The organism is Aeromonas sp. s10 (genome assembly GCF_040907975.1).
Lineage (GTDB): Bacteria > Pseudomonadota > Gammaproteobacteria > Enterobacterales > Aeromonadaceae > Aeromonas > Aeromonas caviae.
Genome location: NZ_JBFOCV010000006.1, coordinates 342,196 through 399,866 on the forward strand (window position 1 = coordinate 342,196; position 57,671 = coordinate 399,866).

General features: G+C 62.5%; 46 protein-coding genes (2 of these 46 only partly in view). 9 read left to right on the forward strand and 37 right to left on the reverse strand.

The window, feature by feature from the left end:
- The 5 genes in view from amoA to AB5Y59_RS02085 are tightly spaced (at most 23 nt apart) and all read right to left on the reverse strand, a layout consistent with a single transcriptional unit that may run on beyond the window.
- On the reverse strand, positions 1–663 hold the 5' portion of the coding sequence (gene amoA / locus AB5Y59_RS02065) for an amonabactin biosynthesis protein AmoA (protein WP_368211393.1). It extends 87 nt beyond the left edge of the window; the window shows 663 of its 750 coding nt (coding positions 1–663); its start codon is at positions 661–663; its stop codon lies beyond the left edge, outside the window.
- A 20-nt stretch (positions 664–683) separates the two neighbouring features.
- The gene (gene amoF, locus AB5Y59_RS02070; protein ID WP_368211395.1) at positions 684–3,773 is read right to left on the reverse strand and encodes an amonabactin biosynthesis non-ribosomal peptide synthetase AmoF; all 3,090 of its coding nucleotides are present in this window, start codon (positions 3,771–3,773) and stop codon (positions 684–686) included.
- Entirely contained in the window at positions 3,770–4,696 is a 927-nt protein-coding gene (amoB, locus tag AB5Y59_RS02075; RefSeq protein ID WP_368211397.1) for an amonabactin biosynthesis bifunctional protein AmoB, read from the reverse strand. Before amoB ends, amoF begins: the two co-directional genes overlap by 4 nt.
- A gap of 23 nt (positions 4,697–4,719) precedes the next feature.
- Entirely contained in the window at positions 4,720–6,381 is a 1,662-nt protein-coding gene (gene amoE, locus AB5Y59_RS02080; RefSeq protein ID WP_368211398.1) for an amonabactin biosynthesis (2,3-dihydroxybenzoyl)adenylate synthase AmoE, read from the reverse strand.
- Positions 6,378–7,571: an isochorismate synthase MenF gene (locus AB5Y59_RS02085; RefSeq protein ID WP_368211400.1), complete on the reverse strand. Its 1,194-nt coding sequence runs from the start codon at positions 7,569–7,571 to the stop codon at positions 6,378–6,380. Before AB5Y59_RS02085 ends, amoE begins: the two co-directional genes overlap by 4 nt.
- Before the next feature lie 320 nt (positions 7,572–7,891).
- On the opposite strand from AB5Y59_RS02085, the gene AB5Y59_RS02090 reads away from it, so the two are divergent.
- A complete protein-coding gene (locus AB5Y59_RS02090; RefSeq protein WP_139737085.1) occupies positions 7,892–8,443 on the forward strand; it encodes a lipoprotein in 552 nt (183 codons plus the stop codon).
- Positions 8,444–8,589: 146 nt separating this feature from the next.
- Positions 8,590–10,590 (forward strand): hypothetical protein, encoded by a 2,001-nt coding sequence (locus AB5Y59_RS02095; protein WP_368211402.1) that lies wholly within the window; start codon positions 8,590–8,592, stop codon positions 10,588–10,590.
- A 58-nt stretch (positions 10,591–10,648) separates the two neighbouring features.
- Here the strand turns inward: AB5Y59_RS02095 and glgC are convergent, their stop codons facing one another.
- On the reverse strand, positions 10,649–11,923 hold the full coding sequence (gene glgC / locus AB5Y59_RS02100) for a glucose-1-phosphate adenylyltransferase (RefSeq protein WP_039038908.1): 1,275 nt from the start codon (positions 11,921–11,923) through the stop codon (positions 10,649–10,651).
- A gap of 188 nt (positions 11,924–12,111) precedes the next feature.
- On the opposite strand from glgC, the gene AB5Y59_RS02105 reads away from it, so the two are divergent.
- On the forward strand, positions 12,112–13,749 hold the full coding sequence (locus AB5Y59_RS02105; protein WP_368211404.1) for an EAL domain-containing protein: 1,638 nt from the start codon (positions 12,112–12,114) through the stop codon (positions 13,747–13,749).
- Here the strand turns inward: AB5Y59_RS02105 and AB5Y59_RS02110 are convergent.
- The 9 genes from AB5Y59_RS02110 to recR all read right to left on the reverse strand — a co-directional run bounded on the left by AB5Y59_RS02110 (position 13,712) and on the right by recR (position 23,643).
- Complete coding sequence (locus AB5Y59_RS02110) at positions 13,712–14,206, reverse strand: hypothetical protein (RefSeq protein ID WP_010674428.1); 495 nt, start codon at positions 14,204–14,206, stop codon at positions 13,712–13,714. The two genes, AB5Y59_RS02105 and AB5Y59_RS02110, sit on opposite strands and share 38 nt — an antisense overlap.
- A 147-nt stretch (positions 14,207–14,353) precedes the next feature.
- Positions 14,354–14,716: a DUF2750 domain-containing protein gene (locus AB5Y59_RS02115; RefSeq protein WP_010674427.1), complete on the reverse strand. Its 363-nt coding sequence runs from the start codon at positions 14,714–14,716 to the stop codon at positions 14,354–14,356.
- Positions 14,717–14,839: 123 nt separating this feature from the next.
- Complete coding sequence (locus AB5Y59_RS02120; protein WP_039038910.1) at positions 14,840–16,468, reverse strand: methyl-accepting chemotaxis protein; 1,629 nt, start codon at positions 16,466–16,468, stop codon at positions 14,840–14,842.
- A 162-nt stretch (positions 16,469–16,630) separates the two neighbouring features.
- The gene (locus AB5Y59_RS02125) at positions 16,631–17,935 is read right to left on the reverse strand and encodes an inosine/guanosine kinase (protein WP_042863723.1); all 1,305 of its coding nucleotides are present in this window, start codon (positions 17,933–17,935) and stop codon (positions 16,631–16,633) included.
- 174 nt (positions 17,936–18,109) lie between these two features.
- Complete coding sequence (locus AB5Y59_RS02130; protein WP_041215348.1) at positions 18,110–18,502, reverse strand: MAPEG family protein; 393 nt, start codon at positions 18,500–18,502, stop codon at positions 18,110–18,112.
- A gap of 64 nt (positions 18,503–18,566) precedes the next feature.
- The gene (gene hemH / locus AB5Y59_RS02135) at positions 18,567–19,541 is read right to left on the reverse strand and encodes a ferrochelatase (RefSeq protein ID WP_042882436.1); all 975 of its coding nucleotides are present in this window, start codon (positions 19,539–19,541) and stop codon (positions 18,567–18,569) included.
- Positions 19,542–19,660: 119 nt separating this feature from the next.
- On the reverse strand, positions 19,661–20,305 hold the full coding sequence (gene adk, locus AB5Y59_RS02140) for an adenylate kinase (RefSeq protein WP_010674422.1): 645 nt from the start codon (positions 20,303–20,305) through the stop codon (positions 19,661–19,663).
- Positions 20,306–20,543: 238 nt separating this feature from the next.
- On the reverse strand, positions 20,544–22,457 hold the full coding sequence (gene htpG / locus AB5Y59_RS02145; protein ID WP_041215349.1) for a molecular chaperone HtpG: 1,914 nt from the start codon (positions 22,455–22,457) through the stop codon (positions 20,544–20,546).
- A 583-nt stretch (positions 22,458–23,040) separates the two neighbouring features.
- Positions 23,041–23,643, reverse strand: coding sequence for a recombination mediator RecR (gene recR, locus AB5Y59_RS02150; RefSeq protein ID WP_010674419.1), 603 nt, complete (start codon positions 23,641–23,643; stop codon positions 23,041–23,043).
- A gap of 752 nt (positions 23,644–24,395) precedes the next feature.
- On the opposite strand from recR, the gene hypF reads away from it, so the two are divergent.
- The 5 genes from hypF (at position 24,396) to hypA (ending at position 29,582) form a co-directional block, all read left to right on the forward strand.
- Positions 24,396–26,807, forward strand: a complete 2,412-nt coding sequence (gene hypF / locus AB5Y59_RS02155; RefSeq protein WP_368211407.1) for a carbamoyltransferase HypF — start codon at positions 24,396–24,398, stop codon at positions 26,805–26,807.
- A 5-nt stretch (positions 26,808–26,812) separates the two neighbouring features.
- Positions 26,813–27,064, forward strand: coding sequence for a HypC/HybG/HupF family hydrogenase formation chaperone (locus AB5Y59_RS02160; protein ID WP_043819819.1), 252 nt, complete (start codon positions 26,813–26,815; stop codon positions 27,062–27,064).
- On the forward strand, positions 27,058–28,170 hold the full coding sequence (gene hypD, locus AB5Y59_RS02165; protein WP_368211409.1) for a hydrogenase formation protein HypD: 1,113 nt from the start codon (positions 27,058–27,060) through the stop codon (positions 28,168–28,170). The genes AB5Y59_RS02160 and hypD overlap by 7 nt, the downstream gene beginning before the upstream one ends.
- A complete protein-coding gene (gene hypE / locus AB5Y59_RS02170; protein ID WP_368211410.1) occupies positions 28,167–29,171 on the forward strand; it encodes a hydrogenase expression/formation protein HypE in 1,005 nt (334 codons plus the stop codon). The genes hypD and hypE overlap by 4 nt, the downstream gene beginning before the upstream one ends.
- 69 nt (positions 29,172–29,240) lie before the next feature.
- On the forward strand, positions 29,241–29,582 hold the full coding sequence (gene hypA, locus AB5Y59_RS02175; RefSeq protein WP_368211412.1) for a hydrogenase maturation nickel metallochaperone HypA: 342 nt from the start codon (positions 29,241–29,243) through the stop codon (positions 29,580–29,582).
- Here hypA and AB5Y59_RS02180 read toward each other — a convergent pair.
- Positions 29,560–29,964: a hypothetical protein gene (locus AB5Y59_RS02180; protein ID WP_368211414.1), complete on the reverse strand. Its 405-nt coding sequence runs from the start codon at positions 29,962–29,964 to the stop codon at positions 29,560–29,562. The two genes, hypA and AB5Y59_RS02180, sit on opposite strands and share 23 nt — an antisense overlap.
- Between AB5Y59_RS02180 and hypB the strand changes: the two genes are divergently transcribed.
- Positions 29,845–30,699 (forward strand): hydrogenase nickel incorporation protein HypB, encoded by an 855-nt coding sequence (hypB, locus tag AB5Y59_RS02185; protein WP_368211450.1) that lies wholly within the window; start codon positions 29,845–29,847, stop codon positions 30,697–30,699. The genes AB5Y59_RS02180 and hypB overlap by 120 nt on opposite strands.
- Before the next feature lie 350 nt (positions 30,700–31,049).
- Here the strand turns inward: hypB and AB5Y59_RS02190 are convergent, their stop codons facing one another.
- From AB5Y59_RS02190 to tssH, 21 genes are all read right to left on the reverse strand, one after another.
- On the reverse strand, positions 31,050–31,691 hold the full coding sequence (locus AB5Y59_RS02190; RefSeq protein ID WP_368211416.1) for an ATP-binding cassette domain-containing protein: 642 nt from the start codon (positions 31,689–31,691) through the stop codon (positions 31,050–31,052).
- Positions 31,691–32,479 carry an ATP-binding cassette domain-containing protein gene (locus tag AB5Y59_RS02195; RefSeq protein ID WP_368211418.1) on the reverse strand — a complete coding sequence of 263 codons (789 nt, stop codon included), beginning with the start codon at positions 32,477–32,479 and terminating at the stop codon, positions 31,691–31,693. The genes AB5Y59_RS02190 and AB5Y59_RS02195 overlap by 1 nt, the downstream gene beginning before the upstream one ends.
- Positions 32,473–33,288 (reverse strand): ABC transporter permease, encoded by an 816-nt coding sequence (locus AB5Y59_RS02200; protein ID WP_368211420.1) that lies wholly within the window; start codon positions 33,286–33,288, stop codon positions 32,473–32,475. The genes AB5Y59_RS02195 and AB5Y59_RS02200 overlap by 7 nt, the downstream gene beginning before the upstream one ends.
- Entirely contained in the window at positions 33,278–34,288 is a 1,011-nt protein-coding gene (locus tag AB5Y59_RS02205; RefSeq protein WP_368211422.1) for an ABC transporter permease, read from the reverse strand. Before AB5Y59_RS02205 ends, AB5Y59_RS02200 begins: the two co-directional genes overlap by 11 nt.
- Positions 34,273–35,892 carry an ABC transporter substrate-binding protein gene (locus AB5Y59_RS02210; RefSeq protein WP_368211451.1) on the reverse strand — a complete coding sequence of 540 codons (1,620 nt, stop codon included), beginning with the start codon at positions 35,890–35,892 and terminating at the stop codon, positions 34,273–34,275. Before AB5Y59_RS02210 ends, AB5Y59_RS02205 begins: the two co-directional genes overlap by 16 nt.
- A gap of 121 nt (positions 35,893–36,013) precedes the next feature.
- Entirely contained in the window at positions 36,014–36,538 is a 525-nt protein-coding gene (gene hybE / locus AB5Y59_RS02215; protein ID WP_323956155.1) for a hydrogenase-2 assembly chaperone, read from the reverse strand.
- A complete protein-coding gene (locus AB5Y59_RS02220) occupies positions 36,520–37,050 on the reverse strand; it encodes a HyaD/HybD family hydrogenase maturation endopeptidase (RefSeq protein ID WP_324046147.1) in 531 nt (176 codons plus the stop codon). Before AB5Y59_RS02220 ends, hybE begins: the two co-directional genes overlap by 19 nt.
- Entirely contained in the window at positions 37,050–38,753 is a 1,704-nt protein-coding gene (gene hybC / locus AB5Y59_RS02225; protein ID WP_368211424.1) for a hydrogenase 2 large subunit, read from the reverse strand. Before hybC ends, AB5Y59_RS02220 begins: the two co-directional genes overlap by 1 nt.
- Complete coding sequence (gene hybB / locus AB5Y59_RS02230; RefSeq protein ID WP_202014531.1) at positions 38,750–39,937, reverse strand: Ni/Fe-hydrogenase cytochrome b subunit; 1,188 nt, start codon at positions 39,935–39,937, stop codon at positions 38,750–38,752. The genes hybC and hybB overlap by 4 nt, the downstream gene beginning before the upstream one ends.
- Positions 39,930–40,967, reverse strand: a complete 1,038-nt coding sequence (hybA, locus tag AB5Y59_RS02235; RefSeq protein WP_368211427.1) for a hydrogenase 2 operon protein HybA — start codon at positions 40,965–40,967, stop codon at positions 39,930–39,932. Before hybA ends, hybB begins: the two co-directional genes overlap by 8 nt.
- A 2-nt stretch (positions 40,968–40,969) precedes the next feature.
- Positions 40,970–42,103, reverse strand: a complete 1,134-nt coding sequence (gene hybO, locus AB5Y59_RS02240; protein WP_368211429.1) for a hydrogenase 2 small subunit — start codon at positions 42,101–42,103, stop codon at positions 40,970–40,972.
- A gap of 717 nt (positions 42,104–42,820) precedes the next feature.
- Positions 42,821–43,546 (reverse strand): hypothetical protein, encoded by a 726-nt coding sequence (locus AB5Y59_RS02245; RefSeq protein WP_151028074.1) that lies wholly within the window; start codon positions 43,544–43,546, stop codon positions 42,821–42,823.
- Complete coding sequence (locus tag AB5Y59_RS02250) at positions 43,531–46,047, reverse strand: glycoside hydrolase family 19 protein (RefSeq protein ID WP_368211431.1); 2,517 nt, start codon at positions 46,045–46,047, stop codon at positions 43,531–43,533. The genes AB5Y59_RS02245 and AB5Y59_RS02250 overlap by 16 nt, the downstream gene beginning before the upstream one ends.
- A 9-nt stretch (positions 46,048–46,056) precedes the next feature.
- Positions 46,057–48,102, reverse strand: a complete 2,046-nt coding sequence (tssI, locus tag AB5Y59_RS02255) for a type VI secretion system tip protein TssI/VgrG (protein WP_368211433.1) — start codon at positions 48,100–48,102, stop codon at positions 46,057–46,059.
- A gap of 10 nt (positions 48,103–48,112) precedes the next feature.
- Positions 48,113–48,400, reverse strand: a complete 288-nt coding sequence (locus AB5Y59_RS02260) for a type VI secretion system PAAR protein (RefSeq protein ID WP_017411057.1) — start codon at positions 48,398–48,400, stop codon at positions 48,113–48,115.
- A gap of 257 nt (positions 48,401–48,657) precedes the next feature.
- On the reverse strand, positions 48,658–50,088 hold the full coding sequence (locus AB5Y59_RS02265; RefSeq protein ID WP_368211435.1) for a VasL domain-containing protein: 1,431 nt from the start codon (positions 50,086–50,088) through the stop codon (positions 48,658–48,660).
- Positions 50,089–50,134: 46 nt separating this feature from the next.
- Positions 50,135–53,620 (reverse strand): type VI secretion system membrane subunit TssM, encoded by a 3,486-nt coding sequence (gene tssM, locus AB5Y59_RS02270; RefSeq protein WP_368211437.1) that lies wholly within the window; start codon positions 53,618–53,620, stop codon positions 50,135–50,137.
- 41 nt (positions 53,621–53,661) lie between these two features.
- Complete coding sequence (gene tssA / locus AB5Y59_RS02275; RefSeq protein ID WP_368211439.1) at positions 53,662–55,107, reverse strand: type VI secretion system protein TssA; 1,446 nt, start codon at positions 55,105–55,107, stop codon at positions 53,662–53,664.
- Between the two features lie 8 nt (positions 55,108–55,115).
- A complete protein-coding gene (gene vasI, locus AB5Y59_RS02280) occupies positions 55,116–55,721 on the reverse strand; it encodes a type VI secretion system-associated protein VasI (protein WP_368211441.1) in 606 nt (201 codons plus the stop codon).
- Entirely contained in the window at positions 55,721–57,259 is a 1,539-nt protein-coding gene (gene vasH, locus AB5Y59_RS02285; protein WP_368211442.1) for a sigma-54-dependent transcriptional regulator VasH, read from the reverse strand. Before vasH ends, vasI begins: the two co-directional genes overlap by 1 nt.
- A gap of 2 nt (positions 57,260–57,261) precedes the next feature.
- Positions 57,262–57,671, reverse strand: partial view of a type VI secretion system ATPase TssH gene (gene tssH / locus AB5Y59_RS02290; RefSeq protein ID WP_368211443.1) — the 3' end only. The gene runs 2,233 nt beyond the window's last position; only the last 410 of its 2,643 coding nucleotides appear in the window; its start codon lies beyond the right edge, outside the window; the stop codon is at positions 57,262–57,264.

The window sequence follows — 57,671 nt, forward strand, 5'->3', positions numbered from 1 at the left end:
ATGGGCGATCTCCGCCGGGGTGGCTACCTTGCACAAGGGGATGCCGAGCTTGAACTGCTCCGGCAACCCGGCAATGGTGCGGGCCATGGCCTCCTCGCTTGGCAGCATGCCGCGCAGCATGGGGGTATCCGTCGAGCCCGGCGACACCAGGTTGGCGCGCACGCCGAAGGGGGCCAGCTCCAGCCCCACCGTCTGGGTCAGGCTGGTGACCGCCGCCTTGGAGGCACAATAGGCCGCCATCTGCATGCGCGGCACATGGGCGGCGTTGGAGCCGATGGTGACGATGGCACCGCGCTGCTGCCCCTTGAAGTGGGGCACCAGGGCCCGCAGCAGATAGAAGACGCCGCTGGCGTTGACCGTCATGCAGCCGTGCCAGTCGTCATCGCTCAGAGTCTCGGTGGGGCCGAGGCGCAGCACCCCGGCCCCGTTCACCAGCACATCCAGCCCGCCGTCCGCCAGCAGCGCTGCGCAGCAGGCGTTGACCGCCTTCGAGTCGCCGATATCGAGCAGCCGGGTGGCATAGGGGTAATCGGCTTCGGGAAACGCCAGATCCAGCCCCACCACGGATGCGCCGGCCGCCACGAACTGCGTGGCCACCTCGCGGCCGATGCCGCGCCCGGCCCCGGTCACCCAGACCCGCTTGCCAGTGAAATCAAGGGCCATTGCTTGTTGCTCCTTATCCATCACCACACCATCTCCACGCTCTCTTCGTCCTCGGCAAGCAGGCCGTCGAGGAAGCGGCAGAAGTCATCGAGTCGCGGGTGATCGAACACGTCGGAGACCTTGACCTGCACCCCGAACTCGGCGCCGAGCCGGTTGACGATCTGGATGGTCTGCAGGGACTGGCCCCCCAGTTCGAAGAAGTTGTCCGTGGGCGCCATGGTGGCGAGCCCCAGGATCTGCTGCCAGATGGCGCCGACCCGGTTCTCGGTCTCGCTGCCCAGGGTCAGGGCTTCGCCGCCCGCCTGGTAGGCGGCCAGCAGGGCCTTGCGATCCAGCTTGTTGGAGCCGGTGCGAGGCAACTGGTCATAGTGGCGATAGTCGGTGGGGATCATGGCGGCAGGCAGCACCCTGGCGAGCTGCGCCTTGATGACCCGGCTGTCGCGCTCCGGCCCCGCCACGAAGGCCACCAGCCGGCGCACGCTGCCGATGCTCACCCCCTGCACGCACGCCTCGTCCACCCCGGGCAGGGCCAGCAGCTGGGCCTCCACCTCGCCGGGCTGGATGCGATAGCCGCTTATCTTGAATTCATTGTCGCGCCGACCGAGGTAGACCAGCCGGCCGGCCACCAGGCGCACCCGATCGCCGGTGCGATAGACGGGCATCAGCTCCGCGCCAACCCGCAGGGTGCCAAAGCTCCCTTGCACGCCCCCCACATAGCCGTTGGCCAGCTGTGGGCCGAGCAGCACCAACTCACCTTCCTCGGCAGGTTGCTCCCCCGCCCCCAGAATGAGCGCCTGCATGCCGGGCAGCGGCAGGCCGATGGGCAACTGGGCCTGGCTCGGGTCTTCCTGTTGCAGCTCCTGGGTGGTCACCACCACAGTGGTCTCGGTGGGGCCGTAGGTGTTGAACAGGCGCACATCGAAGCGGACCTGGCGCTGCCACTGGGCCAGCTGCTCGGGGTAGACCGCCTCGCCGCCGATGATGACGGTGGTAAGCCCGGCAGGAATGTGGGCCTGACCCGCCGTCAGCGCCACCACCCATTCGTTCCAGAACGCGGTGGGCAGGTCGAGGTGGGTGATCCCCATCTGCTCCACCCCGGCCGCAAAGGCGGGCATGGATTCGAGCAGGGCGTCGGTGCGCAATACCAGGGTGGCGCCGGCGCTCAAGGTAGCGAACACCTCCTCGATGCTGGCGTCGAAGTTGAAGGGGGCGAATTGCAGCATCCGCGCCTCTTCATCCAGGTGATAACGGCAGCGGGCGGCGGCGGCGAAGTGATCCAGCGCGTCGTGGCTCACCGCCACCCCTTTGGGCTGACCGGTCGAGCCCGAGGTGAACATCAGGTAGGCGACGGCGCGGCCGGCGGCCGGCTGGTTGAGCCGATCATCGCTCACCAGATCCCCCGCCAGCAGGGTGCGCCCCTCAAACAGGCTGGCCAGCTTGTGGCGGTACTCGGCCTGGGTGATCAGGGTCTTGACCTCCCCCAGCCGCAGAATATGGCCCTGACGCTCCAGCGGCTGCTCGGGGTCGAGGGGCACATAGACGGCGCCCGCCAGCAGCACCGCCAGCTGGGCGAAGATGGCCTGTGGGGTGCGGGCCAGCATGACCCCCACCTTGTCGCCGGGGGCGACGCCTGCGGCCTGCAGGGCAGCCGCCATCTGTTCGGATCTGGCCAGCAGCGCCTCGTAGCTGAAGCGGGCCTCTCCCAGCTCCAGCGCTACCTTCTCCGGGGTCTGGGCGGCGAAGTGGCAGAGCGCCTCCAGCACCGGCCGCACCTGGAGAGCTTCATGGGCGGGGCCGGCGATCAGGGCCCTGACTCGCTGCTCGGCCAGCCAATCGGCCTTGAGCGTCCCCAGGGTCTGGGCAGGCTCGGCCAGCCAGCGCCCCAGCAGGGCAAACAGGGTATCGGCGATGGCCGCCAGATCCCCCTGCTGGTAGCAGCCGGGGTTGGCGTCCAGATCCAGGCGTGGCTGGCCATCGACGCCGACCTGCACCTCGATGGTGAGATCCTCCACCGGCCCGGCGCTGATGTTGAGAATATGGGCAGATAGCGGCCCGAAGCGGCGAGCGTGATCGAACGGCATGATGTTGACCAGGGGGCCGAACAGCCGCTTCTCGCCCCCCACCAGGCCAAGGTCGCGGCGCAGCAGCTCGTAGCGGTAGTGCTGGTGTTTGCGCACCCCGCGCTTGGCCTTGGCCACGGCGCCGGCGGCTCCCGCCAGATCCAGTTCTTCACCCAGTGTCAGCGCCAGCGGGGTAATGTTCATCTGCATGCAGGGCACGGTCAGCGACGCCGAGCCGATGCGGTTCATCATCATCAGGCCGAGCAGGGTCTTATCCTGGCCGCTCGACAGCGACAGCTGGGCCGAGAGGCCGGCCAGCAGCAGATCGGGCCAGCCCAGCTTGTGCTCGTCGGCAAAGCCGGTCAGGGATTGCCACAGTGCCGCTGGCAGCGGACGGCTCTCGCGGACAAATTCGGCGGCGATGGGCGCGCGGGTCTCGCCAAAGGACTTCACCTCGGGCCAGCCTTGCAGTTGCTCCTGCCAGAAGGCGCGGGCGGCGGCGTTCTTGCCGCTCTGCTCGCGGCTCGCCTCTTCCGCCAGCACCTCAGCCAACGAGCCGAAGGGCGATGGGGAGTTCATCTCACCGGCCAGCCCCTCTGCATACAGCTCGGCGATGCGCTGGAACAGCAAGGTGGTGCCAAAGCCGTCGAGGGCGATGTGGTGCACGCAGCTGTAGAGGTAATCGCGGCCCGGGCCGCGCAGCAGGGCGAAGCGGCAAGGGGATTCCGTGGTCAGCTCGAACGGGCGGCGCAGATCGGCCCAGGCCCAGGCGCGGGCCAGCGTCTCGTCATCGCGCTCGAGAGAGACCTCTTCATAGGCCAGGGGCAGCTCATGCGAGACGAAGCAGACCGCCTCCTTATCGTCTTCGAAGTGGCCCTTGAGCGCCTCGCACTCCCCCACCGCCTTGGCAAGGGCCGCCGCCAGCACGGCCGCCTCGACCTTGCCGTCGAAGGCGATGCACTCGGCGGTGTTGAACATCGCCTTGTCGTCGTTGAGCAGATGTCCGGACCAGAGCCCCTGCTGGGGGATGGTCAAGGGGAAGCGGTTCATGGGGTCACCTCCAGCGCCTGGGCTGCCAGCCTGGCCTCGATGAGGCGCCACCAGCCGTTGAGGGTCGGCAGCTTGGCGAGATCCACGAAGCCGAGCTCCACCCCGGCGGTGCGCCACTCGGTGAGCAGGGCCATAATCCGCACAGAATCCAGACCGTAGTCGATGAGATTCTCGTCGGGGTCAAACTCATCTTCATCCTCGTCGATGTGACTCAGCAGCCGCGCCTTGAGCCCCTCGTAGGTCAGCAACGGATTGGTCAGCAAGGGATTGGTGGGCTGGGCGGCAGAAGCGGAAGCCGGAGCAAGCGCCAGCACCTCCTCGCAGCGGATCACCTTGCCGCAGCGAGTCGCCACATAGTCCAGCGCCATCTGGTGGTCGGCCAGGGAGAAGTCCGCCACCCCGTCCGCCAGGAAGAAGGGCTGAATGTCGCGCATGAAGGCATCACAGGCGGTCATCATGCAGCCGATATGGCCGTAGATGCCGCCGATGATCAGCTGATCCCGTCCCAGCGCTTTGAGCATCTGCTCCAGCTCGGAGCGCTGGAAGGCGCTGTAGCGCCACTTGACCAGCACGGTGTCGTCACGCTCCGGGCAGAGTGCTGCCACCACCTGCTGCTGCTCGGGCCGCTTGTTGAGACCCGGGCCCCACATGTCGTTGAGCAGGGCGCGATCTTCAGGGGATTGATCCTTGGGCTGGGCGGTGTAGAAGACCGGGATGCCGAGGGCCTTGCACTGCTTGCGCACGGCGGCCAGGCGCTCAGTCAGGGCCGCGATCAGCGGGCTGTTTTCGCCATAGAAGGCGGTGAAGTACTCCTGCATGTCGTGGATCAGCAGGGCGGCGCGTTTGGGATCCAGAGACCAGTTGACCTTGTTGGCCTTCCACTGGCTGGGCATGGCGTAATTGTTCAGGGTTGGGATAGCCATAACGTCATGATTCCTTTTTAGTTTTATGCGGTTGTCAGGGACTGGTTGGCGGCGATGAGGTGCGCAATGCGCGCCCGCAGCCCCTGCTTGTCAATCTTGCCCACCGCCGTCATGGGCAGGGCGTCCAGGGTTTCGAAGCGGTCGGGCAGCTTGAAGTCCGCCACCCCGCGCTCGCGCAGAAACTTGCGCAAGGCCAGCGGCTTCAAGGCGGGATCGGTGCTGACGATAAAGGCGCAGCTCTTCTCCCCCATGGCGCTGTCGGGCATGGAGACCAGGGCCGCATGGGTGATGGCCGGGTGGTGCAGCAGCTGGTTTTCCACCTCTTCCGCCGCGATCTTCTCGCCGCCCCGGTTGATCTGATCCTTCTGCCGCCCGACCACGGTGAGGTAACCATCGGCATCCTGTACCACCAGATCGCCGGAGCAGTAGAAACCCTCGGCATCGAACACCCGGGCGTTGTGGGCCGGACTCTGGTAATAACCGCGGAAGGTGTAGGGACCGCGGGTGTGCAGGGCGCCAGGCTCGCCGGGGGCAACCGGGTTGCCCGCCTCATCGAGGATGCGCACCTCGTCGTCCGGGCTCATAGGGCGGCCCTGGGTGTGAATGACCTTCTCGTCGGGGTCGTCCAGCCGGGTGTAGTTCACCAGCCCTTCCGCCATGCCGAACACCTGCTGCAGCCGGCAGCCGAGCAGCGGCCCAATCTTGTTGGCCACCGCCTCCCCCAGCTTGGCGCCGCCCACTTGCAGCAAGCCGAGGCTCTCGAGCTGGGTGCGCGCAGCGGGATCCGCTTCCGCAGCCTGCAGCCAGAGCGAGACCGCCGGCGGCACCAGCGAGGTGAGGTTGACCCTGTGGCGGGCGATGAGCGGGAAACAGCTGATGGGGCTGGGGTCGGGCGCGAGCACCACTGTGCCGCCCGCCTCGAACACCCCCAGGGCGCCAGGGGAGCTCAGGGGGAAGTTGTGGGGCGCCGGCAGGGCGCACAGATAGCGGGTATGGGGCCCCAATTCACAGATTTCATTGCTGCGGCGCACGCTGTACAGGTAATCGTCATGGGTGCGGGGGATGAGCTTGGGGGTGCCGGTGCTGCCGCCGGAGAGCTGGAAGAAGGCCACCTCGTCCGCCGGAGTCGGGCCAGATTTCACCGGCTCACTCTCAGCCACCTTCGCCAACCAGCGGGTCAGCCCCAGCTCCCCCCCATCGCCATCCAGCAGCACCAGCTCGGCGCCGATGGTTGTCAGCAGCTCGCTCTCGCGACCCTTGCTTGCAAACAGCGGATGGGCCAGCGAACCGACAAAGAGGCGGGGTGTGATCTGCTCGGCATAAGAGAGGAGCTCCAGCCGGTTGTGGCTAAAGAGCGCATTGACCGGCGCGATGCCGGCCTTGAGCAGGGCGAAGAACACCAGATAGAACTCGGCCACGTTGGGGAGCTGCACCAGCGCGGTGTCCCCCACCCCCAGGCCATGGCGGGCCAGATTTGCGGCCAGCCGGCTCGAGGCGGCGTCCAGCTCACGATAACTGAAGCGACGCTCGCCGCAGAGAATGGCCTCGGCGTCGGGGGCCAGCTCGCACTGACGCGCCAGCATGGCGGTCAGCGGCTCGCCGCGCCAATAGCCCTTGGCGCGGTAGTGCCGGGCCAACGCGTCAGGCCAGCGGGTATAGGGCAGGAAGCGGTTGGACTGCGTCATTGCGCCACCTCCGGACTCAGGCCCAGGGCTTTGAGCATGGTACTCAGCTTGGTGCCGGTCTCGGCCCACTCCATGGCGGGATCCGAACCCGCGACGATGCCGGCGCCGGCGAACAGCTCGACCTGATGGCCATCGAGCACGCCACAGCGGATCACCACGGCCCACTCGCCGTTGCCCTGGCTGTCGCACCAGCCGACGATGCCGCTGAACAGGGCGCGCCGGAAGGGCTCCTGCTCGCGGATAAACTGACGGGCCAGATCGGTGGGATAGCCGCACAGGGCCGGGGTGGGATGGAGCTGGCAGGCAAGTGACAGCACCGATGCCTCGCCGCCGTGCAGCCGGCCGGCGATGGGGGTGCCCAGATGCCAGAGGGTATCCGTGCTCATCAGGGATGGATGAGCGGGGATCGCCAGCTCGCGGCAGTGGGGGGTCAGCACCCGGCGGATCTCGTCGATCACCAACTTGTGTTCATGCTGATCCTTGCGAGAGGCCAGCAGATCCCGGGCGACCATTTCGTCTTGCGCCGGCTCGCTCGCCCGTCTGGCGGAGCCCGCCAGCGGGTGGGTGAACACCTCTCCCCCGCTGACCCGCAGCAGCAGCTCCGGACTGGCGCCAAGCAGGCGGCGGCCCTGGCCGAGCGGCAGGGAGAAGTGGAAGGCGTGGGGATTCTGGGCCATCAGACGGGCCAGCACCTGCTTAGGGTCGGCAGGCTGATGCAGGGTAAGGGTGAGCTTGCGCGACAACACCACCTTGGACAGCCGGCCTTGGGCAAACGCATCCAGCGCCGCGCTGACCGAGGCCTGGAATTCGCTGGCCGGCGGGGTGCTCTGCACCGAGATGACCCGGTTGGCCTCGACGGCCTGCTCTGCCACAGCGTCTATCGCCGGCGCCTGTTCCTGCGGGATAAGGCGCTCACCCCGCTTATAGCGGCCGGGCACATAGAGGCAGGAGGCTTCCGCCGGATCGAACGCGAAGGCACCGATAAGCAGGGGGTTGGCCTGGCCGGCGGCACTGGCCGCTGCCAGCGCGTCGGCAATCTGTTGTTCTAGCAAAGGCCATTCACAGGCGGGGGTGGTGATAGGCTGGCCCAGGTCAGTGGCACTGAGAGTGCCCTGACCCGAGGTAAACAAGAAATCAGGCGACATCTTCGCCTCGGCAGGTGCGCCATTTTCCATTACACGAGTATTCACGTTATACCCTCAAAGAAGATTCAAAATGATAATGATTATCAATTTGACTTTGTGCGGCGGTAAAATACTCGCTTTGAAATCACGGGGTCAATGGGATTTTGCATCGCTAAAACAGGAGCTTGTTTGTGGGTATGTCGGGGATGACGCCAGGGCGGGCCTGCTGGCGGTGAAGGGAAACAGCTACTCGAATGAAAACGGATTGCCATCCCCATATGGGGGATGCGACAGCAACCGGTCATAGAGGCCCCACTGGCGGCCAACCCGCTTTGCCTCTAAGATGGCGCCACCTCTTGTGACAGCCCCGAAAATGGAACCCTCCCATGTTGAAACACCTGCTTCTGCTTCCCTTCGCCCTGCTGCTGGCGGCCTGCTCGCTGACCCAGTACAGCGTCAGCGAAGGGGAGATCAACCAGTACCTCAAGGAGCGAGTCGCCTTCGAGAAACAGCTGGGGATCCCCGGCATCATGTCGAGCAAGATCCGACTCGATGACATGCAAAGCCGCATCGGCCGCAGCCAGGCCGACAAGGTCGAGCTGGATGCCGCCGGCGAGCTGCAGGTGGCGAGCCCGCTGGGCAGCCAGCAGATGAAGATCCGCCTCTCCCTGAGTGCCCGCCCCGACTACGTGGCCGAACAGGGCGCCATCTATCTGCGCGATCTTGAGCTCATCTCTGTCAAGACCGAGCCGGCGGACGTGGGCACCGCCCTCTCCCCGCTCTTGCCCACCTTCAACCAGTCCCTCTCCCTGTTCCTCTCCCAGACCCCCGTCTACCGGCTCGATGGCAGCCGCCAGAACGAGGCGCGGATCAAGGACAAGGTCGAAGCCCTCAAGGTGGAGCCGGGCCGACTGGTCATCCCCTTCAAACTGATGTGACACCTGCCGCCGCGCCTCTCCTCTTCACCCCACCGGGGCGCGGTTTTTTTCTTCTCAAGCCCCGCCCTTTGCCCCATAATGCACACCATTCTCATTTAGATTCATGAGAAGCGTCATAATAAAATCAACAATATGGTGAGAAGGACATGAGAAAAACCGTACTGGTGCAGGCGATCGCCTGCGCACTCCTCAGCAGCGCCGCACAGGCTGCCGTCAAGGTGGAGGACAAGACGTTCAACACCGCCGCCAACATGCTGGCCTACACCGAATTCGAGCTCTCCGGCGAGCCGCTGGCCGAGGCCCTCGGTCTGGATCTGGATGTGCTGGACGCCAACCGCGCCGACGAGCCGACCCCGTTCGACTTCGCCGCCGGGATCGAATCCTATGAATACTCCGAAGAGGCAATGTACGCCCTCAACTACCAGTCCGGCATGGGCCCCCATCTGGTAAACGGGCCGCAAAACCAGGCCCGTGGCGGCACCCTGGCCGACCTGGGCAAACGGGTACTGGCCATGGCCGAGGCCGTCGGCTTCCCCGCCGATGAAATTCCTCAGGGCATGTATCCCCTCTCCCTGCCCTACGCCTCCGCCAACCCGGAGTTTGCGCAAGCCGTCAACGCCACCCCGGTCAACGGTGACCAGATCACCATCAAGACCGCCAAGGGCAACGAGAAGAGCGTCAAGACCCAGGTCCCCGCCTACTTCCGCGACTACGCCACCCTGCGCTGGAGCGGCAGTGACAACCTGCTGGTCCCAGCCGCCGTGGGCGGCATCCTGCTCAAGGAGGTGATGTGGTCCCAGGACTTCCTGGGGGGCATGCACGTAGCCGAGACCGATGAAGAGGTGGAAGCCGCGTCCGCCACCATGGATCAGGACGGCAAGCACAAGCTGGGGGTTTCTGCCGCCGACGGCTTCAACGGCATGATGCTGACCGAGCAGTCCATCGACAAGCTCGCCATCCTGCAAGGTCAGCTCGGCTTTGACGGCAAGACCCTGGGCGCCAAAATCACCCCGCAGTACGATCCGGCCAAGGAGGTTGTCTACTTCCCTCATCAGGTGAAGGTAACCGAGACCAGCAAGAATGACGCCGGTGCCATCGGCAAGCTGGAGGTCGTGGACGGCTCCGCCCAGTTGCGCGACGCCTGGATGCTGCTGTGGCCCCTCTCCGAGTTCTACGCCTTCAGCGATCAGCGCACGGCCAACACCAATCAGAACCCGGCCTTCCACGCCGTGTTTGACGGTGCCCCGTTCGCCGCCGCTCCGGCTGCCAACCAGACCAACGATCTGGGCAAGGCGGTGGCGGGCAGTGATGCCTTCTCCCTGGCCCTGAACCTCTCCAACCTCACCTTCAAGAACCTGCAGGCCCTGCACTTCGAGCCCAAGGCTGGCACCCTGGTCGACAGCTGGCAGGCTGGCAAACAGGCCGGGCACGTCACCACCTTCGACGCCGCCTACGCCCTGGTCGCCCTGCAGATCTTCCAGCGCGCCCAGGATGCGCTGCCGGTGGGTTACGCCGCCGGTGACAATGGCGAGCTGAACCTCAAGACCCCACAGGGTGAGCAGGCGATCGCACTGGTCCGCAAGCAGGCCGATTTCATCCTCGCCAACCTCAAGGGCAAGAATGGCCTGGTCCATGACGGTCTGACCCTGGGCGGCAAGCTTGACGCCGGTCAGTCCATCGACGCGCAGTTCGCCGCCATCCGCGGCTTGACCGCCGCCTTCCTGGCCACCTCGGATGCCAAGTACCGCACCGCGGCGCGCGAGCTCTTCATCGCCGCCGACAAGGCCTACTTCAATGCCAAGGCCGGAACCTGGCTCGCCGGCAAGCAGGGTGAATACACCCCCTGGACCCAGGCCGCCATCTCCGGCGCCCTGCGCTCTGCCATGCTGAACCTGCGCAACGAAGGGGCCGAGAAGGCACCCGAGCTGGAGCTGGCCCAGCTGACCCAGCGCTACGTGAGCTGGTTCCGTGGCACCGTCAACGGCGGCATGCAGATGGCTGAGTGGGTCGGCGACTCCGGCGAGAACGTCATCGAGGGCGCCGGCAGCGACACCGACGAAGATGGCGTCCCGCAAGTGACCGCCGCCGGTGGCAAGCATGGCACCGCCATGGTGATGGCCGGCAAGGCCCTGGTCAGCGAGAAATAAATCGACCACCAATAGAAAGGGAGCCCAGGGCTCCCTTTTTTTGTCTGTGTCGACGAGGTTAGCCGAGCTTGGCCAGCATCGGCTTGGTCACCAGCACGATGCCCTGCTCGGAGCGGTAGAAGCGGCGTGCATCCTCGTCCGCGTTCTCCCCCACCACCAGGCCGTCTGGCAGCTTGCACCCCTTGTCCACCACCACCCGGCGCAAGCGGCAACCAGCCCCGATCTCGACCCCGGGGAAGATCACCGCCTGATCCAGGGTACAGAAGGAGTGCACCCGCACGTTGGTGAACAACACCGAGTTGAGCACGAAGGAGCCGCTCACGATGGAGCCCCCCGCAAACATGGAGTTGATGGTCATGCCGTGCTGGCCGTTTCTGTCCTGCACGAACTTGGCCGGGGGCGACATGTTCTGGCTGGTCCAGATGGGCCAGTTCTCGTCATAGATGTCGAGCTCGGGCACCACGGAGGCAAGGTCCATGTTCGCCTCCCAGAACGAATCCAGGGTCCCCACGTCGCGCCAGTAGGGTTTTTGCCCCTCCTTGGCCCCGACACAGGACATGTTGAACGGATGGGCAAAGGCCTTGCCCTCGCCCACGATGCGCGGGATCACGTCCATGCCGAAGTCGTGCTTGGACTCCTGGTTGTGGATGTCCTCTTCCAGCAACTGGTAGAGGTACTCCGCCTCGAAGATGTAGATGCCCATGGAGGCCAGCGAGCGATCCTCGCAGCCCGGCATGGCAGGCGGATTGGCCGGTTTCTCCACGAAGGCGCGGATCTTGCGTTGCTCGTCGATGTCCATGACGCCGAAGGCCGATGCCTCGCAGCGCGGTACCTCGATACAGGCCACCGTCACCTTGGCGCCGAGGCGCACGTGATCGAGCAGCATGGCGGCGTAGTCCATCTTGTAGATGTGATCCCCTGCCAGCACCACGATGTACTTGGGACCGTAGTCACGGATGATGTCGACGTTCTGGTAGATGGCGTCTGCGGTGCCGCGATACCAGTGCACCTCGTCCACCCGCTGCTGGGCGGGCAGCAAGTCGATGAACTCGTTCATCTGGTAGCGCAGGAAAGACCAGCCCGATTGCAGGTGGCGCAACAGACTGTGGGACTTGTACTGGGTCACCACACCCACCCGGCGGATGCCGGAGTTGATGCAGTTGGAGAGCACGAAGTCGATGATACGGAATTTGCCGCCAAAGTGGACGGCGGGCTTGGCGCGGTTATCGGTCAACTGCTTCAGGCGGCTGCCCCGTCCCCCTGCGAGCACCAAGGCCATACTCTGATTCAATAGTTGCCGTGCTTTGGCGGTGTCTACGGGTTCTAGCAACATATCTACCTCTGCTCTGTTGGGGCTGTTTTCAACCCATCTTCGCTTTTTTTACAGACCATGAAAGTGTTTTCACTCACATTTAGTTGCATTCCGCCGGCGCTTTATCGTGGAGTTGCGTGAGTACTCATGTTTTGCGCCAGCGACTTGGTTAGAATTTCTACATCATGAACATCATCAAGGATGAAACGATGTTGAATAAACATGAGGGAAACCTGCTGCTGGTCAGCGCACTGGTCTGCATTCCCATACTGCTGTTGCAGGGAGTGCTGCTCGCCCCCCCCGCCTCACCGCTCACCCTGCTGCTGGTCCTGATGACCACCCTGACGGGATTCGCCCTGCTGCTCTTTCTCACCCACAGCGTGCGCCGTGGAGAAAAGGCGAGGCAGGAGCAACGCTGGCTGCTGGCGCTGCAGCAGCGGGATCCCGCCATGCTCGACAGCGTACAGGCACAAACGGCTCTGCGCCAGCTCCTTGCGTCCTTCAATGAGGCCGAGATCGATGCCCACCGCCAGATCACCGAATTGCACAATCAGGCGACCCGGGACGAGATGACGGGGCTTGGCAATCGCCACGCCTTCCGGCGCGATCTGACCGAGCTGCTGCAACAGGAAAACACCCAGACCGCCATCCTGGTGCTCATCCGCGCCACCGAGCTCGGGACCCTCAACGCCCAGCGCGGCTTCCAGTCCGGGGATGCCTACATCCGGGACATCGCCGCCCTCATCAGCCACACCGTCAGCCGCTTCCCGGGCCACCGGGTCTATCGCATCTCGGGGGCCGATTTTGCCGTCCTGCTGCCCCCCCTGGCCCAGATCCCGCCCCATCTGCTGGGACGGGATCTGAAGCTCGCCTTCGATCGCTATCAGCACGATCACGAGCTCGAGAGCGCCGCCTACTCGGGCATGACCCGCCTGAGCAGCGAGCAGAAGATAGAGGCCATTCTGGCCCGGGCGGATCTCGCGCTGGCCCGCGCCCAGACAGAGGTAGTCAATGGCTGGGCCATCCAGCAGAACGACGAGGTGGTCGAAGTGCAGGGTCAGCGTCACTGGACCCAGGTGCTGACCGATCTGCTGGAGCAGGAGAGCGTCAACTTCACCTGCCAGCCCATCCAGCCCCTGCATCGCGGCATGCTCGCCTATCACGAGATCTATCCCCGCTTTTGCAGCAGCGACGGCACCGTGCTGCCAAGCGATACCCTGCTCGCCATGGCGCAGCGGCTGGACATGGTACTGCGCCTGACCCAGATGGTGATCCGCCACGTCATCCGCCAATACCGCGCCTTCGGAGGCCACAACAGCCGATGGGGTCTCAATCTGCCAGGCTCCCTGCTGCAAAACAGCGCCTTTCTCATCTGGCTGGATCACCAGTTGCAAAAAGACCCCGACATCGGGGCCAACCTGGTGTTCGAGCTCGACGAGGAGCACCTGGAGCGCAACCTGACCGGGTCCAGGCGGCTGTTCGAGCTGCTCAGGCGCCACGGCAGCCGCTCGGCCATCTGCAACTTCGGCAAGGGGATCGGCTCCTTCAGCCTGTTTCGCGAGCTCAAACCCGACTACATCAAGCTGGACCCCGGACTCATCACCGAGCTGGAGCAGGATCTCACCAATCAGCAGTTCGTGCGGATGATCGTCGACGTCTCCCATCGCATGGGCTGCCTGGTGATCGCGGAAGGGGTGGAACAGATAGGCCAGAAGCAGATGCTGCAGAGCATGTATGTGGACGGCTTGCAGGGCTACCTCATCGCCCGGCCCCAGGAGCTGGGACCGGAGATCGGTCAGATGGGGATCTTCACGGAGACGGTTTCAGCTTCAACAGGGTCAGAATGATGTCGTTGAGCTGGCGATAGCGCTCCAGCTCCTTCTGATCGTAACGGGTCGCCAGCATGGTCGGGTTGTGGCGATGCTTGAGGTAGCGGTTGATCTGCAGGCGGTTGAACCCGGCCACCTTGTAGATCTGGCCGAGCAGGGCATTGAGCTCGTCGTCCGCCAGCCCGGCCCGGGTCAGGTAATCGGGTTGGGACGGGCTCTCCTGGCGGGCCGTGACCTTCTCCAGCTGGCCACGCTCCTGCAAATAGGTGAGCCACTGCTCCACGTAGAGCGGCTTGCAGCCCCCCAGCAGATTGAAGTACCCCACGGCATCGCAGCGGCACCCGCTCAGCAGCACCAGGGCCAGCTCGTCGCTGTCACACTGAAAGCTCACCGGGCCGCTCTGGCTCCAGTCCAGCGCCTGCACCTGGATCCTCCCCTGCGCCCCCGCCTTCGTGGTCACGTCAAAGACAAACATGGCACCTCCCGATCGGCAAAGGGTTGATGATGACCCATCCCCGGGACGGGTGCAAAGGCAAATCGCCTTTTCATGGCCCATGGCGGCCATAAAAAAACCGGCCCCCCGAAGGGGGCCGGTTCATCACAATCCGGCAGGACGGCAGACTCAGGCGTCCAGTTCCACCAGCGCCTTGGCCAGCTCGATGGGCTCGAGCTCCTGGCCTTCCAGATCGGCGTTCCAGTTCGGGCCGACCAGCACGTCATCCTCGTCCAGATCGTTGATCCAGATGTCCAGGAACTCTTCGAGCTCGATCACTTCCGGCTCGTAATCCGCCCACTCGTCCACGCAGTGCAGGCGGGCATCCCCTTCGGCGGACCAGAGCGGCATCACGTCCGCATCTTCGAACTCGGCGGAGCGGCACACCACCCAGTCTTCACCGTAGCGCAGACCCCACACCTGACCCGACTCGCGGACTTCTTCGATGAACAGCTGGAAATTGGCGTCAAGATTGTCAGTTAGTTTGCTCATGGGGTCTCTCTCTTGCAAAGCAATGGCAGGCTGTCGGCCAGGGCTGGCCGAGAATGGGGCAGATGGTGTCCCAAAAGCCCCCCAGACTCAAGCCTTATCCCGAAAAAGCGGGGATAAAGGCCGTCAGATGCGATATTTCGCCACCAGGGCCCCCAGCTCGTCGCAGGCCAGCGCCAGTTGCCCGGATGCCTGCTCGGTCAGCCGGTTCTGGGCCAGGGCATCCGCCGCCAGCTGGGTGATGGCCACCAGCCGCTGGTTGATCTCCTCCGCCGCCCGGCTCTGCTCCGCCGCCGCCGTGGCAATCTGCCCATTCATGGCAGTAATGGTGTGGACGGATCCATCGATGGCATTGATGGCGACATCCGCATCGCCGGCCCTGTCCGCCGTCGCGCGGGAGAGCTGCTGCAACTGGCTGATGCCGCTGACCACCTTGCCGGCCCCCTCCTGCAGCCGCTGGATCATCTGCCGGATCTCGTCGGTGGAGCTGTGGGTGCGGGTCGCCAGGGTACGCACCTCATCGGCGACCACCGCAAAGCCGCGCCCCTGCTCCCCGGCCCGTGCCGCTTCAATGGCGGCGTTGAGGGCCAGCAGGTTGGTCTGCTCCGCCACCCCGCGAATGACGTCTAGCACGGAGCCAATCTGCTGAGTCTCCTGCTCGAGGCGGCTCACCGCCTGTACCGTCTCCACCATCTCGTCCGCCAGCTGGCTGATGGACTCCCGGGTCTGGACCACCACCTCGCGGCCATGCTGGGCCAGATTGAGCGCCGAGTCCGCCGCGTCGGCGGCCTGGGCCGCGTGCTGGCCCACTTCGCGGCTGCTCACCGTCATCTGCTCCATGGCGCTGGCCACCCGCAGGGTATCCTGCTCCTGGCCGGTGACGATGGCGCCGGTACGCTCCACCACCTCGGCAAGCTGGTGGGCATGCACCCGGTTCTGATCCGCTATCTGCTGGCTGCGGGCCACCAGCTGCGCCATCTGGCTGGCGAAGAGGTTGAAGTTGATGCTGAGCTGGCTCAGCTCGTCACGCCCCGATTCCGGCAGACGTACCCGCAGATCCCCCTCCCCCCTGGCGATGTTGCCAAGGGCCGAGACCGAGCGGGAGAGGGGCACGACGATGCTGCGCACAATGAGGCCAACCACGGCAAACAGCAGGAGGGCCAGCACCAGCCCGATCCCCAGCAGGGTGTGCAGCACCTCCCGGTACTGGGCCTCGACGTCGTCCACATAGACGCCGGTGCCGATGATCCAGTCCCAGGGGGCGAAGCGCTTGATGTAGGAGATCTTGCGTACCGGTTCGTCCACCCCCGGCTTGGGCCAGTAGTAGGCCACCTCCCCCGCGCCCTGGGCCCGGGCCAGATCGGCGAAGGCGACGAACAGCCTGAGCCCCTGCTTGTCCTCCACCCCGGAGAGATCCTTGCCGTCCAGCTCGGGTTTCATGGGGTGCATCACCATGGTGGGGTGGCTGTCGTTGATCCAGAAGTAGTCATCGTTGCCGTAACGCAACCCCTTGATCAGCGCCAGCGCCTCGGCCTTGGCGCTCGCCTCGTCCAGCTCCCCCTTGCGCACCCTGGCTTCCAGCCCTGCCACCAGGCTGTAGGCGGTCTCCACCTGGGCCTGGGTCTGGCGGCTCTTCTCACCCATCAGCCCCTGCTGATAGATCTGCAGGCAGAAGAACAGCAGCAGTCCCAGCAGCGCCAGCACCATCAGGGTCACCAGCGACAGACGCCGACCGATACTCCATTGTCTCAACATACCCTCGCCCCGCAGCAGCTACATATCCTTAACACAAGGTATGCCGCCGCGACGCGGGCTGTCCACGATGTCAGCAAAAGCGATGCCAAAAACATGATCCAGCCCCAAAAACAAGAAAGGGTGCCCAGTGGCACCCTTTCTCGTGGTCGACAGGAAGAGGTATCACCGCTCCCAGTACACCTCTTCCAGGCTGTCTTCCTTCTCCGGCAACCCGCGGGAGAGGCGCGGGCTGCTCTGGGCCAGCACCTCGTAGCTCACCCGGTTGGCGTACTTGCACACCTGGGCCAGAGAGGAGTAGGTCAGGAATTCCGAGAGATGCTTGGCGGAGTTCGGCACGTTCATGCGGTGGTAGGCGTTCGCCACCATGTCGTGCAGCACGGCGGACAGCGCACCGTCCCCTGCCCCGTTGGTGTTCTTGATCTTCTCCGGGCCGCCCATGTAGGGGGAGATGTGGGAGTAGATACGCGCAGGCTTGCGGCACTTGTCCCGGGCCATGGGACGGCTGAACTCGTACATGTTGAACTCGGGGATGACGCCGGGCAGCAGGGTGTGGGTGGTCTCGCGCTTGTAGTCCTCGTCGGTGTAGCTCGCCATGTAGAGGCCGATGGGGCCGGCGGTGCAGAGCACCATGTCCGCCCAGTCCAGCGCCTTGTCGGCCGCGCCGAGGGGATCCTTTATCCCGGTCAGGGCCTCCGCCTCGTCCTCGTTCATGGCGAGCACGGTCACGTTCTCGCTGATGAAATCGCGCCACCACTGGGGATTCTCGTCGATGACGAAGCGGGTGCCCAGGGTCAGCACCACAGGCACCCCGGCCTCGCGGGCATAGCGCACCGCGGCCATGGCGGCCTCCTTCATGGGGGTGCCGTCGGCGCCGCGCACCAGGTAGGCGGTGATCACCAGGGCCGAGGCCTCCTTGATGATGGTCTCGGGGATGTGGTCCACATCCAGGTGATCCATCTTGCCGGCGTTGATGCCAAAGCTGCGCTCTCCCCCTTCGGTGATGAAGGTGAAGCAGCGTCCGACCGGGCCGTCCACCGGCTGCAGGTAGTCGAGGTTGACCCGGGAGGAGGTGTTGCACAGATAGCGGTAGGCATAGCTGCCGATGCGGATGTCCTGGCTCATGACGCCAAGCAGGATGGAGTGGGAGTCCGCCAGCACGGAGTAGTTGTGCATGGTGTTGCCGATGGTGCCACCGGCAAATTCGCTCACCACCATGTTGTTGGCCTTGAGCTCGTCGTAGACCATCTCCGCCACCTCGTCGGAGATGAGCATGGAGTGGCCCTTGCTCAGACCGTACCGGTTCAGGAAGTCTTCGTCCACATGGGCTTCGATATCCACCAGAGTCTGATCGATGCCCACTACATAGGCCTTGCCCAGTTCGGTGAGCTGGGAATTCTGCGGGATCAGGGGATCACGTCTGTCGACCGGGAAGTAGTGTTTGGACTTGCGCTGACCGGGAAATTTCATGGCAATCTTCTGTGCTCTGGGGAAAAGAGGGGCGGGATTTTAACACAATCCACCACGCCGAAAAGTCGCACGATTGAATTTTGAGGTCAGTATAGACAAGGGCTTGCGAGGAAAACGTTTGACTTGCCTGCCACAAAAAACCACCCCGTGACGGGGTGGTGTGCGGGATGACATTCAGCTTGCCGAGAGCCCCTGCACCAGGGCCAGCACCGAGAAAATCCCCAGCGACAGCCAGAAGAAGAGGGTGCCGAAGAGGCGCGGCATGTTGGGAGCCCTCGGGATCTGGATGCCGATGGCATGCAGGATGCGACCCACCAGCAGCAGCACACCGCCCAGGTGCAGCCAGAGCGACCCGACCCCCGCCAGTTCGCACAGGGCCATCAGCAGCAGGGTGAGGGGCACGTACTCGGCAAAGTTGCCGTGGGCGCGGATCGCGGCCAGCATCTCGGGGGCTTCCCCCTCCCCTATCATCACCCTGAACTGGGCGCGGCGCTTGACCACCCAGAAGGAGAGCAGCAGGAACAAGAGCCCGAGCAGGCCGGCGTAAATCAGCGTGATATGCATCATCAGGACACTCCTTTATCGTTGAATCCGAACGTCCGCCACGTCGGGCACCGGATGAGAACGGCCATCATGCCAGCTCGCGACAGATGAGGGAAACCATCATGCGGATATGGGCCTGATCGCTGTTGAGGGCCGGGATGTATTCAAACTGCTCGCCACCGGCGGCCATGAAGATCTCCCGGTTCTGCACCTGGATCTCCTCCAGGGTCTCGAGGCAATCCGCCGAGAAGGCCGGGCAGATGACATCGAGCCGCTTGACGCCGCGAGAGGGCAAGTCGCCCACGGTCAGGTCCGTGTAGGGCTTGAGCCACTCCTCCTTGCCAAAGCGGGACTGGAAGCTCGCGGTCCACTGCTCCGGGGCCAGCCCCAGCGCCTCCGCCAGCAGGGCGGCGGTGCGCCTGCACTGATGACCATAAGGATCCCCTTCCCGCTCGTAGCGCTCGGGAATGCCGTGGAAGGACATCAGCAGATGCTCCCCCTGGCCGTGCTGCTCCCAGTGGCGACGCACGCTCATGGCCAGCGCCTGGATGTACTCCGGGTGGGCATGGTAATCGCGGATGAGCCGCACCACCGGCAGATTGCGCTCGGTTTTCATCGCCCTGGCCCAGGCGTCGAACACCGAGGCGGTGGTACTGACCGAATACTGGGGATAGAGCGGCAGCAGGATCACCCGGTTGACCCCCTGGGCCTTGAGGGCCTGCCAGCCATCGGCCAGCGACGGGGCGCCATAGGTCATGGCGAGCGCCACCGGCACCTCGACCCCTTCCCGCTTGAGCTCGTGCTCCAGGGCCGCGCGCTGCTGCTGGCTGATGACCATCAGGGGGGAACCCTGCTCGGTCCACACCTGCTGATAGAGCTTGGCCACCTTGGGGGAGCGGGTCGGCAGGATGATGAAGTGAAGCAGGGGGCACCAGAGGTAGCGCGGCAGGTCGACGACCCGCTGATCGTGCAGAAACTGGCTGAGAAATGCCTTGACCGCCGCCGTGGTCGGCGCGGCCGGGGTACCCAGATTGACCAGCAAGATCCCGGTTTTCGTGGTCACGTTAGCATCCTGTCGTTCTGTGTCGTGGGAATGGAATGCAAGAAAGGGCCCGGTATGGACCCTTTTCTCACCCTCGTAGCCAGCCAGCGAACGGCTGCGTCCTGCCGGCCCTGAATGGCTTAACCGAGAATGGCGGCCAGTTGCTGGCTGACCAGATCCACTGGCTGGGTGCCGTCGATCTTGACGTAACGGGTGTTGCCCGCTTCCGCTTCCTTGCCGTAGAAACCGATGAGCGGCGCGGTCTGCTGATGGTAGACATCCAGGCGCTTGCGCACTGTGGTCTCTTCGTCGTCGGCACGGATCACCAGATCCTCGCCGGTCACGTCATCCTTGCCTTCCACTTTCGGCGGGTTGAACACCACGTGGTAGGTACGGCCGGAGCCGGAGTGCACGCGGCGGCCGCTCATGCGCTTGACGATCTCTTCGTCCGGCACGTCGAACTCCAGCACGAAGTCCACGGTCACACCGGCATCCTTCATGGCTTGCGCCTGGGGAATGGTGCGGGGGAAGCCGTCCAGCAGGAAGCCGTTGGCGCAATCCGGTTGCGCGATGCGTTCTTTGACCAGGCCGATGATGATGTCGTCGGAGACGAGCTGACCTGCGTCCATCACGGCTTTGGCCTTGAGGCCCAGCTCGGTACCCGCCTTGATCGCCGCACGCAGCATGTCGCCGGTGGAGATCTGCGGAATACCGTGTTTTTCCATGATGAACTGAGCCTGGGTACCCTTGCCGGCGCCCGGAGCTCCCAACAGAACAATGCGCATACACGCTCCTAGTTGATTGGTTATTCAATTCTTGAGAAGGCAAAAAACTACACGTTTTCGCCCGTATTAACAAGCTCGCCCCGTGTGAGTGGCCAGATTATCACCACACTCCCGCCCCGTCTCTGCGACCAAAGACGCAGACGACGACCACGAAAAATGATTGAAAATGCAGCAGCGCACCAGAGGGGAACGGCCAAAAAAAAGCCCACTGTCATGCAGTGGGCCAATCACAATCACATCACGCCTGGAGTAGCAGACGGTTGATACGGGAGACGAAGCTCGCCGGATCATTGAGGCCGCCCTGCTCCGCCAGTTGGGCCTGCTCGTGCAGGAGGGAGACCCACTCGCCAAACAGGCTCTCATCCTCGATGGTGCCAAGCTTCTTCACCAGGGCATGGTCGGGGTTGAGCTCCAGGATGTACTTCTGCTCCGGCACCGGCTGGCCGGCGGCGCGCATCAGCTTGATCATCTGGGTGCTCATGCCGTGGGCGTCAGTGACGATGCAGGACGGAGAGTCGGTCAGACGGTGGGTGACGCGCACCTCTTTCACCGCCTCCCCGAGGCTCTTCTTGACCCGCTCCACCAGACCGGCGTTGGCTTTTTCAGCCTCTTCCTGCGCCTGCTTGGAGGCGTCGTCTTCCAGATCCCCGAGATCCAGTTCGCCACGGGTGACGGAGACCAGCTGCTTGCCGTCGAACTCGGTCAGGTGACTCATCAGCCACTCGTCCACCCGCTCCCACATCAGCAGCACTTCGACGCCCTTCTTGCGGAAGATCTCGAGGTGCGGGCTGTTCTTGGCAGCGGCATAAGAGTCGGCGGTGATGTAGTAAATCTTCTGCTGACCTTCCTTCATGCGGCCAACGTAATCCTCGAGCGACACGGTCTGGGCTTCGCCCTCGCCGGCGGTGCTGGCAAAGCGCAAAAGCTTCGCGATCTCTTCCCGGTTGGCGTAATCCTCGGCCGGGCCCTCTTTGAGCACATTGCCGAACTCGCTCCAGAACTTGGCGTACTTCTCGGCATCGTCTTTCGCCAGCTTGTTGAGCATGGTGAGCACGCGCTTGGAGCAGGCCTTGCGCAGGGAGGCGGTCACCTTGTTGTCCTGCAGGATTTCACGGCTGACGTTGAGCGGCAGATCGTTGGAGTCCAGCACCCCTTTCACGAAGCGCAGGTAGGTCGGCATGAACTGCTCGGCGTCGTCCATGATGAAGACCCGCTGCACATAGAGTTTCAGGCCGTGCTTCTGTTCGCGGTTGTAGAGATCGAACGGCGCGCGGGCCGGGATGTAGAGCAGGCTGGTGTACTCCTGGGCCCCTTCCACCCGGTTGTGACCCCACAGGAGCGGATCTTCGAAGTCGTGGGCGACGTGCTTGTAGAACTCTTGGTACTCCTCGTCCTTGATGTCCTTCGGGTTGCGGGTCCAGAGCGCGGTGGCGCGGTTGACCTGCTCCCACTCCCCCGGGGTGCCGACGATGGTTTCACCGTCTTCTTCCCGATCCGGCGTACCCTCCTTGAACATCTCCACCGGCACGCTGATGTGGTCGGAATATTTGCTGACCACGGAGCGCAGGCGCCAGTCGTCCAGGAACTCCTCTTCATCGCTGCGCAGGTGCAGGATGACGTCGGTGCCGCGACCGGCTTTGGTCACGTCAGCCACGGTGAAGGAGCCTTCCCCTTGTGATTCCCACTGCACGCCCTGCTCCGGCGCGGTGCCGGCGGCGCGGGAGACCACGGTCACCTTGTCGGCCACGATGAAGGCGGAGTAGAAGCCCACCCCGAACTGGCCGATCAGCTGGGAATCCTTGCCCTGGTCACCGGAGAGGTGCTTGAAGAACTCGGCGGTGCCGGACTTGGCGATGGTGCCCAGGTGCTCGATCACCTGGTCACGGGTCATGCCGATGCCGTTGTCCGAAATGGTCAGGGTCTTGTTCTCTTTGTCCACCACCAGGCGCACGCGCAACTGGCCGTCGTTTTCGAACAAAGAGGCATCGGAAAGCGCCTTGAAGCGCAGCTTGTCCGCCGCATCGGAGGCGTTGGAAATCAGCTCGCGCAGGAATACTTCTTTGTTGGAGTAGAGGCTGTGAGCCATCAGGCTCAGCAGTTGTTTGACTTCAGTCTGAAAGCCGTGGGTTTCGGCGTGAACACTTTGGGTCATCGACCAGTCCTCAAAACGTCGGGTTGAACAGATTCCCAAGCTAGATGGGGTTGGCCTTTCAAATATCAAGGGGCTTGCGTGCAAACTTGAGAGCAAATTTGCACACCGGCCCCTCGCTTGGCCCACACAGGCAACCCCCTCCCGGCCTCCCCCTTCAACAAGGGGGAGGTGCACCGTCGTCCCCTGTCTGGCGAGGAGGGTCAGATTGGGATCGAGCGTGGAGCCAATAGCGGGGTCAGCCTTGCTCTCCCCTGCCAAAGGGAGGAGTGGGGCAAGATCCATTGCTCCCTCCCCTGCCAAGGGGAGGGCCGGGGTGGGGTTCGTTGCTTTCTCCCCTGCCAAAGGGAGGAGTGGGGCAGGATCCATTGCTCTCTCCCCTGCCAAGAGGAGGGCCGGGGTGGGGTTCGTTGCTTTCTCCCTTGCCAAAGGGAGGAGTGGGGCAAGATCCATTGCTCCCTCCCCTATCAAGGGGAGGGCCGGGGTGGGGTTCGTTGCTTTCTTCCCTGCCAAAGAGAGGAGTGGGGCAGGATCCATTGCTCCCTCCCCTGCCAAGAGGAGGGCCGGGGTGGGGTTCGTGGCCTCTTTAGCTCAGACGCTGGCGCCCCATCAGGGAGTGGGAGAGCGTGGTGCCATCCACCAGCTCCAGCTCCCCGCCCACCGGCACGCCATGGGCGATGCGGCTCACCTCCACCCCGGCGGTGCGGGCCATGTCGGCGATGTACCAGGCGGTGGCATCCCCCTCGATGGTGGGGTTGGTGGCGAGGATCAACTCCTTGATCTGCTCCTCTTGCAGGCGGCGCTCCAGGATATCGAGCCCCAGCTCCTCGGGGCCGATGCCGTCAAGGGGCGACAGGTGGCCCATCAGCACGAAGTAACGGCCGGAGAACTGGCCAGTCTGCTCGATGGCCGCCACGTCCGCCGGGCTCTCCACCACGCAGAGCAGGCCGTTCTCCTCGCGCTTGGGATTGGCGCAGATCTCGCAGCGATCGTTCTCGGTAAAGGTGCGGCAATGGCTGCAATGACCTATTTCGGTGAGCGCCCGGTTGAGCAGGGAGGCCAGACGCAGACCGCCGCTGCGCTCGCGCTCCAGCAGGGTGAACGCCATGCGCTGGGCGGACTTGGGGCCCACGCCCGGCAAGACCTGCAGCGCCTTCATCATCTCATCGAGCAGGGGACTGAATTTCATGGGGATATCCTTTGATGCCGCGAAGAGAGGCGCCGCCCCAGGGGCATCGGCAAGCCGTCTCTCCAACCTCTTTTGTTGGCGCAGGACTATACCAGCCCAGGGCCGCCAATGGCAGATCCCGCCCGCTGGTGTCTCGCCGCCGAGACGCACCGGGAAACCGGGCTGGCCCCGTTTTTCAGGGCCGGCAGCCCCCCGCCAGCCCCCGCAAGGGGTAAAACAGCCCCCAAGGTGTTCAATTTTTCCACTCGATTGACCACAATCGTTAAGTAAAACCGAACAAAAAAAGTGCGATGTTTCTCCGTCCCACCTCGACTTGCCCCCTTCAGGGGCCGGTTCAGCGCCCCGGGGGTGCGGCGCCGCCAGTTCTCACACGCCGATCGCTGGCGGAGCAGGCTCACAGGATCGCAAAGAAGCGCCGCATCTGGCACTCAAACAGGGGCGAGATCAAGGTAATAGGGACAAGTGCCCCGGTAAACTTGGCCCCCGCGGCAGGATGAGAGGCCCGCTTCCCTCCCCTGCCCAGGCTACGCCCCTTCTATCGCGACGCAGCCCGTTGCCCCCCGTTCGTTGCACCCGATGGCCCATGCCGTGGCGGCAGGCCAGCAGATGGGAGTTCGATATCGCATGACATCCCCCAGGATGATCGCCGGATGGCCGCCCCTGTCGGCCCTCCCCAGCCTCCCTGTCATGAGGGAGGGTTCCCTGCCCCCCGGTTATGAGGGAGGGGCGCTGGCCCCTCTTTGGATGGCGCCATGACCACGTCGACACGCCTTCGACTGCGCCGGGAATTTCATATCGACGGCATCGTACAGGGGGTCGGCTTTCGCCCCTTCGTCTATGGGGTGGCACTGCGCCACGGCCTTGCCGGCTATGTGTTGAACGATGCCAACGGCGTCACCATCGGCGCCGAAGGATCGCCCGAGCAGCTCGCCAGCTTTGCCCGCGAACTGCGGGAACTGGCGCCGCCCTTGAGCCGTATCGATCATTTCAGCGAGCGGGAACTGCCCCTCGCTCATGATCCCGACTTCGATGGCCAATTTCATGGCCAGTTTCGAATTAAAGCCAGCCAGCAGCAGAGCGCGGCCACGGTCGCCATCTCGCCGGATCAGGGGATGTGCGAGGCGTGCGCCACGGACGTGGCCAATCCAAGCGATCGCCACCACCACTACCCCTTTACCAACTGCACCCACTGTGGCCCGCGCTACACCATCATCCGCCGCCTCCCCTACGACAGACCCCATACTGCCATGGCAGGCTTTGCCATGTGCCCGCGCTGTGAGGCGGCCTATGAAAACCCGCTGGATAGACGCTACCACGCCCAGCCGGTGAGCTGCCCCGAGTGCGGGCCCCATCTCAGCTGGCGAAATGGCCGTGGCGATGCCTTGGCCGAGCGCGAGGATGCCTTGCAAGAAGCTGCTCGCGCCCTGCAAGCGGGGGCCCTGATTGCGGTCAAGGGGATGGGGGGGTATCACCTGATGTGTGATGCCCGCAATGAACAGAGTGTTGCCAGATTACGAATGCTCAAACGGCGCGAACGCAAGCCGCTGGCAGTGATGATGGGCTCCCTTGCCGAGGCCAAATTGCATGTCACCGGCAGCGAAGACGAGTGGAAGCTGCTCACCTCTCAGGCCAGACCCATCACCTTGCTGCGCAAGCGAAAAAACGATGATCGGCTCTCAGAATCCCGACCGTCAGCCATATCGCTGGCCGAGGGGATCGCCCCCGGCATCCCCTACCTTGGCGTCATGCTCCCCTATACTCCGCTGCACCAGTTGCTGCTGGATGCCTGCGCCATGCCGCTGGTAGCCACCAGCGCCAATGGTCGCGGCAGCCCAATCCTTATCGAGTACGAGGCGGTGGTCAGGGAACTCGGCAGCGAGATTGACGGCATCCTGGATCACAACCGCCCCATACTGCACCCCTGCGACGACAGTCTGGTGCAGTGGGCCGGCGGACGACGCCAGACGTTGCGCCTCGCCCGGGGCTATGCCCCCTGCACTCCCAGCTTGCAAGAGGCGGTCAGGGTGCCGCTCTTGGCGGTCGGGGCGCAGCAGAAGAACCAGCTGGCGCTCGCCTTCGGTCGCCAGCGCATCTACAGCCCTTATATCGGCGATCTGCACAGCCTGCCGATGCAGGAGCACTTCGAGCAGACCCTGACGACCTTTCGCGATCTCTACGATCTCAAACCCGAACTGCTGGTGTCGGATCGCCACCCGGGCTATCTCAGCCACCAGTGGGCCAAACGCTATTGCCATGATCAGGGTGCCACCCACCTCGAGGTGCAGCACCATCACGCCCACCTGCTGGGGGTGATGGCCGAGCACGACATCACAGGCCCGGTGCTGGGTGTTGCCTTCGACGGTACCGGCCTTGGGGATGACGGCACCCTCTGGGGCGGCGAGCTGCTGATCGCAGACGTTCAGGGATTTGAGCGGGTTGCCCACCTTGCCCCCTTCAAGCTTGTCGGCGGCGAGGCGGCCATCCGCGAGCCGGTACGCCAGTTGCTGGGGCTGCTGTTTGAATCCTATGGCGTGGAAGAGATCAGCACCCTCGATATTCCGGCGATCAAGCAACTGCCCCTTAAGCGGATCCGCAACCTGCACCAGCTCTGGCATCTGGGCCGCAACACCCCCCATACCAGCTCCATCGGTCGGCTGTTCGATGCGGTGGCGGCACTCTTGGGGGTGATCGATAACCCCGATTACGAGGGCGAAGCGGGGCTCTTGCTGGAGGCGGCCGCCTTGCAGCTGGCCCCCGATGAACAGCCCTTCCCCCTCGCCTTTGATCTCAGCCAATCAGCGGAAGGGCCACTGCACATCGAGTGGGCCGAGTTGCTCAACACCCTTATCAGCGAGCAGAGAAAAGGCACCGCCACCGCCAGCCTGGCCGCCGGTTTTATCCGCGCCATCAGCAATCTGGTCATCGCCCTTGCCGGGCGCTTCCCCGGCTATCCGGTGGCGCTCGGGGGCGGCGTCTTTCAAAACCGGGTGCTGATGGACCAGCTGGTACCGGCTCTCGAAGCGGCCGGCCGGCAGGTATTGACCAGCGAAACCCTGCCACTCAATGACGGTGGCATCGCCGCCGGTCAGCTCTGGTTTGCCATCCACCATCTTGCCACGCACCGCCCAACCACAGCCGGCTGTGCCACCTTGTCGGAGTCCTGAAATCCATGTGTCTATCCATCCCCTCTCAGGTGGTGCAGCTGCACCCCGAAGATAACTGCGTCACCGTCGATACCTTGGGGGTGCAGCGGCGCGTCAGCTGCATGCTGCTCGAAGAGCCTCTCAACATTGGCGACTATGTGCTGCTCCACATCGGCTTTGTGATGAGCAAGATTGACGAAGAGGAGGCGCAGGCCAGCCTCGAGAGCTTCCGCCAGATGGTGGCCCTGATGCCCAAACAGGATATCTTGCCATGCTGACCTTGAATGACCTGTTTCAGGGCTTTCGCCAGCCCGAGGTGATCCGTGCCCTCGCCGCCCAAATTACAGAACTGGCCAAGGATCTGCCCGAGCCGCTGCGGGTGATGGAGGTGTGTGGCGGCCATACCCACACCATCATGAAGTACGGCCTGCACCAGCTGCTGCCGGCCAGCATCGAGTTTGTCCACGGCCCTGGCTGCCCGGTCTGCATCATGCCCAAAGAGCGCATCGATCAGGCCATCGAGCTGGCGAGTCAACCGAATGTCATTCTGGTCACCCTGGGGGACATGATCCGGGTGCCGGGCTCCAAAGGCACGCTGGCCCAGCAGCGCGCCAAGGGGAGCGATATCCGCCCGGTCTATGACCCCCTCGATGCCATGCGTATCGCCAAAGAGAATCCGGAAAAAACCGTGGTCTTCTTCGCCATCGGTTTCGAGACCTCTACCCCGATGACGGCCGCCTTGCTGGCTGCCGCTGAAGAGCAAGGGGTCGAGAATCTGCTGTTTCATATCAACCATGTGCTGGTGCCCCCCGCCATTCATGCGGTGATGGCCGACGGGGTGGCCAAGGTGAACGCCTTTATCGGCCCCTCCCACGTCAGCGTCATCACCGGCGCCGATATCTACCTGCCTATCGTCGATCGTTATCAGGTGCCAGTGGTGGTGAGCGGCTTCGAGCCGGTGGATGTGATGGAGGCGCTCTTGATGATGGTGCGCCAGAAGGTGGAGGGTCGCTACGCGCTGGAAGTGCAGTACAGCCGCGCCGTCACCGCCAGCGGCAATAAAGCCGCCCAGCGGCTGGTCGAGCGCTTTTTCGAGACCCGCGAGCACTTTCGCTGGCGAGGTCTGGGGGATATCAACGCCTCCGCCCTGCGCCTGCGCGATGCCTTTGCCAAACGCGATGCGGAGCGCCACTTCGCGCTCAATCAGACTCCCATCGATGACCACAAGGCGTGCCAGTGCGCCGATATCCTGCGCGGCCTGGCCAAACCGAACCAGTGCAAAGTCTTTGGCCGGGGCTGCACCCCGACCCAGCCCATGGGCAGCTGCATGGTCAGCTCCGAAGGGGCCTGCAATGCCTACTACCGATATATGGGGATCCAATGAGAGAAATTCAGTTAAGCCACGGCGGCGGCGGTGTGGAGATGAACCAGCTGATCAATCAGCTCTTCTTTCGCCACTTTGGCAACGAGATCCTGCTGCGCGGTGAAGATGCCGCCCTGCTGCCGGTAAACGGCCCCGTCGCCTTCACCACCGACAGCTTTACCGTCTCGCCGCTCTTCTTCGAGGGGGGCGATATCGGCAAGCTGGCCATCGCCGGCACGGTCAACGATCTCGCCATGATGGGGGCCAAGCCCGAGTATTTGAGCTGCAGCTTTATTATCGAAGAGGGCTTCCCCTACACCGATCTCGCCCGCATCGTCGAGTCGATGGCAGCAGAGCTTGCCAACAGCGGCGCCCGTATCGTCTGCGGCGACACCAAGGTGGTACCCAAGGGAGCGGCCGACAAGATCTTTATCAACACCAGCGGGGTCGGCACCTTCCCTCTGCCTGAGCAGAGCCGGGGCATCTCGGTACGCAACCTCAAGGCCGGTGACGCCATTCTGGTGTCGCGGGATATCGGCAGTCACGGCGCCTGCATCCTGATGGCCCGTGACGCCCTGCAACTGGGATCCGATCTCAAGAGCGACTGCACCACCCTCTGGCCGCAGGTCGAAGCGCTGCTGCAGGCTGGCATTACCCCTCACGCCCTGCGCGACGCCACCCGCGGTGGCCTTGCCGCCGTGCTCAACGAGTGGAGCTGCGCCTCCGGCGTTGCCATCGAGCTGGAGGAGTCCGCCATTCCGGTGTGCGATCCGGTGCGTGGCCTGTGCGAGCTCTACGGTTTCGAGCCCCATGATCTCGCCAACGAGGGGACCATGGTGCTGGCCCTGCCTGCCGAACAGGCGCAGGACGCGCTGGGCATCTTGCGGCAATTCAACCCCGCCGCCAGCCAGATCGGCGTGGTGCAGGCGAGCGATCGCCACAAGGTGATCCTGAACAACCCCTGGGGCAGCCGCCGCTATCTGGAGCTGCCGCAGGGGGAGCTGCTACCGCGGATCTGTTGAGCGGCCATGCCGTCTAGTCAATTACAGGGAGGAGTCACTGCTCCTCCCCATATCGGTTAAGGAGCCTCCATGCACGAAATGTCTCTGGCCATGGCCGCCATCGATCTGGCGGCCGAACAGGCCACCCAGCGGGGCTTTAGCAAGGTGACCGCCCTCTGGCTCGAGGTCGGCAGCTTCTCCTGCGTCGACCCGGACACCATTGCCTTCTGTTTCGAGGCGGCCGCCAAAGGCACCGTGGCCCAAGGCGCCCAGCTGCACTTTCAGCGCCAGGAGGCAGAGGCCTGGTGTTACGACTGCAACCAGACGGTCACCCTCACCGAGCGCGGGCAGGCCTGCCCCGGGTGTGGTGGGTACAAATTACGAGTCGCGCAGGGTGATAGCCTGCGCATCACCGACATCGAGGTAAGTTGATATGTGTAGCGTATGCGGATGCGGCCAGGCGCGGATCGCCGGCCATGAGCACGATCATGAGCATCATCACGAACATGAACATCACCATGAACATGGTCATGAACACGGTCATGAACACGGTCATGAACACGACCATCATCATGGTCATGACGCCCATCACCATCATGATCACGAGCAGAGCGCGCCGCGCACCCTGATCATTCACCACCACTATCACCATCAGGGGGATGTCCATCACCACTACCACGGGGTGCAAGATCCCATAAGCCACGAGGGTCATGATCACCCCCACGACCATCATCATGATCATGCCCAATCTCATGAGCACGGCCATTCCCACACGCATCCCCATGATCACTGCCATGACCATGACCATGACCATGACCATGACCATGACCATGACCATGACCATCAGCAGGGTGATCTGCACTATGGCAAAGGGGAAGCGGGATTGTCGGTCCCCGGTATGAGGCAGCGCCAGCTGATCGCCATCGAGATGGATGTGCTGGCCAAGAACAACGCGCTGGCCGCCCACAACCGCGAGCACTTCACAACTGCCGACCAACTGGTGCTCAACTTGGTATCTAGCCCGGGTTCAGGCAAGACCACCCTGCTGTGTGAAACCCTGCGCCAGCTGGCCGACAAGCGCCCTTGCGCGGTGATCGAAGGGGATCAGCAGACCAGTGCCGATGCGGATCGCATTCGTGCCACCGGCGTCCCTGCTGTGCAGATCAACACCGGCAAGGGCTGCCATCTGGATGCCAAAATGGTCCACGACGCCTGCCACCAGCTGCCTGCCAATCAAGGGGGAATCCTCTTTATCGAGAACGTGGGCAATCTGGTCTGCCCCGCCAGCTTCGATCTCGGCGAGAAGTACAAGGTGGCGATCCTCTCCGTCACCGAGGGGGAAGAGAAGCCGCTGAAATACCCGGACATGTTTGCCGCCGCCCAGCTGATGGTGATCAACAAGATCGATCTGCTGCCCTATGTCAGCTTTGACATAGCCCGCTGCATCGAGAACGCCAAACGGGTCAACCCCTATATTCAGGTGATCCAGGTCAGCGCAACTACAGGCGAAGGGATGGATGCCTGGCTCAACTGGCTGGCCAGTGCCTGAACCAGAACCGGTTAAATGCCGTTACCAGTGGCGGATAACAAGAGAGGGAGGCTGATGCCTCCCTCTCTTTTACCTGTAGAACTTGTCGGCCGTGCTATCTGTTCGGAGTAGCCAGCGTCCCCTCACCCTGGCCCTCTCCCCAGGGAGAGGGGACCGGTTTGTGGATGCCGACAGCATGCAGCAACTATACGACGCCCTCAAACCCCTCAGGGGGCTTCGAGCATAACAACCAGCCATATTCTTAAACCCCGAGATTTTCCAAACCCTAAACCCCGAGCCTGGCGAGATGGCACCTTCTGCTCCCTTCTCCCCTTGCGGGAGAAGGGCTGGGGATGAGGGGAAGCCAATCCTCAGGCCACGCTACGGGCCATCGCCTCCTGCTCCGCAGGCATCTCCCCAAAACGCAGCACCCGATGGCAGATCTGGCGCAACAGCGCCTGCTGGTGGCTGAAGATGACCATGCCAAGCCCGCGCTGCTCGCACTCCATCATCAACTCCCGCCAGAGATGACGCTGAATTTGCGGATCCAGCTGGGCGGTCACCTCGTCGGCAATCAGCAGACGGGTGCGGGGATCGAGGGCGCGCAGCAGAGCGATGCGGGCCAACTCGCCGCCAGAGAGCTGACCCGGTTTGCGGCTGAGCCACTCAGGCTTGACCATAAAACGGGCCAGTATGGCGTCATCGGGGCGCCATACATCCCAGAGCGCCTGCCCGGTGGTGCGATATGGATTGAAGGTGAGTTCCGGGTGCTGAGGCACCAGCTGGATGGGGTTATAACCTTTTACCTGTTCAGGCACTAGCTGCCCATCCAGCAGGATCTGCCCGCCGGCCCCAACCGGTTGCCAACCCGCCAATACCCGCCCCAGCGTGGTCTTGCCATGGCCACTCGGGGCTGAGATGCCGAGCCGTTCGCCCGCTTTCACCGTCAGCGATAACCCCTGCCAGAGGGGGCGTTCCCCCTGGGCGATGGTGAGATTTCGTACTTCCAACATCAGGAGACCTCCGGCACAGAGAAGAGCGCATTGAACTCGGGCAGCGCCTGCCAGTGGGCGCGGAGCATCTCGCTCCCCTGCCCCTGGCGCAGATGGTGGCAGCTCAAGGTATCGCTCACCTGCCCCTGATGCAGCGCCACAATGCGATCGGCAAAGCGAGCCGCCAGCGCCAGATCGTGGGTCACCCAGAGGATACCGCTGCCCTGATTGGCCAATTCACGCAACTGGCCGAGCAGCAGACAGGCCAGCCCCTCGTCGAGCCAGGCGGTGATCTCGTCTGCCAGAATGTAGCGAGCACCGCCGAGCGCCGCAGTACAGGCCAGAATGCGCTTGGCCATGCCACCGGAGAGCTGGCGCGGATAGCGATCCAGAGTGGCAGCAGGCAACTGGTAGCGCAGCAACTGCTCGCCGAGCCGCTCGCGAGAACCGCTCTGGCCGCAGAGACGTGCCGCACGGCCCAGCTGGCGCTCCACCGTCAGCAGCGGATTGAGGGCGCTCACCCCCTGCGGCACATAGCAGAGGGTGTGACCGCGCAGACGGGCCCGGCTGGCATCGCACAGAGGTGTGCCATCAAGAGAGATGCTGCCGCCCATGCGCAGATTGTCCGGCAGCAGAGTCAGAGCGCTTTGCAGCAGCAGGCTCTTGCCCTCGCCGCTCCCCCCCACCAGCGCCACGATTTCGCCGGGCGCCAGTTGCAGGCTGATATCGGTCAACAGCGGTCGCCAGCTGCGCCGCCCCAGCCAGGAGTAGTGAGCCGCCTCTATGGTCACCTGATCAAAACTCAGCATGGTTCACTCCTGTGCCACAGCAGCTGTTGCAAGGCCCGGGTAGCCTGATCAAACAGTAAAACCAAGGTCAGCAGCATCAACCCCGGGAAGAGGGCCAGCCACCAACCTCCACCGGCCAGATAACGCAGGGCATCGGCCAGCAGCAGGCCCAGCGAGGCCTCGTGGGCCGCCAGCCCAAAGCCGAGAAAGCTCAAGGCAGCGCTATGCAGCACCGCATGGGGAAACATCAGCAAAGTCCCGATAAACCACTGGGGCAACAGCCCCGGCAGCAGGTGGATGCGCCAGCGGCGCAGCACCCCCATCCCCTGACAGCGGGCCAGCACCATGTAGTCACTGCAGGCGATCCGCCGCGCCTCGGCGCAGAGAATGAGCGCCAGCTTGGGCCAGTGGGTGAGCGCCACCGCCAGGATCACCCCGCGCATGCCGCCCCCCACGGTAAAACAGATCAGGATCAGCAGCAGCATATGGGGCAGCGCCAGCATGGCGTCGATCACCAGCCGCACCGCCACATCACATCTGGGATGAACGAGCGACACGCTTGCCGCCACCATGGCCAGCAGGCCACTGCAGAGAGCCGTGCTGATGCCGAGTTCCAGACTGGTGAGGGAGCCCTGAAAGGCGCGCAACCAGAGATCACGCCCCATCTGATCGGTGCCGAACCAGTGGGTCAGCGAGGGAGGCTGCTGGCGCGCCAGCAGATCCATCGGCACATCCTGATGAGAGAGGCTCCAGCCGTAAGTGGCCAGCAGCGCCAGCCCGATCATTGCCACGGCCAAGCGCACCATAGAGGGAAACGGATTAAACAGCATGCTCACCCTCCCAGCCCCGATTGATGCGTGCCAGCAGCAAACTGGCCACCGTGTTGCCAATAAAGACCAGCAGGGTGCAGAAGAGCACGATTCCCATCAGCAAGGGAATATCGCCCCGCAGCCCCGCATCCACAGTGGCCTGGCCGAGCCCCGGGTATGAGAAGACCTTTTCGGCCAAGAGCGATCCGCCAATCAGCTCCCCAAGGGAGGCAAACTGCAGGCAGAGCGCCGGGGTCAGGGCGTGGCGCAGCACATGAAAACGCAGCATGGGCCAGCCGCCATCCCCCTGAGCGCGGGCATAGCGGATAAAGTCGCTCTCCAGCACCTCGGCCACCCGCCCCCGAGTATGCAGGGCAATATTGCCCACCCCGAGCAGCGCCAGGGTAGTCACCGGCAGCAGCAGATGGCGTGCTCGCATAACCCAATCCGCCTCATCGGCGGAGAGGCCCGGCGTCCAGGCGCAGCAGACCGGAAGCCAAGGCCAGTGCACCGCAAACAGGGCGAGCAGCAAGAGGCCCACCCAGAAGGTGGGCAGGGAGGCGAGCAGGTAGGCGAAGCGGCAAATCAGGCGATCGGGCCAGCGATTGAGATAGCGGCCGGCGCAGAGGCCCAGCAATATGCCCAGCGAGCCCGACAGCAGCCAGGCGCCCGCCAGCAGCAGGAAAGAGGCAGCAAAGCGCTGGCCTATGACTTCACCCACAGGCGCGTTGTAGAGCATGGAGTAACCGAGATCCCCCTGCAGCACCTGGCTGAACCAGTGCCAATAGCGCAGCCAGAGCGGCTGATCCAGCCCCCAGCGGGCGGCGATGCGGGCGTACTGCTCCGGCGGCACATGGAGCAGATCGTTGCCGATATAGGCCTTGATGGGATCGATGGGGGAGTAACTCAGCAGCACAAAGGTGGCGACCGAGACCAGACAGAGCAGCCCTGCCAGACGCAGCAGGGCTTTTAGCAACAGATAACCTGAATGACTCAAGGGCGAACTTAACGGCACGTCCACCGCCAATCCTGCAGGTTGTTGAGGAGAGACCAGCTACCGTGGATTTCCGGCGCCCCCTTGCCAAGATCGATGCAACGGTTGGCGAGATAGGTGTGCTGCACATTGAGCAGCCAGGCCCAGGCGGCATCCCCCTGCACTCCGGCACCGGTCTTGCCATCCCACTCCACCTGCTGCCAGAACGGCACGGCCGCCTGCCAGTTCGGGGCATCCAGCGCCTGCTTGAGGTGGCCATCCACCACCGGATTGCTGTAGTAGCCCGGATTGTAGAACTCCACGCCACCGGAGCCGCTCTGGTAGTGGTGATAGATCTCCATGGGATCCAGACTCCCCCACCCCATCAGCACCGGATTGGCGTGCATCTCCCGCTCCACCTGCTCCCAGCTGCCGGACTTGAGGCTCACGTCGAGACCGATGGGCCCCAGCATGGCCCGCACCGCTTCCGCCAGATCCCGGCGGGTGCTGTCGCCACTGGTGTACCAGAGGGTAAAGGCGGCGCGCAGATTGCCTTTGTGGCGAATGCCGTCACTGCCCATCTTCCAACCGGCCTCGTCGAGCAGGGCATTGGCGTGGGCAGCATCGCCATCCTTGAAGGCGGTGGCTTTGTTTAGCCATGGCAACCCTTCCACCGCGCTGTAAGCGGGGATGGCGTGCCCCTCCAGCAGCTGGTCAGCCAGCAACTTGCGGTCAATGGCGTAGTTGATGGCGCGGCGCACCGCCACGTCCGAGGTCACGTCGTTGCCGATGGGATAACCCTTGGCATCCTTGCCGCCAGCAGGCGGAATGGGGAAGACGATACCGCGGTTCTCCACGCTCGGCCGCACCCACAGCTTGAGGGAGGCAGGCACGGTGGGCGCCAGTGACGGGGCAATGCGCACCACATCGAGCTGGCTACTCTGGGCCGCGGCGTAGGCGCTCTCTTCATCGATAAAGACAAAGACCAGCCGTTTGAAGTCATTGTTGCCACCGGCGTAATAGGGGTTGGCCTCCACCACCAGTTGTTGACCGGGTAGGAAGCTCACCAGCCGGTAAGGGCCGGCACCGACCGGCTTTTGGGCATATGCTTTTGCGTCGTAATCACGCTTCGACACTATCCCCAAAGATCCCAGCACGTTGACGAAAGTGCTCTGGGGAGCACTCAGGGTGATGGCCACCTCGGTAGGCGAGAGCACCTTGGCCGAGACAAAGTTGCCCATGTCGATCTTGCCGCCCCCCTGGGCTGCGCTGTTGTAGGTGAAGGCCACATCCTCGGCGGTGAGGGGCGCGCCGTTGGAGAATGTCAGGTTCGGCTTGAGGCGGATAAGCCACCCCTTGCCATCCTGGTTCGGAGTCACCGATTGGGTGAGCACATTCTGCCAGCTGAGGTCGGCGTTTTGCTTGAGCAGCGGACTGTGCAGCAGCAGGTAGCTGCCGTGGCTCCAGCCAAGCAGCGGGTCAAACCCTTCGGTGGGCTCACTGCCAATGGCGAGCTTGAGTTCGGCGGGGACGGGCTGGGCAGCCAGCGCCATGGTAGAGAAACCGCCCGAGAGCAGGGCCAGCAGGGGCAGTGCCCGCACCAGGACTGGCGCACCCAGCAGGCCATCGACGCGGCCATGTTCAATCTTCATCATGATCCTTGTTCCCAGGATTCACTCGCAGAGATGCAACGCCACCTCAATGAGGCGAGTGAGGGGCCCATGCCGGCCCCTGTGTCAAACTGACGCGCCCGGTTGTCGGCACGCCTTGGTCTCAGGACTTTCGTCCCCCGAACAGTCGTCGGCGCCCCAGATCCACGCAGCCCTCCCCCTGCTGCACCGGAAGCGAAAGCAACATCTTGAGGGTACTGCTCACCAGCGCCCGCCCCTCGTCGGCCCCCAGATGCGGGTCGATGGGGGACATGAGCGAGCAGGCCAGCAACTGCCCCGTCTCAGGCAAGGCCCCCACCATAAAGGTCAGGTTGCCGCAGGGGAGCTGCAGGGCGAGCCGATCACTGCTGCTGCGCACCGGCCAGAGTTGATCCGGCCCCGGCAGCACCACCACGCTCAGCATCCAGGGGGTGAGCACGCAGCCGAGCCACTGACCTTCAAACAGGGTGCACTGCGCCACTATCGGCATGGCCGGGTGGTAGAACGGCAGGGCCTGCATCTCTTGCTGCGCGATCCGCTCGTATTGGGCCACCAGGCGCGGGGCTGGGTTCGCGGCAAAACCGCTAAACTCCTGCGCCGGCTCTTTCGCGGCTTCGTTCACTGCCTCATTCACAATGGATTGCGCCATAGGCCCTCCCGCGCTCGCTCGGCCTTCTCCTGCTCAGAGAGCGGGATGGCTGGGGCACCGACACTGGCCAGCAGGGTCAGGATCCGATCCGTCGCCTCCCCCATGGCAGCCGCCACCACAGGGGTGAGGCCGATGCGGGGCTCGAGGGATGCGGGCTCGACCCCGATCAGGGTGAGCCGCCTGGGGGACTCCCCCGTCATGTGCAGCGCCGAGAGCACGTCCGCCAGCCCCAGCTGGTGCGGGGAGATCTTGCGACCGAACAGGGTCGGGATCGCTTCATCTTTCAGGGTCACCACGGTACCCGGTGGATTGCCGCTGCGCACCGCGTCCGCCAGTATGATGTGGTCGCGACTGGCCATCGCTTCGAGCAGCTCCATGCCAGCGGTACCGCCGTCAAGCAGCTCGATGCCGGGGGCGAAGCGGTAGTCGCGCTCCAGCCCCTCGACGATCCGCACGCCGACGGCCTCATCGCTCAAGAGCAGGTTGCCCACGCCCAGGATCAGGGTGTTCATCACAGCACCTTCACCTGAGTCACGTCGCCGCTCTGGGTATCCACCACGTGTACCGCGCAGGACATGCAGGGGTCGAACGAGTGGATGGTGCGCACCACCTCCAGCGGCTTGGCGGGGTCGGCCACCGGGGTACCCACCAGGGACTGCTCGTAGGGGCCGGGCTCGTCATTGAAGTTGCGCGGACCCGAGTTCCAGGTCGATGGCACCACCGCCTGATAGTTGGCGATCTTGCCACCCTTGATGACGACCCAGTGGGAGAGCATACCGCGCGGCGCCTCTTCAAAGCCCACCCCGCGAAACTCCTTGTCCGCCGGGATCTCGGTCTTGATATAGGCGCTGATATCCCCCTTGTCGATATTGTCCACCAGCGCCTGCCACTGGTGAGACAGGGTGTCTTTGAGCACGCAGCAGCGTACCGCCCGGCCGATGATGCGGCCCAGGGTGGAGTGCAGCTGTTCGGTCTTGATGGCCGAGCCGGTCAGTGCCTTGTAGATGCCATTCAGCTGATCGAAGTGCGCCACAGTCCCGGGGTGCTTGGCGGCCAGCTTCACCAGGAGGTCTGCGAGGGGCCCCACCTCCACCACCTTGCCGTAGAAGGTGGGGGATTTGACCCAGGAGTACTTGCCGTCATCCTGCCAGCCGGTGTAGTCGGGCTCAGTCTTGCCCTCCCAGGGCTTGAGGGGGGCGTCATCCTTGTACCAGGCGTGCTTGTTGCTCTCGGCAATGCCATCCATCAGCCAGGCATCCTGATGGCTCTCGATGGGGCGATAGCCGGCCAGATCGCCGTTCTCGATATAGCCGCCCGGCATCAGGAAGCTGCCGCCGTCACCGTCGGTAGGCAGCTCCGGCACGCTCAGGTAGTGCCTGGCCCCCTGCCCCAGGTTCAGCCACTCGGGGTAGTGGGCGGCTATGATGGCGGCATCCACCTTGTAGACCTGCTCGATGAACTCGCTGAGCCGGTCGATAAAGCTCTTCACATAGAGCAGCCGCTCCAGGTTGAGCACGCTCGGTGCATCCAGGTTGATGGGGTTGGCCACCCCGCCCACCGCCAGATTCTGAATGTGGGGGGTCTTGCCGCCCAAAATGGCGACGATGCGGTTGGCATCGCGCTGGCACTCCAGCGCCTGCAGGTAGTGGGCCACGGCGATGAGGTTCACCTCCGGGCTCAGCTTCATCGCCTTGTGGCCCCAGTAGCCGTTGGCGAAGATGCCGAGCTGGCCGCTCGCCACCAGGGCGCGGATCTTCTCCTGCACCTTGGTCAGCTCGTCGACGCTGTTGAGGGACCAAGTCGATACCCCCTTGAGCATGTCCGCCGCTTTTTGCGGATTGGCCTCAAGGGCCGCCGTGATGTCCACCCAGTCCAGCGCGGAGAGCTGATAGAAGTGGACGATGTGATCGTGGATGTTGTGGGCCGCGATGATGAGGTTGCGGATGTACTGGGCGTTGACCGGCACCTTGGCGCCGATGGCGTTCTCCACCGCCCGCACCGAGGCGATGGCGTGAATGGAGGTGCACACCCCGCAGATGCGCTGCACTATCATCCAGGCATCGCGCGGGTCGTTGCCCTTGACGATCTCCTCCATCCCGCGCCACATGGTGCCGGACGACCAGGCCTTGGTGACGACGCCGCCTTCGATTTCACAGTCGATACGCAGGTGACCCTCGATGCGGGTGATGGGGTCTATGGTGATACGTTGGCTCATACGTTGGCTTTCCCTCGGACCTGATAATCTTGGTGAACACGTTCAAGTGATGGCAGTACCGGCAAGAGCCGGATCAGCAGCAAATAGGCACACACCTCGATGGCGACGAAGCCCAAGGAGATCAGCACTTCCGCCGCAGAGGGGAAGTAGTGGTAGCCATTGCCGGGGTTGAAGGCGAGCAGGGAGTAGTCCAGTCGCCAGAGGGCGGCGCCCAGCAGCATGCTGAGGGCCCCCAGGAACAACATGCGCGAATCGCGGCGGCTCTTGTCCCAGTGGAACACCAGCAGCGGGAAGATCATCAGCGCGATCTCGCTCCAGAACATCAAGGCGTAGCGATTCCACTGGGAGAGGTACTCCGACTTGTCGTTGATGACGATCTCGGCAAAGCGCAGCGCCACGAACAGGATCAGGAAGATGTCGATCACCTGGGTCAGCTTGTAAAACAGCGACTTCTCGTTGGGGCCGCGCCCCGCCAGCCCCGCCTGCACCAGAGAGCCTTCAAACACCACGATGGAGAAGCCCATGATGAAGGCGGTGAGAAGCGAAAAGACCGGCAGCAGCTCGTAGCTTTGCCAAAGCGGATGGATCTTCTCCCCCGCCACTATCATCAGGGATCCCATGGAGGATTGGTGCATGGTGGGCAACAGGGCCCCCAGCGCCAGGATGAAGAACATGATCTTGTTGAGCCGTGCCATGGAGGTTTTCCAGCCGAACTTCTCCAGGAGCACGGGGGCAAACTCCAGCGCCATCACCCCGATGTAGATGGTCATGCAGACCGCCGTCTCGAACAGCACCGAGGAGGTGTTGAAGTGACCGGGCAGGTAGAAATAGGGCAGGTTCCAGTAACGGCCAACATCGATGGTGATGGAGAGGCCGCCCAGGGAATAGCCGAACAGGCTCGCCAGCAGGGCCGGTCGCACCAGCGGGTGATACTCGCCCCGGTTGAAGACGTAGACCGCCCAGGCAAGCGCCCAGCCACCACAGGCGAAACCGGTGCCAATCAAGAGGTCAAAGGAGATCCAGAGACCCCAGGGATAACCCCCGTTCAGATCGGTGACCGAACCCAGCCCGAAGAAGAGGCGCTTGAGAATAAGCATGCCGCACAGGATGGCGAACGGCGCCAGCACCATGACCGGCCAGCTGACCAGCCTGCCCCCCAGCGGATGTGCCTTGTGATTACTCATGGTCCTTGCCTCCCGTATTCTGGTCATGACCCTTGCTCTGGCCATGGCTGGCATCATCCCCCTCTCCCCCGCCATGCTGCTTGGCATTGCGGCGAATGAGTACCGAGAGCCCGGTCAGCACCACCAGCGGCAGCACCATCCCCTTGTAGAGGGTGTGCTGGATATGCTCCGAGCGGGCACCGGAGGAGAGCTCCGGCAGATCGGGCATGTCGAGCTTGGTATAGGGCACCCCGGCCAGCACCAGCACCTGGGTGCCGCCCCCCTCCTTCTCGCCATAGACGTAAGGCTGGTAGTTGGGCACCTCATGCAGGTAGGGATCGTTGGCGCTGAAGGTCTGGCGCGGGTAGGCATATTCGCTGCCCGGGGTGGCCAGCAGCCGGCGCTTGGCTTCGGCCATCAGCGCCTCGCGGGTGCCGAAGATGACGGCGCCGGTGGGGCACACCTCGACACAACCGGGCAACTTGCCCTGATCGATGCGCTCAAGCCCTTTCTGGTTGCAGAGCTCGCACTTGTGGATCGCCCCGAACGGGTTGTCGTAGTCATATTTGGGCACGTCGAACGGGCAGCCCACCATGCAGTAACGGCAACCGGTGCAGACGTCCGGGTCGTAATGGACGATACCGGTCTTGGGATCCTTGGTCAGCGCCTGCACAGGGCAGACGGAGACGCAGTTGGGATCGACACAGTGCATGCACTGCTTCTTGATGTAGGCATAGCCATCCACCAGCTGATCCTTGTGCTCACCCGTGCCGCTCTTCCACACCTGAATGATGTTGTTGGTGTAGGGGCTCAGCTTGTCGTTGTTGGACCAGGTCGCTTCCCCGGCCGGATTGACCGGGTTGCCGTTGAGGCGCTGACACTCCGCCACACAGGCCTGGCAACCGATGCAGAGGGTGGAGTCGTAGAGCATGCCGAGCGCACCGGGAATGGGCGGCTTGTTCTCGGCCGCCGCCAGGGCAGTGCCGGAGACGGTGGTGCCCGCCGCCAGCGCACCGACGGAGGCGAATTTGAGGAAGTTGCGTCTGTTCACGGTCACTCCTCCCGTGAGGTGTGCTGCCCGGCTTCATGGCGCTTCTGCTGGCGACCGAGCTCGCGCACCGTCATCAGACTCACCCCGACCAGCACCCCGAGCGCCCCACCGATAAGGCCGGTGGCGGTGGGCGACATGTGTCCTCCCTCCTGGATGGCCACGTCGGGCTTGTTCACCCGCGGAGTAGGATTCTCCACCTTGGCGAGCTGGAAGATCCCCTTGCTGAAACCCACTCCCTGCTCGTTGCAGCCGTAGCAGGGGTGGCCGATGCCCACCGGCCAGATGCCACCGCCCACGTCGCAGAACTCCAGGGTCGAGCAGTTGCCGTAGGTCTCCGGCCCCTTGCAGCCCAGGTGATAGAGACACCAGCCCTGACGGTGGCCCTCATCGCCAAACTCCTTGGCGAAACGGCCGGCATCGAAGTGCGGACGGCGCTCGCAGTTTTCGTGGATGAGCCTTTCATAGGCAAACAGCGGCCGCTTCTTGGCATCGAGCGCCGGCAGCTTGCCGTAGGTGATGTAGTAGGCGACCGTGGTGAGGAAGTTGTGGGGATTGGGCGGGCAGCCCGGGATATTGATAATCGGCGTGCCGAGGTTGCCGAGGGCCTCCTCCAGGCTGACGGCACCGGTCGGGTTGCCGCCGCTGGCGGGCACTCCACCCCAGGCGGCGCAGGAGCCGATGGCGATGACGGCAGCCGCATCGGCAGCCGCGCGGCGAATATGGTCGACGATGGGCTCGCCAGCCACCATGCAGTAGATGCCGCCATCCTTGAGCGGGATGGAGCCATCCACCACCAGCACATACCTGCCCTTGTAGCGTTCCATGGCGTTGTGCTTGTTCTCTTCGGCCTGATGGCCAAAGGCCGCCGAGAGCACCTCGTGGTACTCCAGCGAAATGGTGTTGAGGATCAGGTTCTCTATGGTGGGGTGAGTGGCGCGCAGCAGCGATTCGGTACAACCGGTGCACTCCTGCGCCCCAATCCAGATCACCGGTGGCCGCTCGGGGCTGGTGAGCGCGGTAGCCATCTTGGCCACGGCATGCTGGCTTAATCCAAGGGTAGCGGCCATCCCGGCGCAAAGCTTCATAAAGTCACGGCGATTAATTCCATGAGCCGATAAAAAAGTATCCTCGACCATTCTTCTTATTCCCGTCAGTGAGCATTGTTTGACAAATGCTTAATTGCGGGAATGCTATGCCTCCCCTTCCCCCTTTATGTTGATCTCCATCAAGTCGAACCCTATTAATGCCTCTGTTGGACTGGAGAGTGAAATTAAAAAAGCTATATGCCACATGCATTTATTATTTTCCGAGCCCCCAAAAACACCCACAAAGAGGTATTTCAAGAAAGACCTAATTAACACCATATAAATTACGTCTTTGTTTTCGGCATGAAATTATAAAAATTAAAGCATTGTCACAGAATTTATTTTTCGGCCCTGTTATTCCAGCATCTCATCTTCATCAATAGGTGTTGCAGCGTACATAACGCCACCAGTCAGTCCTTCATCTCTTGCCAAAACAGAAATAAATTAATCAAGCGCGGTACTTTAATAGCCAAGCTCAAGGACTACAGAAAGTGGCTGAATCACCAGCAGAAACGCTTGTGTCTCATACGAAACCCGCTTTCATTGTACAGACAAGGCAGGCCTCCCAAGCCAGAGCCTCCTCCCCCTCCAACCAACTATCCGGAAGAATGGCGATCACGTTTTCTGATGATGACACAAGAAAACACCGGCTGAAACCGGTGCTAAATAATACCTATACTGATGGCACATTAATGCAATGAGTCATAGCTCTGAAAATAACTCACTACCATCCGACATCTATTACCAAACCTATTAAAAGCAATGACACTATTTCAGTGAAAAGCTATCAGATTTTATCCAATAATTTTTCCCTCCTGATGGGGTTTTGTATATTATTTTATAAAACATTCCATCATCAGACATGTCAGAAAGAATGAACTCATCACCTCTAATTAAATATGCTTTAAGAACTTCGCTCTCCTTAGGTCCACTATAAAGATGAACTTTTGATTCTTCAACAATCCCATTTAATGGTTCTCGAGATAAAAAGTCGCTACCATCACTAAGAAGAACGGTGTGGTTGTTTTTTCCATCTTTTTTATAAATTCTCTTTACTTGTTGACATCCGACACATGCATCCCTAAAAAGTAACGTCCATTTATCTTGAATTATCATATAAACATCATCATTCCACTCACCCTTATCTCTCCAAGAGCTCACTACATATTTATCATGAAGTGATATATTACATAATTTCCCATCAACGCCAGCAGATGGAGTATCCTCTATCTTTCCATGTACGATTTTAAATATAATGGAGCACTGATTTACATCGTGTGAGGTTGTCACAAATAAATACTCTAAATCAAATATCTTCTTTATTTCAATTTTTTCATACCCATCATTCAAAAGTGTTTTCACTAAAGGTGGAGTGATAAAACCTTTGCATGACTGTGCATTGCAATCCTCTGCGTAAACAGGAAAGCTTACGCTAACTAAAAACAAACAAAACAACAATGCAACATTTCTAGCCGCCATTAATTCAGCCCCCACTCTGTCTTTATAAGATTAAAATATTTCATTCTATCCAACAATCCATTGTCACCACCATTTACAGCCAAAGTAATTAATTTTACATTATCTCTGTCATTGTCAACTAAGATATTTATATCACCCTTTGCATCAAATTTTTTATGAACAGCACCGTTAAAACGCCAATACCAGCATGATGCTTCTATTGCATTTGCCATACTAGCAGCCACCAATGACGAGTCGTTGACACAGTCCACACCAGAATGTTTAGAGAAGCGTATATAATTATTTTTCCAAGTCAATTGAATCAGACCTCGCCCTCTATAGGTTGGACCATCACCTATTTTGGTGTTTCCGTTCTTCTCTGCATCTGCATGTCGGCCAGGATCATAATTAACTCCAGAGCCAAATTCCAATGTAGTATCTAGATGAGCTGACTCATGCAAGCATTGTGATAGGAAGTGGGCTCTATGATAAGGACCATTAATTTCGTATTTAAAAAGCATTTCATTAAGAAGTGCAACAAAATCAGTCTTATTATATTTGTATACATTAGGATAGTCTTTTTTAAACTTGCTTGCAAAAGCCTTGCCGCCCCTTTCACCAGTAAACCAGTCATTTTTGTGACCAAGTAATAGCTCTATTAACTCAGTAGTAATTATATGCTCCGAAACCATAGGCTTTATTATTATGGATAATGGATATAGATGTGAAACCTCTCCATTAAATTTTAACTTGGCTGCACTCTGCATCCACTCCAGCTTATCGATACGCTGTTTCTCGTGATCCACCAGCAGGTCAAAATCAGGCAAGCCAATTTTAGCCATCAGTTTTTCCAGCCACAGATAACTGCTGGCCGACGATTTTTCATACCACTCGCTGGGATGCTTGACGATAAGCTTGTGAAGTTGCTCTGCATTGCTGCTATTTTGCAGCGCGGTCTGTATCTCTTCACTGCTAAGTTCACCGCTCTTGTCGGTATCGAAACTGTTTACCAATTCGGTAAAGAAAGTAGGCGGCGCATCCGGGTCCAGATAACCATCTGATCCTGAACCATCGACCTTTTTAAAGCCAATCTTAAGCCAGTCATGCTGGCTCAATAGCTCCACTTGCTCTTTCTTGACATATTTTCCTGACGAAATGCTGACCCACTCCTGCTTGGCGGCATCTTTTTCAAACTTTGGTGATTCAACCAGCGCTTCCAGACTCTTATCACCGGTTGCCACCCAGAGATCTTTACCATCCTGCTTTTTCTTCTCGTGCAAGATGAGTCCCGCCGGGACCTTGGCATAGGTGGCACCACCTTTTGTTCCCGCTTTGTTGGCCAATACATCGTCCAGTCTGGGATCCTGGGTGAACACCTCAAGATGAACTTGATGCTTACTCTTTTTGCCTCCAATCAGAGAGCCTGGCGTTTCCACCAAGCCGAGATAGCCGATGGTCTCACCTGCGGCAATGGCCACGGGAGATGGCAACACATAGAGTTCGCCAAGATGGGAGGGAGGAAGCGTATTTGCCTCGATATATTTGTCTTCGACGCATACCCAGGCGACACCACAACTACTTGGCACACCGTCCACACTCGGTGTCACATATTTGCATCTGGCCATCTTGTGCGCCTTGTCACCATCCCAATGGAATTCGAGTTGGTGTGCATCATACTGCAACTTGGTACCGGCAGGCAGAGAAACACTTTTCTTTCCCACCACCGGACGACCTGTAGACCCATCAACTCCAGGATCCGCACGGCCAACCATATTAGTCAGCAGTTCCGCCTCTATCTGATCGAATAGCCAGGTAGGCAGGTTGGGTTTAATCACCTCAACAGCGGCCGGACTATTGGCGATCCAGACCGAACTCCCTTGACTGACCACAACACCGGCCTTCTCAGCCTCTTTCATCTGGGTATTGGACAGCTGACTCTTGATGATCACCTTGATGAAGTCATACACCTTGCCCCCGACATTCCCCTTTTGGGATGGTACACTGCTGTCCATTTCCAGTTCGGTATCTTTAGGTAGCGTGAAGCGCGGCAAGGCGGCATTAACACGCTGCTGCTCGGCATCGGGATTGGCATGGGGAACGGAATTGCGCGCATTCCACCCCTTCTTCAGTACCAGCTTCTCGGTGCTTTGGTACTGATCCCAAGGCAGCAGATGCATATAGAGCGAGTAGAAGGTGAACTCATTTTTCGCCTTGGTCTCTGCATTCACTTCACAATATTCATGCTGTACCAGGCAGAAGCAGTTGGAATAACGCAAGGACTCCCCCTGAAATTCAGAGGTCAAGTAATCCTTCATCATCCGGAATGCCACCACCTTGCCATCGGCCATGGCTCTGACAGGAGACTTATCCTTGCACCAAGGGGCACTCTTGTCGCTGATATGAATGCCACCGTGCCATTTGTTGTGATTGCCAAGAAGATAGTGACCCGATTGCTCGCCATTGATCAGCGCCGTCAGCGCCTTGACGTCCTTGAACTCTTCCCCTGTGGCAGTGAGGATGGGAAATGCAAACTTCATGCTGTTTCCTTATTCAGAAAAGAGGTAGAACGCGCCAGGCTTCTCTTCTTTCAAGAGCGCCTCCATCGCCTTCTCGGTGGGAATGGCCTTGATGAGTTCAACCAGTTCGGGAGCCTTGACCACTTCTACCCCCTTGGGCACCACGGGGGCCTTGCCATCCCAGCCAGAGCCTGAACCTGCGCTGCCGCCAGCGTTGAGTTTGATGGCGGGGCCCACCAGCTTGATGCCGCTCGGGTCAACTTTCACAAAGCTGCCGCCTCCCTTGAGGGTTATTTCAGAACCCGCCTCCAGCACCAGTTTGTCGCCCACCTTGATATGCACTTCCTGACCGGCTTCCACCAGCAGGGATTGCCCCAACTTCTGGTGCAAACTGGCATCCACCGTCAGCGAGTAGTCGGCTTTTATCTGGTCGCGCTTCTCGCCCTCCACTGTCAGGTGGTCATTGGCCTTGATGCGGGTCACCCGCTCATTGTCGATATCTGTGTGCTGGTCGTACTTGATGTGCCAGGCGGCGTCGTTCTCTATCAGCACGTTCAGGTCTTTCTGACCGTGGATGTAAATCTCTTCCTGCCCCGCCTGGTCTTCAAAGCGCAGTTCGTTGAAACCCTCCCCCTGATGAGTCTCGGTACGCAGCACGGTGCGGGTCTTGTTGGCTGGCAGCTCGTAGGGCGGCCGATTGGTGGCGTGATAGGTACGACCGGTGACGATGGGCTGGTCGGGGTCCCCCTCCAGGAACAAGACAATGACCTCGTGGCCGATGCGCGGGATGGCCATCATGCCGTACTGACCGCCGGCCCAGCCCTGGGAGACCCGCACCCAGCAGGAGCTCTGGTCGTTGCTCGAGCCGTAGCGGTCCCACGGGAACTGCAGCTTCACCCGGCCGTGCTCATCGCAGTAAATCTCCTCCCCTTCGGGGCCCACCACCATGGCGATTTGCGGGCCATCCACCATCGGCTTGTGAGGAGCTTCCGGGCTGCCGATGCGTGCCCGCCAGGTGGTGCTCGCTTTCACCACGCCGAATTCGTTGTGATAGACGGTGGGGCCGCCGCCACCCTCCTCTTCCAGCGCCTGCGGCTGCAAGCCGGTATGCTGGATACGCACGATTTGCCAGTCGGTGTTGAGGCTGCCGTTGGGGTGTTCGGTGAGCGAGAAGCTCTGCCCCGGCTGCAAGGTCGCGCAGTTGGACTTAGCATGGCCCGCCACCGCGTCATTGCGCAGCGCATCGAGCCGATGCTGGGCAAATGCCTTGCCGCTGCCATCCTGCTTGTAGCGACCCGGATAGTCGAAGTGCTGGTAGGTGTCGCGCTGATGCGCAAGCTCCGCCCCCACCTTCTTGTGGGAGAGGCCGTAGGCCGGGGTCTTGAAGCTGTAGTCCTTGAGCTCCACATCGCTCGGGCGCACCGCCTCACGGTAGTGGAACTGCCGCACATAGGGGCCTTGCTCGAGGGAACGGTTGCCGAGGTTGAAGAAGAGCTCGGGGCCGGCAGTCAAGGCGGCTGCGTCATCGGCAAACACGATGCGGTGCTTGCCCGCTTCAAACTCGTGGAAGTAGAACATCCCTTCTTCGGCGGCAAGGCGGTTCACGAAATCGAGGTCGGTTTCCCGATACTGAACGCAGTACTCCCGCTTGGCGTGCTCGTTTTTCAGGGCGAAGGCGTAGTCGGTGATGCCGTGCTCTTGCAACAGGATGGAGAGGATTTCATCGGGCTTCTGCGCCTGGAAGATGCGGGAGTTCTGGCGAAGCGACAGACGCCACAAGGCCGGCTGCACCAGCAGCTGATAGCGGGTGCGGCGAAAGCCGCTGTCACCCTGCGCGAAGTCACTTACCACCCCGCACACCCGGCGCTGCAGCTCGCCGTTGTACCACACCAGCAGCTCGCAGGGCTGGTCCAGCACGGCGCCAAAGTCGATGTCGAGCTGGGCACTTGCCAGCTCAAGGCGCAGGTTGAACGGCCGGTTGAGCGCTTCATCCAGCGCAAACTCGGCCACCACGAAGGTGCTCTCGGGCAGGGCCCCCACCTTGACGGTAAATTGTAATCCTGTGCTGTCTGCCATGAAGCGCTCCTTAACCTGCCTGTCCGCTGCCTGAACCAATCACCACGCCGCCGCAGCCGACGGCGGTACCGGTCACGGCGATGGGCTTGCCGTTGACCAGCACAGAGCCGACGCCGCCCGAGATGCTGCGCGGATGGGGTGGATTGTTGGGTTTGTCGTGGGGAGCCAGCGGATCACCCTGCCGGGCCACCGGCTTGCCATCGAGGAACACATCGGGGCTCGCGGCAATCACGGGGGATGGGTGGAAACCATCGTGGTCGGTGCCGATGTCACCGAGCAATGCAATAGAAGGACACATCTGGATTCTCCGTGGGGCAACCATGGTGCAAGCGCAGCCTGGTGCAGAGACAGTTGGAACGGCGACCCAGCAGCCTCCATGCCATGGCAAAGTCGCCCACAATCACATTAAAAATCAGTCAATTACAGTTCAATCTCGTTGAGCCTGACCAATCTGCTGCAATCCATTGCGCAAGACAGAGCAAGTTTCCCGGCAAACCTTGCCTTGCCAGTCAAACTCACCACACCTTGCGCAATTTTTTGCTCAGGGCGGCATTTTCAGCTACCAGAAACGCCCTGTTGCAGCTGATAGAGGCGGATGTTGAGCGCTTTCAGATCATTTTCCAGGCTCTTGAGCTCGGCAGCCGTGATGGGCTCCTGGGAGGCTTTTCTCGCCTCCAGTTCACCGAGGCGCAGACTGAACGGGATGTTCTGCATCAGGTTCTTCTGCACTTCGTAGAGCTGAGATTTGAGGTAGGAGATGGTCACCGTCTTGCGCTGGCGCTCCAACTCCAGCAGCTGATCGAGCAGGGCATCCACCCCGGCGCGGGCATCCAGGTAGGTGGGCACGCTGATGACATCCCCCTGCTGACCGCCAAGCTGCGCCTGCCACTGCTTGTCCAGCGCCTTGACCGCCAGCGAGTCGGGATAGAGCATCGAGAGCGAGTTGCGCAGCCCCTCGCCGTAGCGATACCAGTAGAGCGACGACGTCTGCTCGAGCCGGGTCAACTGGTTCTGGTAGCGGGCCACCAGATCGCTCTCCATGTTCTGCAGGGTCTGCTCCCCCAGCACGATGCGCGCCTGGCGAATGTCGTCATAGCTGAGGGCTCGAGGCAGCTCGGCGGCCGGCTGCACCAGACGCTGGGCCGCCACGGTTTTCTCCTGCTGATGTTGCTGCCAGCCCAGCCACCCCATCACCGGCAGGGCGCAGCTGAGCAAGCCGCAGCCAAACCAGAACCAGGCCGGACGCTGCCGGCGGTGCTGCTCAATCTTCAGCACGGTGGGCTTGACCTGCCCCTTCTCGCGCCCCACCAGAACGCTGCCCTGGGGCAGGTGCGGGGTCGATGCCGAAACCGTGCCGCCGTGATCACTCTCCAGGTCGGACTTGAAGAACACCATGGGCGGGATCTGCAGATCCTCCTTGAGGCCTGGCTCGTCGGAGACGATGACGATCTCGGTCTCATCGAACAGGTGGGTATATCCCTCGATGAAGTGCACCAGATTCTCGACCCGGGGAATGCGGCTCAGATCCGCGTTGTGCAGCTTCTCGCTGATGAGTTGCAGCGCCCGCTCGCAGCGATAGATCAGCCGCTTGTCCTCGTGGCTGATCTGGTACTGGCGAATGACGTCGCTGATGCGGGCGATGAACCAGTCGAGCATCTCGATGCGGGCCCGCTCCTGATGAACCGGCGGCCAGAAGCTCTCCCACTGGGTGACGATGAGGTTGGCAAGAAACTCGCACCCTTCGGTAAAACCGCTCAGCCCCTGCAGGCGCGAACGGGCCAGGGTGAAGTAGATGGCGGTCTGCAGATCCACCCCGTGTTTTTCGAAGATAAGACTGGCGAGCTGATGGATCCGCTGCCAGTCCACCTCGGGGCGCGAAGCGTGGCTGAGCTTGTTGATCTCGGCCCGCAGCGCCTCGTACTCCGGCAACATCCTGGGGTCGCGCCCCACTTTCAGGGCCTGCTGACCTTGTTGATTCTGTGACATATGGACTTCCAACGCAGGAAGGGGGCACAACGTGCCCCCGACGCGATCAATAGAGGGATTCGGGCAGTCTGAACTGGCTGAACAGGCCGCCGGTGAAGGGGTTTTGTGCGCTGTCGGTGTAGACGCGATAGGTCATGGCCCCCTGATCCACCGGGAAGCGCACATCGAAAGTGGCGTCATTGACCTGGGTCAGCTCCCCCTTGTCCATCAGGCGGAACATGGCCCAGGGGCCGACGAAGCCTTCGCTGCGCGGTGAGCGCTCGCGGGCGGCCGGCACCAGGGTGATCTTGCTCTCGGCCCCGTCGCGCATGGTGTTGGGCCATACCAGCGGGATCTTGGTACGGCGGCCATGGGCGTATTCCAGCAACTGGCCGTCCAGGTTCAGCACACTGCGCCGCTTGTTGGCGGTGAGCTCGATGGGCTCAAGGGCGAACTGCACCTCCAGGTTGCCCTGCTGGCTGAAGAAGATCTGACGGATGCGGGCTGCACGGTCCAGCTGCTTGATCAGCTCGGCCTGGATGGGGGAGCTGAACTCCCCTTCCATCAGGCCGCTCTCCACCATGGGTTTGAGGTTGACCTGATAGAAGCTGTCCAGCGTCCCGTTGGGTGCGAAGAAGCGCTCCATCTCCGAGAGGGGCACGTCCTTGTTCGAGCTTGGATCAAACGGATAACGGCCGGCCAGCTGACTGTTGAAGGGGGCCAGCACCTTGTCCTGCCACTCCTGATTGAGGGAAGACATGGCAAGATCGATCACCAGCCGCGAGCTCTGCTCGGAGAGCTGACCCACCCAGCGATCGAGCGGGGCCGGCAGACTGCGGGCATATTGCTGCAGGGCGAACACCGGATCGGCGTACTTGTTGGTCATGCGCAGTTGCACCGCTTTCAAGGCAGACTGGCCCGGCTCGGTGGCGTTGACGATGAGCTCCAGGTAGTGCTGCAGCTCCACCAGCTTCTGGTTGACCTCCTGAATGAGCGGTCCCTGCTCGCCACGTCCAGCCAATACTCCATTCGTGGCCATAAAGGGACGACCGATGCGGGCACTGATGGCCTGGGCCGGGTCCCCTTCCACATCGGAGATCTTGCGAATGCGGGTGTTGTCATCCAGCGAGGCCAGTACCCGCTGGAACGGCTGATCGTTGCCGGTGATGGCAGCGAGCACGTCCAGCGCCTGCTCCGGGCTCTCCAGGGTCTGCACGTCCAGATTGGTCAGCAGTTTTTGCCACTGGTTGACGTAATCGGTGACGTAACGGTCGTTGACCTGACGGGTGATCTCCTTGCGATCCGCCTCGCTCAGCTGACTCAGCTTGCGCTGGCCCAGCACCCAGGCATCCATCGCGGTGAGATCGATAAGCGCCTTGTCCTGCTTGAGGAAGAAGTCGTTGAAACCGGGCCAGGTGAGCAGCCGCGGTACCTGGCCGGCGTTGTCGCTGCGCAGGGCAAACACGGTGTCGAAGGTGGGGCCCACCTCGTCACGGACGTTGAGATCCGGCGGCAATACATCACCCGCCTTCACCACCAGATTCTGGTAGACCCGCTGATACATGGGCAGCTTGCCGAGCTCGCGCTGGGCACCGTAGACCGGCTCCTTGAACGGCACGAAGGCGGTGATGGCGGCCTGATCCCGCTCGGCCCTGGCGCCATACCAGTTGGTGTGGTCGAGGGCATAGTCCAGGTGCCCCATCAGTTGCTCCTGCACCGCCCCCTGCCCCGGGAAGGCCTTCTGCCAGCGGCTCGCCATATACTGCGCCACCAGCTCCTTGTTGCGACCGGAGGCGTCATCCAGCATCCGCATCACCCGCAGGATGGCGAGCTTCTCCTCGCTGCCGGCAGGCGCCTGGTTGAGATCCTCAAGCAATCCCTGCATCTGGGCCGGCAGGAAGCGCAGGCTCAACAGTTGCAGGTAGGATCCTTCCACATAAGGACCAATCTCGTCCCCCTGATAGAGGCCGAGGTCCGCCACCAGCGGCATCCGCTCGCGGTAGTTGCCAAAGGAGAGGGTCGCCTCGCGAATGAGGTTGAGGCGCGGCAGCTGGCTCACACCGAAGGCGTGGGCATCGGCCACCTCATTGGTCTCCATGAAGGCCTGGGCCTTGGTCAGTACGTTGCGACCCGCCTCCTCGTTGACCCGATAGAAGTAGTGCCAGCCACCGATGAGGGCGGCCGAGAAGAGCGACAGACAGCTGAGGCCGATGGCCATGCGGCGCCGGCGATAGAGAGTGTGCAGCCGGTTTTCGCCGGCAAGATGGGCCTCCGGGAAGATGATGGAAGAGAAGAGCTGGCGCACGAAATAGGTGTTGGACTCCCCGCGCAGGGCCGAGTGGATGGGCTCTGGCAGGTTGTAGCGGCGGGAGGCCGCCTGGGCAAACGCATCGAACGGTACCCCTTGCTGATAGACGGAGCTGACATAGACCCCGCGCACCAACAGCGGCTTGCTCTCCTCGATGGCCAGGGTCTCGGCCAGCAGGCTGGTCACGTAATCCTTGAGGCCCGCCAGCTGGCGCACGAACGAGAACAGCGCGTTGCGCTGGGCGGCATCGAGCCGGCTCAGCATCAGTTCGGGCAGATTCTGGTTGAGGTTGTCCACCCACTGATCCCAGAACAGGGCCAGATCCTGCTGCCAGTCGGCGCCCGGCTTGAAGGTCACCCCCAACACGGCCTCGCGGGCCTCCTTGTCGAGCTGCTGGTAGATAACGTCAAAGCCGCGCAGCAGATCGAGCTTGGTGAAGGTGACATAGAGCGGCAACCGGGTATTCATGGTGGCCGACACCTCCTGCAGGCGCGAGCGCATCAGCTGGGCATAGGCCTTGCGTTCGGCCACGCTGGCGTGGGAGAGCCAGGCCAGATCGACGGTCAGCACCAGGCCGTTGAGGGGCTGGCGACGGCGGTGTTCATTGAGCCAGCCAAGCAGGTGCAGCCAGAGCCGCTCATGCTTGCGCGCCTGCGGATCCAGTTCGGCTTCGCTCTGGGAGAGCAGCACACCGGCGGGATCCAGCATCACGGCCTGTTCCCCCAACCAGCAATCCACCAGCTGATCCTGCGCCACGTCGCGCAGCTCGGTGTCGAGTCTCGGGTTGAGCTTGTTGGCCGGGTTGGCGCGGTGAATGAGGCTGCTCTTGCCGCTGCCGGGCAGGCCCAGCACCAGATACCAGGGCATGGCGTAGAGCGCCCCCTTGCCCAGATGAGTATTCAACGCCTGCAGCCAACGATCGAGGAACAGCGCCTGCCTGTCGATGAGCCCCTTGACCGGATCCTGCTCCAGCACCACCTCGTGCTGGCGCTCGGCTTTGAGCTGCTGCATCTTGCGCCACACCCGCCAGGAGACCACCCCCAGCAGCAACCAGAGCCAGAGCAGGGTGAACACCACCCGCCCCCACAACGGCTCGAACGGCTTGGCGCCGCGCACCTCGAGACGAGGGCCCAGCCACCACACCAGGATGAGAGCCAGCCCCCAGAGCACAGCACCGAGCAGGGGCCAGGAGGGTTTCAATTTCGGCAGCTGTTGCCGCAGAAAAGTAAAAATGGTTTTGAACATAAAATGTGATCCAACTCCGACTCAATGACTCATTTCGGCATTCATTTCGACAACGGCGCCGCCAGGCTCTCCAGGCGGTTGACCAGCCCGGGCTCCCAGTGCGACAACCCGAGGCGACTGGCCTCTTGCCACAAGTGTTGATAGTGCTGGCGCGCAAGCGCCTCCATGCCTTCCTGCGCCAACAGCTCCGCCTGCACCAGCAAGGCGTGGAAGCGATCTCTTGGCTCTTTCAACTGCGCAATCCGCTCATCGAGCAGGGCGAGCGCCGCCGCGATCCCCTGCTCGCCGTGGCGCTGGGCGACCTCCTCGGCCAGCCCCGCCTCTCCAATGCCCGCACTGCCGCCCTTGGCCGGTTGCAGCCAGCGGCTGCACTCGGGGGAGAGAAACGGCGAGCCGTCGCTGAAGGCGAGCTCCCGCAGGGCCGGCAGGCGCTGCAGAAAAGTCCCGAGCTCCTCGGCGATCGCCTGGGCCACCGCCCCAAAGCCGAGCTTCTGGGCCACCTCGGCCGAGAGCCTGTGCCCCTCGAACCAGTAAGGCGCCAGGGTCAGGCTCTGCTCGATGCGTTGCCAGAGCCCCTGATCAGGAGCGTTCATGGCGGCGCGGTACTCGTCCACCATGTCCGCCGACATGGGCGCCAGCGGGGTTTTATTGCCCGCCCCGCTCATGGGGACCGCCGTGATCCCGGCCCAGACGGCGTGACGGCGCAGCCGATAGCCCACCGCCGCCTCCGGCTGGCGCTCGATGAGGAGTTCCGCCACCTTGAGCTGGGTCTGGCGCCAGGCGCGATCGTTGGAACTGTCGATGTCGACGCCAGCACTGCTGCCACCGCCGCTGAGTACCATGGCGCTGGCACCGCTGGCGGTCGATGCCACCGAGGCCGGGGTGCCCGCTGCCGCCGCGCCGCTGCTCTGGGGCTGCCCTGCGGCGTTCGCCTCGGCCTGTGCCACCTGCTGGCGCTGGGCCCGCTTCAGCCCCATCACCAACGGGTCGAGAAGCTCCCCCTTGTCGGGACACTGGGCCAGCCAGACACGCTCCAGTTGCTCGGCCTGAGCCTGCAACTGGGCCAGCTCGGCCGCCGAAGCGCTCTCACAAATGCGCGGCAAGGCCCCTTCGAAGCGCTTGACGATCTGCACCATCAGTCGCTGCTTCTGGCTGGCATTGCCGGGCCAGGCCAGCAGCCAGTAAGCCTGGATCCAGGCCTCCAGCAGGCTGATCGCAGCCCCCAGAGGAGTCGCCTTGGCCGGGTGCTGCAGGCAGCGCAGCAGCTGGGCCAGCACCCGCATGTCCTTGGTGCGGCTCTCCAGCAAGCCAAGGCAGGCCTCGGCCACCGCATTGAGATCCACCTGGCTGTGAGCGAGGGATCCCAGCTTGACCAGCTCGGTCTCCACGTAGTCCCAGCGCGGCTCGTCAGCCAGCACGGCGCCTCTGATCTGTTCATCCGGCAGGCTGGTGAGCAGGCGTGCACACCAGGGGTGTTGATAGCTCATCGTCCCTCCTACCAGCGGCACTGCTGACGCAGCGGTGCCAGCGCCTCTTTCAGGCCGCTCAGGTCGACCCGCAAGAGGGCGCCGTTGTCGGCCCGCACCTGCAGCTCGCGATGGCCCAGCCAGCGTTTGAGCTCCTTGATGGCGGGCAGACCGCGGCCATATTCCAGCAGCAGACCCTGATCCCGGATAAACCAGCTCTGGGAGCCGGCACTCGGCTGACCATCCAGTTCGACCTGCACTTTCTCGCCGCTCCAAGGGCTGTCCAGCCGCAGCCGGATATGGGTGATGCTGTCGACGCAGCCGATGGCCAGGGTCGCCCCGCGCAGTGCCGGGCGGGTGAGGGTTTCACTGCCACTGCCGGCGTCACTTTGCAGCAGGAAGGGCGCACTCGCTGGCGTGCGGGCCTGCTCCTGGGCCCAGATGGCCTGCCAGGCCGCCGACTTGGGGGCGGCCCCTTCGGCGGCACTGGCCGCGCCATTGCCGATGGCGTCGTAGCAAGCGAGCCGCACCAGCGGCGAGGGCTCCTGCCGGCAGGCCTGCCAGCGCGCCATGTCCAGCGGGACCTCGGCCGCACTGGTGGCCAGCAGCAGCGGTAACAAGCCGAGGATGCTCATCAGTTCACCTCCAGTTTCTGGCACTTGTGATCCAGGGTGCGCTTGGGAATGTTGAGGCTCTCGGCCACCAGCATCCGATTGCCCTGGAAGTGGCGCAGCCGCGCCTCGATGACGGAAGCCTCGTACTGCTGCATGGCCCGCCGCAGATCGCGGATGTGGTTGTAATCGTCCATGGTGCCGGGCAACTCGACGCAGACCCGCTCGCGCAGCTCCGGCGGCAGCGCCTCCAGCACCACCTCTTCCCCGTGACGGGTGTGGGCGCAGGCCACCTCCAGCAGGTTGCGCAGCTCGCGCACGTTGCCGGGGAAGTCATAGGTCTGCAGCTGTTTCAAGAACTTGCGCTGCAAGCCGGCGAGCGTCTTGCCATCCTGAGCGGCAAACTGGGCCATGAAGTGCTGGCAGAGCAGCGGCACGTCATCCATGTGCTCGCGCAGGGGGGCGATCAGCAGCAGGCACTGGCAGAGGCGGTGGTAGAGGTCGGCCCGAAACTGCCCCTCCTCCACATGGCGGGTGAGCGGATGATGGGTGGCGGCGATGAGGCGAAAATCGGAGTGATACTCCTGCTCGGCCCCGAGCGGCCGGTAACTACGGGTTTCCAGCACCCGCAGCAGCTTGGCCTGCATGGCGGCGGGCATGTCACCCACCTCGTCCAGAAACAGGGTGCCGCCGTTGGCCTGGGCCACCAGCCCGGTCTTGTTGGCAAGGGCGCCGGAGAAGGCCCCCTTCTGGTATCCGAACAGCTCGCTCTCGATGAGGTTCTCCGGGATGGCGGCGCAGTTGATGGCGACAAAGGGCTTGTTGGCGCGATCGGAGCACTGGTGCACCAACCGTGCCACCACCTCCTTGCCGCTGCCGGTCTCCCCCTGAATGAGCACAGTCAGCTTGTGCTGGCCGGCTTGGCTTATCTGCTCGCGCAGCCCGCGGATCACCGCCGACTGGCCGACCAGCTGATCGCCAAGCAGCTTCTCGTGCTGACGCAGCCGCTCCCCCTCCCCCTTCATCTGGCGCAGGGAGTCGCGCAGTACCCCCTGATCCCGCCGACTGCGACCGAGATCGCGAATGAGGGTGAGCTGGTTGCAAAAGACCTGGGAGAGCTGGGCCAGCTCGGGGCCGTCGGCCCAGGCCCGCAGCACCTCCCCTTCATCCATCAGGGCCAGCACGGCAAACGGCTTGCCGTTGCCATCCAGCAGCGGATACGCGTGCAGCCCGCACTGCTGGCCAAGGTTGGCCAGCAGTGCGCGAAAACCGGCGTGCTCGATGCGAGCACCGCCGTAGAGGGAGTCCCAGGTGCGGGACTGGGCCTTGTGCAGCACATAGGCAAGGGGGTGGGAAAAATCGTCCACCGCCAGCCCCAGCGCCACCTCCTTCCCCCTGACCCAGCCTTGGCACTCCAGCTGACGGCCGCTCACATCCAGCATGCCGAGCAGCAGCCCCTTGGGCTGGAAGCTGGCATGAACGGTCGAGCTCCACCAGTGGCACAGGTGCGGCTCATCGCGCTGGGCGGTGAGGGCCAGGGCAAATGCGAGGGCTTGCTCCATACTCAAGCCCCCACCTCGGCCACGAACTGGTGATCGGCCACGGAAAAGTGGACGCGCTTGATGGGGTCACCGGCCGAGAGGCGCTGCAGCAGTTGCAGGGAGACCGGCGGCAGCAGGGCGCCGTCGATGACGGATTCGAGCATGCGGGCACCGTTCTCGCTGCGATTGGCCCGCAGCAGGATCTCTTCTGCCACCTCGTCGTCCAGCACCACTTCGGCGCCGAAGCGCTCCTTGAGCAGCTTGACCAGCCGGTCGAGCTTGCCGCCCACGATCTGCACTAGCGTGTCGTGGCCGAGCGGCAGATAAGGGATCACCTCCATGCGCGCCAGCAGGGCCGGCTTGAAGAAGGCGGCGAGCTCCGGATAGAGGGCATCCAGCAGCACGTCGGGCTGCTCGGCATGGTCGACGATGG

Bases quoted from the DNA above. Each gene is read 5' to 3' on its own strand.
- amoF (WP_368211395.1), bottom strand. From the start codon at position 3,773: ATGAACCGCTTCCCCTTGACCATCCCCCAGCAGGGGCTCTGGTCCGGA.
- amoB (WP_368211397.1), bottom strand. From the start codon at position 4,696: ATGGCTATCCCAACCCTGAACAATTACGCCATGCCCAGCCAGTGGAAG.
- amoE (WP_368211398.1), bottom strand. From the start codon at position 6,381: ATGACGCAGTCCAACCGCTTCCTGCCCTATACCCGCTGGCCTGACGCG.
- AB5Y59_RS02090 (WP_139737085.1), top strand. From the start codon at position 7,892: ATGTTGAAACACCTGCTTCTGCTTCCCTTCGCCCTGCTGCTGGCGGCC.
- AB5Y59_RS02095 (WP_368211402.1), top strand. From the start codon at position 8,590: ATGAGAAAAACCGTACTGGTGCAGGCGATCGCCTGCGCACTCCTCAGC.
- glgC (WP_039038908.1), bottom strand. From the start codon at position 11,923: ATGTTGCTAGAACCCGTAGACACCGCCAAAGCACGGCAACTATTGAAT.
- AB5Y59_RS02105 (WP_368211404.1), top strand. From the start codon at position 12,112: ATGTTGAATAAACATGAGGGAAACCTGCTGCTGGTCAGCGCACTGGTC.
- AB5Y59_RS02110 (WP_010674428.1), bottom strand. From the start codon at position 14,206: ATGTTTGTCTTTGACGTGACCACGAAGGCGGGGGCGCAGGGGAGGATC.
- AB5Y59_RS02115 (WP_010674427.1), bottom strand. From the start codon at position 14,716: ATGAGCAAACTAACTGACAATCTTGACGCCAATTTCCAGCTGTTCATC.
- AB5Y59_RS02120 (WP_039038910.1), bottom strand. From the start codon at position 16,468: ATGTTGAGACAATGGAGTATCGGTCGGCGTCTGTCGCTGGTGACCCTG.
- AB5Y59_RS02125 (WP_042863723.1), bottom strand. From the start codon at position 17,935: ATGAAATTTCCCGGTCAGCGCAAGTCCAAACACTACTTCCCGGTCGAC.
- AB5Y59_RS02130 (WP_041215348.1), bottom strand. From the start codon at position 18,502: ATGATGCATATCACGCTGATTTACGCCGGCCTGCTCGGGCTCTTGTTC.
- adk (WP_010674422.1), bottom strand. From the start codon at position 20,305: ATGCGCATTGTTCTGTTGGGAGCTCCGGGCGCCGGCAAGGGTACCCAG.
- htpG (WP_041215349.1), bottom strand. From the start codon at position 22,457: ATGACCCAAAGTGTTCACGCCGAAACCCACGGCTTTCAGACTGAAGTC.
- recR (WP_010674419.1), bottom strand. From the start codon at position 23,643: ATGAAATTCAGTCCCCTGCTCGATGAGATGATGAAGGCGCTGCAGGTC.
- hypF (WP_368211407.1), top strand. From the start codon at position 24,396: ATGACCACGTCGACACGCCTTCGACTGCGCCGGGAATTTCATATCGAC.
- AB5Y59_RS02160 (WP_043819819.1), top strand. From the start codon at position 26,813: ATGTGTCTATCCATCCCCTCTCAGGTGGTGCAGCTGCACCCCGAAGAT.
- hypD (WP_368211409.1), top strand. From the start codon at position 27,058: ATGCTGACCTTGAATGACCTGTTTCAGGGCTTTCGCCAGCCCGAGGTG.
- hypE (WP_368211410.1), top strand. From the start codon at position 28,167: ATGAGAGAAATTCAGTTAAGCCACGGCGGCGGCGGTGTGGAGATGAAC.
- hypA (WP_368211412.1), top strand. From the start codon at position 29,241: ATGCACGAAATGTCTCTGGCCATGGCCGCCATCGATCTGGCGGCCGAA.
- AB5Y59_RS02180 (WP_368211414.1), bottom strand. From the start codon at position 29,964: ATGGTCATGGTCATGGTCATGGCAGTGATCATGGGGATGCGTGTGGGA.
- AB5Y59_RS02190 (WP_368211416.1), bottom strand. From the start codon at position 31,691: ATGTTGGAAGTACGAAATCTCACCATCGCCCAGGGGGAACGCCCCCTC.
- AB5Y59_RS02195 (WP_368211418.1), bottom strand. From the start codon at position 32,479: ATGCTGAGTTTTGATCAGGTGACCATAGAGGCGGCTCACTACTCCTGG.
- AB5Y59_RS02200 (WP_368211420.1), bottom strand. From the start codon at position 33,288: ATGCTGTTTAATCCGTTTCCCTCTATGGTGCGCTTGGCCGTGGCAATG.
- AB5Y59_RS02210 (WP_368211451.1), bottom strand. From the start codon at position 35,892: ATGAAGATTGAACATGGCCGCGTCGATGGCCTGCTGGGTGCGCCAGTC.
- hybE (WP_323956155.1), bottom strand. From the start codon at position 36,538: ATGGCGCAATCCATTGTGAATGAGGCAGTGAACGAAGCCGCGAAAGAG.
- AB5Y59_RS02220 (WP_324046147.1), bottom strand. From the start codon at position 37,050: ATGAACACCCTGATCCTGGGCGTGGGCAACCTGCTCTTGAGCGATGAG.
- hybC (WP_368211424.1), bottom strand. From the start codon at position 38,753: ATGAGCCAACGTATCACCATAGACCCCATCACCCGCATCGAGGGTCAC.
- hybB (WP_202014531.1), bottom strand. From the start codon at position 39,937: ATGAGTAATCACAAGGCACATCCGCTGGGGGGCAGGCTGGTCAGCTGG.
- hybO (WP_368211429.1), bottom strand. From the start codon at position 42,103: ATGGTCGAGGATACTTTTTTATCGGCTCATGGAATTAATCGCCGTGAC.
- AB5Y59_RS02250 (WP_368211431.1), bottom strand. From the start codon at position 46,047: ATGAAGTTTGCATTTCCCATCCTCACTGCCACAGGGGAAGAGTTCAAG.
- tssI (WP_368211433.1), bottom strand. From the start codon at position 48,102: ATGGCAGACAGCACAGGATTACAATTTACCGTCAAGGTGGGGGCCCTG.
- AB5Y59_RS02260 (WP_017411057.1), bottom strand. From the start codon at position 48,400: ATGTGTCCTTCTATTGCATTGCTCGGTGACATCGGCACCGACCACGAT.
- AB5Y59_RS02265 (WP_368211435.1), bottom strand. From the start codon at position 50,088: ATGTCACAGAATCAACAAGGTCAGCAGGCCCTGAAAGTGGGGCGCGAC.
- tssM (WP_368211437.1), bottom strand. From the start codon at position 53,620: ATGTTCAAAACCATTTTTACTTTTCTGCGGCAACAGCTGCCGAAATTG.
- tssA (WP_368211439.1), bottom strand. From the start codon at position 55,107: ATGAGCTATCAACACCCCTGGTGTGCACGCCTGCTCACCAGCCTGCCG.
- vasI (WP_368211441.1), bottom strand. From the start codon at position 55,721: ATGAGCATCCTCGGCTTGTTACCGCTGCTGCTGGCCACCAGTGCGGCC.
- vasH (WP_368211442.1), bottom strand. From the start codon at position 57,259: ATGGAGCAAGCCCTCGCATTTGCCCTGGCCCTCACCGCCCAGCGCGAT.